This is a genomic window from Paenibacillus sp. NPDC058898, from assembly GCF_049316025.1.
In the GTDB taxonomy this organism is placed as follows: domain Bacteria; phylum Bacillota; class Bacilli; order Paenibacillales; family Paenibacillaceae; genus Paenibacillus_AQ.
This window is the reverse complement of the sequence record NZ_JBMOSM010000026.1, coordinates 1-48,548: the sequence shown is the minus strand read 5'-3', so window position 1 is coordinate 48,548 and position 48,548 is coordinate 1. Positions and strand designations below refer to the sequence as shown.

General features: G+C 45.3%; 36 protein-coding genes, 1 other RNA gene and 3 pseudogenes. 34 read left to right on the top strand and 6 right to left on the bottom strand.

All coding sequences use genetic code 11. From position 1 onward, the window contains the following. The 9 genes and pseudogenes from ACOZB4_RS33005 to ACOZB4_RS32965 all read left to right on the top strand — a co-directional run. A pseudogene (locus ACOZB4_RS33005) lies at window positions 1-340 on the top strand (ribonuclease R); the annotation flags it as partial. Window positions 341-491: 151 nt separating this feature from the next. Continuing rightward, window positions 492-971, top strand: a complete 480-nt coding sequence (smpB, locus tag ACOZB4_RS33000; RefSeq protein WP_009593386.1) for an SsrA-binding protein SmpB — start codon at window positions 492-494, stop codon at window positions 969-971. Between the two features lie 341 nt (window positions 972-1,312). Beyond that, window positions 1,313-1,677: a transfer-messenger RNA gene (gene ssrA, locus ACOZB4_RS32995) on the top strand. 92 nt (window positions 1,678-1,769) lie between these two features. Beyond that, the gene (locus ACOZB4_RS32990; RefSeq protein ID WP_053490481.1) at window positions 1,770-1,967 is read left to right on the top strand and encodes a hypothetical protein; all 198 of its coding nucleotides are present in this window, start codon (window positions 1,770-1,772) and stop codon (window positions 1,965-1,967) included. A gap of 66 nt (window positions 1,968-2,033) precedes the next feature. Continuing rightward, window positions 2,034-2,537 (top strand): hypothetical protein, encoded by a 504-nt coding sequence (locus ACOZB4_RS32985; protein WP_379413971.1) that lies wholly within the window; start codon window positions 2,034-2,036, stop codon window positions 2,535-2,537. Between the two features lie 404 nt (window positions 2,538-2,941). After that, on the top strand, window positions 2,942-3,397 hold the full coding sequence (locus ACOZB4_RS32980; protein ID WP_379413969.1) for an HNH endonuclease: 456 nt from the start codon (window positions 2,942-2,944) through the stop codon (window positions 3,395-3,397). A 559-nt stretch (window positions 3,398-3,956) separates the two neighbouring features. After that, window positions 3,957-4,223, top strand: a complete 267-nt coding sequence (locus tag ACOZB4_RS32975; protein ID WP_098741426.1) for a DUF6809 family protein — start codon at window positions 3,957-3,959, stop codon at window positions 4,221-4,223. Window positions 4,224-5,003: 780 nt separating this feature from the next. After that, a complete protein-coding gene (locus tag ACOZB4_RS32970) occupies window positions 5,004-7,238 on the top strand; it encodes an AAA domain-containing protein (RefSeq protein ID WP_379413965.1) in 2,235 nt (744 codons plus the stop codon). 365 nt (window positions 7,239-7,603) lie between these two features. Then, window positions 7,604-9,298 (top strand): methyl-accepting chemotaxis protein, encoded by a 1,695-nt coding sequence (locus ACOZB4_RS32965; protein WP_379413962.1) that lies wholly within the window; start codon window positions 7,604-7,606, stop codon window positions 9,296-9,298. Between the two features lie 181 nt (window positions 9,299-9,479). On the opposite strand, the gene ACOZB4_RS32960 is transcribed toward ACOZB4_RS32965, so the two are convergent. Beyond that, window positions 9,480-9,830 (bottom strand): hypothetical protein, encoded by a 351-nt coding sequence (locus ACOZB4_RS32960; protein WP_098741427.1) that lies wholly within the window; start codon window positions 9,828-9,830, stop codon window positions 9,480-9,482. A 341-nt stretch (window positions 9,831-10,171) separates the two neighbouring features. Here ACOZB4_RS32960 and ACOZB4_RS32955 point away from each other — a divergent pair, with 341 nt between their 5' ends. The 8 genes from ACOZB4_RS32955 to ACOZB4_RS32920 all read left to right on the top strand — a co-directional run bounded on the left by ACOZB4_RS32955 (window position 10,172) and on the right by ACOZB4_RS32920 (window position 17,592). Further along, complete coding sequence (locus ACOZB4_RS32955) at window positions 10,172-10,534, top strand: hypothetical protein (RefSeq protein ID WP_379413959.1); 363 nt, start codon at window positions 10,172-10,174, stop codon at window positions 10,532-10,534. Window positions 10,535-10,603: 69 nt separating this feature from the next. Then, on the top strand, window positions 10,604-11,410 hold the full coding sequence (locus ACOZB4_RS32950) for a sugar phosphate isomerase/epimerase family protein (protein WP_379413957.1): 807 nt from the start codon (window positions 10,604-10,606) through the stop codon (window positions 11,408-11,410). A 442-nt stretch (window positions 11,411-11,852) separates the two neighbouring features. After that, on the top strand, window positions 11,853-12,758 hold the full coding sequence (locus ACOZB4_RS32945; RefSeq protein ID WP_379413954.1) for an ABC transporter ATP-binding protein: 906 nt from the start codon (window positions 11,853-11,855) through the stop codon (window positions 12,756-12,758). A 26-nt stretch (window positions 12,759-12,784) separates the two neighbouring features. Further along, entirely contained in the window at window positions 12,785-13,528 is a 744-nt protein-coding gene (locus ACOZB4_RS32940) for an ABC transporter permease (protein WP_379413951.1), read from the top strand. Next, a complete protein-coding gene (locus ACOZB4_RS32935; protein WP_379413947.1) occupies window positions 13,529-14,701 on the top strand; it encodes a sensor histidine kinase in 1,173 nt (390 codons plus the stop codon). After that, window positions 14,702-15,307: a response regulator transcription factor gene (locus ACOZB4_RS32930; protein ID WP_036664865.1), complete on the top strand. Its 606-nt coding sequence runs from the start codon at window positions 14,702-14,704 to the stop codon at window positions 15,305-15,307. A gap of 638 nt (window positions 15,308-15,945) precedes the next feature. Then, window positions 15,946-16,833 carry an AraC family transcriptional regulator gene (locus ACOZB4_RS32925; RefSeq protein WP_379413943.1) on the top strand — a complete coding sequence of 296 codons (888 nt, stop codon included), beginning with the start codon at window positions 15,946-15,948 and terminating at the stop codon, window positions 16,831-16,833. A 15-nt stretch (window positions 16,834-16,848) separates the two neighbouring features. Further along, on the top strand, window positions 16,849-17,592 hold the full coding sequence (locus ACOZB4_RS32920; RefSeq protein WP_379413940.1) for a class I SAM-dependent methyltransferase: 744 nt from the start codon (window positions 16,849-16,851) through the stop codon (window positions 17,590-17,592). Between the two features lie 248 nt (window positions 17,593-17,840). Here ACOZB4_RS32920 and ACOZB4_RS32915 read toward each other — a convergent pair. Beyond that, window positions 17,841-18,016, bottom strand: a pseudogene (locus tag ACOZB4_RS32915) (type II toxin-antitoxin system death-on-curing family toxin); the annotation flags it as partial. A 101-nt stretch (window positions 18,017-18,117) separates the two neighbouring features. On the opposite strand from ACOZB4_RS32915, the gene ACOZB4_RS32910 reads away from it, so the two are divergent. The 4 genes from ACOZB4_RS32910 (at window position 18,118) to ACOZB4_RS32895 (ending at window position 23,116) form a co-directional block, all read left to right on the top strand. Beyond that, window positions 18,118-19,422, top strand: coding sequence for an NAD(P)/FAD-dependent oxidoreductase (locus ACOZB4_RS32910; protein ID WP_379413938.1), 1,305 nt, complete (start codon window positions 18,118-18,120; stop codon window positions 19,420-19,422). 32 nt (window positions 19,423-19,454) lie between these two features. Continuing rightward, the gene (locus tag ACOZB4_RS32905; RefSeq protein WP_379413935.1) at window positions 19,455-20,780 is read left to right on the top strand and encodes an NAD(P)/FAD-dependent oxidoreductase; all 1,326 of its coding nucleotides are present in this window, start codon (window positions 19,455-19,457) and stop codon (window positions 20,778-20,780) included. A 139-nt stretch (window positions 20,781-20,919) separates the two neighbouring features. Continuing rightward, the gene (locus tag ACOZB4_RS32900) at window positions 20,920-21,714 is read left to right on the top strand and encodes a sensor domain-containing protein (RefSeq protein ID WP_379413933.1); all 795 of its coding nucleotides are present in this window, start codon (window positions 20,920-20,922) and stop codon (window positions 21,712-21,714) included. Window positions 21,715-22,018: 304 nt separating this feature from the next. After that, the gene (locus ACOZB4_RS32895; RefSeq protein WP_379413930.1) at window positions 22,019-23,116 is read left to right on the top strand and encodes an AI-2E family transporter; all 1,098 of its coding nucleotides are present in this window, start codon (window positions 22,019-22,021) and stop codon (window positions 23,114-23,116) included. A 102-nt stretch (window positions 23,117-23,218) separates the two neighbouring features. On the opposite strand, the gene ACOZB4_RS32890 is transcribed toward ACOZB4_RS32895, so the two are convergent. Further along, window positions 23,219-24,559 (bottom strand): lytic polysaccharide monooxygenase, encoded by a 1,341-nt coding sequence (locus ACOZB4_RS32890; RefSeq protein ID WP_379413927.1) that lies wholly within the window; start codon window positions 24,557-24,559, stop codon window positions 23,219-23,221. Window positions 24,560-25,160: 601 nt separating this feature from the next. After that, the gene (locus ACOZB4_RS32885) at window positions 25,161-25,361 is read right to left on the bottom strand and encodes a hypothetical protein (protein ID WP_379413924.1); all 201 of its coding nucleotides are present in this window, start codon (window positions 25,359-25,361) and stop codon (window positions 25,161-25,163) included. A 276-nt stretch (window positions 25,362-25,637) separates the two neighbouring features. Between ACOZB4_RS32885 and ACOZB4_RS32880 the strand changes: the two genes are divergently transcribed. The 12 genes and pseudogenes from ACOZB4_RS32880 to ACOZB4_RS32825 all read left to right on the top strand — a co-directional run bounded on the left by ACOZB4_RS32880 (window position 25,638) and on the right by ACOZB4_RS32825 (window position 40,618). Then, window positions 25,638-25,961 carry a DUF2642 domain-containing protein gene (locus ACOZB4_RS32880; RefSeq protein ID WP_379413922.1) on the top strand — a complete coding sequence of 108 codons (324 nt, stop codon included), beginning with the start codon at window positions 25,638-25,640 and terminating at the stop codon, window positions 25,959-25,961. Window positions 25,962-26,415: 454 nt separating this feature from the next. After that, the gene (locus ACOZB4_RS32875) at window positions 26,416-27,672 is read left to right on the top strand and encodes a DUF438 domain-containing protein (RefSeq protein WP_379413919.1); all 1,257 of its coding nucleotides are present in this window, start codon (window positions 26,416-26,418) and stop codon (window positions 27,670-27,672) included. A 287-nt stretch (window positions 27,673-27,959) separates the two neighbouring features. Continuing rightward, entirely contained in the window at window positions 27,960-28,991 is a 1,032-nt protein-coding gene (locus tag ACOZB4_RS32870; protein WP_379413917.1) for a WXG100 family type VII secretion target, read from the top strand. A gap of 20 nt (window positions 28,992-29,011) precedes the next feature. Beyond that, on the top strand, window positions 29,012-29,485 hold the full coding sequence (locus ACOZB4_RS32865; protein ID WP_379413914.1) for a DUF5381 family protein: 474 nt from the start codon (window positions 29,012-29,014) through the stop codon (window positions 29,483-29,485). Between the two features lie 24 nt (window positions 29,486-29,509). Beyond that, a complete protein-coding gene (locus tag ACOZB4_RS32860; protein ID WP_379413911.1) occupies window positions 29,510-30,319 on the top strand; it encodes a hypothetical protein in 810 nt (269 codons plus the stop codon). 249 nt (window positions 30,320-30,568) lie between these two features. Continuing rightward, window positions 30,569-31,822 carry a mechanosensitive ion channel family protein gene (locus ACOZB4_RS32855; protein WP_379413909.1) on the top strand — a complete coding sequence of 418 codons (1,254 nt, stop codon included), beginning with the start codon at window positions 30,569-30,571 and terminating at the stop codon, window positions 31,820-31,822. Window positions 31,823-32,624: 802 nt separating this feature from the next. Next, window positions 32,625-34,583: a putative thiazole-containing bacteriocin maturation protein gene (locus tag ACOZB4_RS32850; RefSeq protein WP_379413904.1), complete on the top strand. Its 1,959-nt coding sequence runs from the start codon at window positions 32,625-32,627 to the stop codon at window positions 34,581-34,583. Continuing rightward, the gene (locus ACOZB4_RS32845) at window positions 34,580-36,529 is read left to right on the top strand and encodes a TOMM precursor leader peptide-binding protein (RefSeq protein ID WP_379413901.1); all 1,950 of its coding nucleotides are present in this window, start codon (window positions 34,580-34,582) and stop codon (window positions 36,527-36,529) included. The genes ACOZB4_RS32850 and ACOZB4_RS32845 overlap by 4 nt, the downstream gene beginning before the upstream one ends. A 52-nt stretch (window positions 36,530-36,581) precedes the next feature. Continuing rightward, window positions 36,582-38,162 (top strand): SagB family peptide dehydrogenase, encoded by a 1,581-nt coding sequence (locus tag ACOZB4_RS32840; protein WP_379413897.1) that lies wholly within the window; start codon window positions 36,582-36,584, stop codon window positions 38,160-38,162. A 366-nt stretch (window positions 38,163-38,528) separates the two neighbouring features. Further along, window positions 38,529-38,696, top strand: a pseudogene (locus ACOZB4_RS32835) (DDE-type integrase/transposase/recombinase); the annotation flags it as partial. Window positions 38,697-38,908: 212 nt separating this feature from the next. Next, the gene (locus ACOZB4_RS32830; RefSeq protein WP_379414122.1) at window positions 38,909-39,793 is read left to right on the top strand and encodes a glycoside hydrolase family 43 protein; all 885 of its coding nucleotides are present in this window, start codon (window positions 38,909-38,911) and stop codon (window positions 39,791-39,793) included. Window positions 39,794-39,943: 150 nt separating this feature from the next. Further along, window positions 39,944-40,618, top strand: a complete 675-nt coding sequence (locus ACOZB4_RS32825) for a uracil-DNA glycosylase (RefSeq protein WP_379413894.1) — start codon at window positions 39,944-39,946, stop codon at window positions 40,616-40,618. A gap of 150 nt (window positions 40,619-40,768) precedes the next feature. Here ACOZB4_RS32825 and ACOZB4_RS32820 read toward each other — a convergent pair whose 3' ends face one another. Next, window positions 40,769-41,539, bottom strand: coding sequence for a response regulator (locus tag ACOZB4_RS32820; protein WP_379413891.1), 771 nt, complete (start codon window positions 41,537-41,539; stop codon window positions 40,769-40,771). After that, window positions 41,539-44,478 carry a histidine kinase gene (locus ACOZB4_RS32815; RefSeq protein WP_379413888.1) on the bottom strand — a complete coding sequence of 980 codons (2,940 nt, stop codon included), beginning with the start codon at window positions 44,476-44,478 and terminating at the stop codon, window positions 41,539-41,541. The genes ACOZB4_RS32820 and ACOZB4_RS32815 overlap by 1 nt, the downstream gene beginning before the upstream one ends. Before the next feature lie 241 nt (window positions 44,479-44,719). Here ACOZB4_RS32815 and ACOZB4_RS32810 point away from each other — a divergent pair, with 241 nt between their 5' ends. Next, window positions 44,720-48,379 (top strand): S-layer homology domain-containing protein, encoded by a 3,660-nt coding sequence (locus ACOZB4_RS32810; protein WP_379413885.1) that lies wholly within the window; start codon window positions 44,720-44,722, stop codon window positions 48,377-48,379. Window positions 48,380-48,548: the final 169 nt, after the last annotated feature.

Sequence of the window (48,548 nt, the reverse complement as noted above, 5' to 3'; positions counted from 1 at the left end):
GGGTGGCCGCGGCAAGCGCAGCGGCGAGGCACCAGCTGGAGCGGGCGCTGCTGCTGGTGCCGACGAGCAGCAGGCGTCGAACTTCGCCTTTGGCTCCGGCAAAGGCGGCTACAGCTCCGCCAGCGGCGGCGCCCTCGGCTTTGACCGCAACGCCCGCAGCTCTGGCGGTGCCGGCGGGAAGAACCGACGCAAGAAGACGTCGGGCAGCGGCATTTTCATCGGCGAAGGTCCAACGCCGGGCGGCGGTAATGCTGGAGGTAACTCCGGCGGCGGTGGCCGCAAACGCAAGAGCAAGGGCGGAAACGGCACGGCTGCTTTTGTCCGGAAGAAGAAAAAGTAAGCTTTTCCTCCTGATCTAACGCTGGAGGCGCTTGCCCCACCTTGCTTTTGGAGGCTGACGTTTGATACAATGGACTTCTGGTGAGATTGCAATTGGCAGTCTGCCGGAAGTCCTTTTTCCATTATCATTGTTGATGACAAGGGGTGAGACCATGGGTAAGAAAAGTGACGGGAAGGTTCTGGCCCAGAACAAAAAAGCTTCCCATGATTATTTCATCGAGGATACGTATGAAGCCGGGATGGTCCTAACCGGAACGGAGATCAAATCCATACGGAACGGCCGTGCCAATATTGGAGACGCGTTCGCAACCATTCGGAATGGCGAGATTCATATCCATAACATGCATATCAGCCCGTTCGAGCAAGGAAACCGTAACAATCCGACGGATCCTACGCGTACACGGAAGCTGCTGCTGCATAAGGAGCAGATCCGCAAGCTGCTGGGGCTGTCCAAGCAGGACGGTTACGCGATCGTACCGCTGAAGATTTACATCCGTAACGGCTATGCGAAGTTATTGTTGGGCCTCGGTAAAGGTAAACGTCAGTACGACAAGCGTGCCGATGCCGCGAAGAAGGATGCACAGCGCGATATTCAGCGTGCACTGCGCGAGAAGCAGAAGATTGCAAGGTAATGGTATTGGGTAATCGCTCATATACATGATGAAAGCTAAGTTTGAGCTTCGTACGAGGCAGTTGCCAAGAAATGTTTGAGCGACTAACCTGTATGGCAGCTTTTAGCTGTGTTACCTGCAATGTATATATCATTTTGATGTAAAATGTGATATACTAAGTGATGTAAGAGAGATCAATAAGATCTTTGACAATAAGCATACAGTTGGCGCATTCTTCTTTCTTGGAGGAAAAGAGTCTGCGGCATAGATCGACTGCTATGGCTGAATATTCTTGATTTAATCCGATAGCCCTTTTTGGCAGGAACGCCAAGGTGCGAAGCACCGGCATTTCTCCAACTTAAGGGGGCGTTTTTGGATTCGACGGGGATAGTTCGGGCATGAGTAGCGGGTAGTGGGGACGCGTCCACTTCATCAACGCTAAAGCCAATTAAACGGCAAACAACAAAACAACTACGCTTTCGCAGCTTAATAACCTGTGAGCGTGCTCTCGCTCTGTATCGCCCATGTACCGGGATGAGGGCTCAACTTTAGTGGGATACGCTGTCTAGTCTCCGCCTGGGGCTAGCTGAAGAAGACAATCAGGCTGACCTGAAGGGAATCCGGTGACAGGGAGTCTCTAGGGTGACATCAAATCTGTCACTACACCCGTAGAAGCTTGTGTTGTCGTTATCTTCGGACAGGGGTTCGACTCCCCTCGCCTCCATACATAACAATGATAGAGCCATCAGCCAGTGATCTGGTTGGTGGCTCTTCTGTTTATATAATAAAGCGTAATTAGAAAACTGGAGGGGACTCAGGATGGTTGCCAATCGAGAGCAGCTCCAAGAAATTCTGAAAAAAGCGAATCAACATGCACGTAAGCAGGCCAGAGAGTCAGGGGCATCCATTTACTATATCAAGAATAATAAACGAGTACGTGAGGATGCTAACGGTAATAAGTTCGAAATCATTTATGATGCAACCGGAAAACGACATGAGTTCGAATATCATGAATAAACTAAAACCAGTTATGACGGTTTTTGCAGGAACAAATGGGCGGGAAAAAGCACGCTCAGTATGCAGATGAGAGCATGGTTAGGCGAGTTGGTTGACCCTGATCAGATTGCCCGTGAACTAAAACCAGATGATCCAAGAAGTGTCGATCTTTCGGCGGGAAGAGAAGCGGTCAAAAGAATCAGATCGTTGATAAAAAGACAGGAGCATTTTGCAATTGAAACTACACTATCAGGTACATTTGTTCTAAAGCATATGCAAATTGCTAAGGAAAGCGGTTATGACATCGTCATGTACTATATTGGACTTCAAGATGTGCAAATGCATATTGACCGTGTGGCCTCTCGTGTCGAGCAGGGTGGACATTGGATTGCAGAAGAGGATATTCGTTTTCGATACGGTCAGTCATTGCAAAATTTAAAGCCTGCACTAGCCATTGCAGATCAGGTTTTTATTATAGATAACACAAATCAACCAACGATTGTTGCTGAAATCGCAGAACGTAAGCTGATATATTGCATAGAGAATATACCTGCTTGGTCTGCGAATGTTATTAGGGATCATAGTTGGTAGTGCGTTTTGGGGTGTAGTTATGGCAATTAGCTTAATAACCTTGCACGTGTGCTCTCGCTCTGTACCGCCCGTGTACCAGGATAAGGGCTCAACTTTAGGGGGATACGCTTTCGCTTTCTAGTCTCCGCTTGAAGCTAGCTGAAGAAGACAATCAGGCTGACCTGAAGGGGATCCGGTGACAGGGAGTTCGAGTATCGCTTACGATGCTAGCATTGCTTCGCAATGCTTTCAGGTGACATCAAATCTGTCACCACACCCATAGAAGCTTGTGCTGTCGTTATCTTCGGACAGGGGTTCGACTCCCCTCGCCTCCACCATGATGAACACCATCCGTATGAGGATGGTGTTTTTGTTTTATATTAATACTATAGGTTAGAACATGTCGTACAGATGGAGTGAAATCGATGAATCATAGTCATGATGGAGAGGAACCATTGATAACGGTACTCAATATGGATGGTCAACAACTAACACCATGTTTACCCCATCGGGCTTGGCGGGAAGTGGAGCGAGCGCGAGCTGTCTGGATTGATGAGCAGACGATCCAATTGCTTTATAATCCGTTCTTATTTCGGTACTATCGAAAAGCTGCACTGAAACGAGATCATCACACTTGTTTGTGGTGCGGACGCCACGCCACGACAGTGGACCATATTATCCCCTCAAGCAAAGGCGGCTCGGATCTTCCGCAAAACCTGATCGCTTCATGCAGCGAATGCAATACGAAACGAGGAAACCGTTCTGCATTGTCCTATCTCAAAGAAAACGCACACTCTGTTCCAAATCTTATGAAGCTTTGCTGGCGTATCTTTATAGCTAAATACAGACATCGTCAAATGAAAAAAGGGTCACTTGAGTAAAGGCTTAGATTTATGATTTGGGAATCGTGGTGCAGTGAGCTTCAATGATCGCAGCCGTTTGTTGACGATCGAATTGATGGTTAACCATATCCACTGTAAAATTTTCGGCTTTCTTACATCCGTCTTGAAGTGCAGGCCATTTAAAGCGTAGGATGCCTGTGACAATCACCAATAATCACGGACGTTCTTAACTCCAATGAATAGGTAGAAACAAATGGTGTGGCTTCTTACTGCAATGTTAGCTAATTGACAATTGAATACAATATTCTTAGCCGCGAATTTCATGCAGCGCTTCCACATGAGAAAGGGTCACGGACATTACCTATTTTCCCTTCGGACAATCGTTCCTGTACCTATAAGGAATACTTTTTTCGAAAGTTAAAATGAGGTAGAACGCGTTCTAAAGATTGGTTGTTTTTCCTGTAACAACATACAGAATCAAATATTAAGAAATACACTCTTCTCTTGCAACTATACGTATACCCGTACCACATATTGAAATTGCATATGGTAGTATTATCTAATAAGTAACTTAACACAATGAGAAGAGGAGAATCCCATGCCAAGCTTCCTAGAATCCCTATATTACGGGAACATAAATCCTGTAGAGAAGGCTGTTTCCACCGACCCTCAGTATCGCCAATTGAGTCGGCAAATATCCGAGTCCATGGATGCCTGGAAGAAGAGGCTTTCCGATGATGATTTTCATGAGCTTGAGGAGTTATTAGATTTGTATCGACAAGTACAAGGGCTGGAAATGGCGGCTTCTTTTACTGATGGTTTTAGGCTGGGAGCGACGATGATCATCGAGGTGTACTCTGAGTAATGTGATCAGTAAGAACACTCATAGAACTGCCGTAAAGACACGAACTGTGTCTTTTTTTAATACCGAAAAATATTGACTATCAACCCCTACTTCGGATATCACAAAAAACGAATTTCACACGCATACAGCTCCCCATAAGGTATCTTCGCTCTAAATTTCCTTCACACAGCAGGAATATATACCCAATTTATAGAAGACTCTGTATATAACATCGATTACAGATACAGAGAGGCTGCTATGGACCAAGAGAGATTTATGATGATTGTTAAAGGTGATGACAAAACACAGGATATAACTTCGTACGAAAAAGATCCTCCAATAGTAAGGATTGTATATAAAGGTTATTCCGAGGTTTATACATATAAGTCGAGTGATATACAGTTACTAACGCCGACCGTTCAGGACATAACGGAGGATATGGCTGTTTTTCACGATGGTTATCCTTTTTATAATGTAAAACGGGTGCTAGATTTCGGTCCAAAGATTCGGGTGTGTTTCAACAATGGAAGTATTCGTACATATGATAGGGAGCGTATTCAAGTTAGAAGCAGTAGTACCCAAAATGCTGAAGGGCGTCAGATTCTGGATTATTGGCGCGCGATTTCAAAATATCCAAAGAGTGATGATGAACAGGGAAACAAGGAAGCTTTTTTGGCCAAGCAATTCGCAAAACTACATTATGTAGATCCGGATAGTGTCTTGAGTCATTATCTTCTGAAAAAACCTATAAAGAGCGATATCCCGGTTACAAGCAAACCGATTTTTCCGTTTAGGTACAATTTGAGTCAAAGGAACGCGCTTGAGCAGGCTTTAAAAAGCACTATCAGTATTATAGAAGGCCCTCCGGGCACAGGTAAAACTCAGACGATCTTAAACATTCTTGCGAATCTTGCGGTTATGCAGGGGAAAAAGGTAGCGGTTGTTTCCGGTAACAACGCTGCAGTCCTGAATGTACAAGAAAAGATGGAACGGCAAGGGTATCACTTTTTTGTAGCTAGTTTGGGAAATCAAGAGAACAAGAAAAAGTTTTTTGCCAATCTGCCAAAATGGGATGTATCGGAATGGTCAAGTGAGTTGTCAGAGGACGAATTAAACGCCAAACTACAAGATTTGGATCAACGTATTCAACGTTTAATGGAATTGGATCGGGAGAAGGCACAGCTTATGCAGAAGCTGTCAGCCTACTTGCTTGAACAGGAGCATTTTGAGCATTATTATGCCAGGCAGGATGTCCAGCCTTTAGAGAAGTTGTCATTTTACCGGCAGACACCAAAGCGGATTCTGGAGTTTATGAAAGACAGCTTCCTGGCTGTAGAGATGAAAAGGAAATATAAGCTCCTATACCAATTCAAGTTGTTCTTCAGGCATGGTTTTACGGATTTCAAACGATTGAAGGAGCAGGGGCTGGATGTCATCTTGAATGTTCAGCGTAAATTTTACACGTTAAAAGTTGAGGAGCTATCCGATCGCATTCAGGAGCTTGAGAAAGAATTGGAGTCCCAGGTCTATCAAGCCTTAATGGATCAGCACCAGCAGTTCTCCGAAACGCTATTTCGGCACAGATTACATGAGAAATACCATAGCCGTCCGGCTGTGGACTGCAATGAGAAGACATACACTCAGAGTAACAGGTTTAAAACATTTATCGAGCATTATCCGATTGTACTTAGTACAACGCATTTTTTGCGGAATTGTGTCCCTGCGAATTACTTATTTGATTATTGCATCATTGACGAATCCTCACAGGTTGATCTGCTGACAGGGGCTCTGGCTTTATCCTGCTGCAAACAGGCTATTATTGTGGGCGATACCAAGCAACTTCCGCATATCGTGGGGAAGGAGATTGTACAGAAGATCCAGAGCCAGGCGGCTCCTGACATGGATGAAGCTTACAGTTATATCGAGCATAATTTGTTGTCGTCCATGTTGGCTTTATACGGGGACTCCGTTCCGAAAGTGATGTTACGAGAGCATTACCACTGCCATCCCCAAATTATTGAATTCTGCAACAGGAAATATTACGACGGTGAATTGATTGCTTTTACCGATCCGAGGATTTCCGAATCTCCTTTATTGATCTACAAGACGTCACCGGGCAATCACATGAGGGAAGTGACCCATGGCAAAAAAGGAAAGTTCAATGCCAGGGAACTTGATGTCATTGAACAGGAAATTCTGTTGGGGTACCTCGAAGCGGCAGCCGGTCATGCGGATATCGGCTTTGTGACGCCATATCGCAAGCAAGTGGAGAAAGCGACCCAGCAATTCACTGCTGATATAGAGAGTGACACGATCCATAAATATCAGGGACGTGAGAAGTCCGTTATGATCATGTCTACGGTGCTCGACCGAACGAGAGCAGGAGGCATGGGGATGAAATTTGTTAATGATCCTTGCATGATTAATGTGGCTGTGTCCCGCGCGCAGGAGAGGTTTATTCTGGTAACCGATCAGTCTGCGTTTCGCAAGTATGGGAATGAAGTGGGAGATCTCATGCGATATATGGAATATAGTACGCTGGATAACAACGTCGTGGAGAGCGAGATTCATTCTATATTTGACTTGTTATACAAGGAGTACTCTGATCATCTACAGGAATTTCGAGAACGCGTTCGTTTCTTTAATAAATCAAGGCATCGGAGCGAAAATATTATGCACGCCTTGCTCGACCAGATATTAGAGGAGCCTATGTTTAAGGATTTTGAACTGGGGAATCAGGTTTTACTAATGAATTTGTTTACCGACCTGGAACGGTTAAATGAGGAAGAGCGCAGATTCGTCCGAAATCGTTCTTCTGTTGATTTTGTGATTTATCATAAACTGGACAGATCGCTAGCGCTGGCGATCGAAGTCGATGGATTTGCCTTTCACGAGAACAATCCTGAACAACTAAAGCGAGATGAGAAAAAAGGAGAGATTTTCAAGAAATTTGGAATGGAATTAGCAAGGTTCCGTACAAACGAGAGCGGGGAAGAACAGAAGATTAGGGAGCTATTAAGCTCTATGTTGTATTAGGTGGAATGAATTAAATAGAGCTAATCATCACCGATTCAACTTATTAGTTGCAGGTTTTACCTTTTAATGTTCGACTCCCCTCGCCTCCATACATAAAATTTTAAAATCCACAACCGCCTGAGGTTGTGGATTTTGCTTTTCCGGCATCTACAGCTTTACGATAAGCCCCGCATGTTCATTGAACTTGGATAGCAGTTGACGTAGACTACTTCTGCATGAGACACACACGTGTTTGTTATGAAAATGGTGAGTATGCTTTAAAACCACATCCTTAGAAATAGATATAAAGACCTATCTTGCTGTCGAATTAAGTCGACCGATAAGTCTTATATGGGCTTTTCTATAAAAAAGGAGTGGGGTTCATCATGAGGATTTCTACTTGGATTAAAACGATGAGCGGAGTGTTTATTTTACTTACAGTTCTGAACGGAGTTAGTGTCTATTATCTTCAAAAGAGCGTAGCGCTTGAACGCGAAACAGTAAAAATGCAAGCAGAATTCAAGCAATTAGGTATTGATTTAGCCGGCTCCTCGGATTATTTGAGTAATGAAGTAAGAGCTTATGTGCAGTTCGGAGAAAAAGTTCACTATGACAACTACTGGAAGGAAGTAAACGAGACCAAAACGAGAGATCATGTAGTGGAGAGTTTAACTGCATTGGGCGCGCCTAAAGAAGAGCTGGATCTTATAGAAGAGTCAAAACAAATTTCGGATACCCTTGTCGAGCTAGAAAATGTGGCAATGAAAGCTGCGGAGGACAAAGATTTTACCAAAGCCCGGGAACTCATGTTTGGCAGCGAATACGATACTATTAAAGAGACCATTATGGAGCCGCTGCAGCAGTTTCAGGAAAAGATGAATACTAGGACGGAAAATGAAGCAAACGCTGCAAAGCAAAAAGCGAGCCTGATGCTTACGGGAACTATTGTTTTGCTTGTAATTACATTCGGGGCATTACTTGTGATTTTTGCTGTTATTTTCATCAAGTTGAAGCCACTTAAATTAGTCAATGAAAAGATCGCCGAAATTGCACAGAGTGGAGGCGATCTTACCGGACGACTGGATTACTCCGGCAAGGATGAAATAGGAGAAATTTCAAAATCCTTAAATGCCATGTTTGAGACTCTGCAATCCATTATTAAAGATGTCCGTAACGCTTCCCACAGTGTATTGAATTCGTCAAGTAAATTGGTTGAAAATACGAAAGAAACTGCAAGCGCGACAGAGGAAATTACGAGACAGGGGGCCAGTATTGAGCAAGGGGCGACCACCTCAGTGCAGAGCACACTTGATGCTTCGCATGCAATCAATGAAATGTCCATAGGTGTGCAGCGTATCGCCGTATCTGCGGAGGATCTTGCTACTGTCGCAACTGAGACGGAGCGAGAGGCAGCAAGCGGTGTGAACTTTATACAGCAAGTTAGCAAGCAGATGGTCCAAATTAGCGATTCTGTCGGGTCTACAGTAGAAATTGTATCCAATTTGAAAGAACGCTCTTCTCATATCGAGGAAATTGTAAATGCAATTACTGAAATTTCGAATCAAACGAGTCTGCTTTCGTTAAATGCATCAATTGAAGCGGCAAGAGCGGGCGAGCATGGAAGAGGCTTTTCTGTAGTGGCCAGCGAAATCCGGAAATTGGCAGATCATTCCTCTGCTTCAGCGGGGCAAATATTCGGATTGCTGCAAGATATTACGAAAGACTCTCAAGAAACAGAACATGCGATGCAGCAAGTGACGAGTGAAGTATTGACGGGGCAAAAGAAGATGGAAGAAGCAATTGAATCGTTTGAGAACATATTGAAATCCGCTCAGAAAGTGGCCTGGAAAGTTCAGGAGGTCTCCGCTGTTAGCGAACAAATGGCGGCAGGCTCTGAAGAAATTGCAGCATCTGTTTCCGAAATGGCAACTATAGCTGAAGATTCGCTTTCAGGAGTTAAGGCAGTGAACGATATGACTGCAAAGCAGAGCTCTTTAGTTCAGGAGGTTGCTTCAGTTACGGACTTGATTAGCAAAAATTCTCGAAGCTTGGAAGCACTCGTTATGAAGTTTAAAGTCTAAAATGAATAGAATGCGATTCATATGGTACCTAGGGTCATTACCCGAAATAATCTCAGCAATATGCGTCGGCGAATTGTGAATTTGCCAAGCCACGGTTCGCCTCCATACATAAAACCCGCTCATTGAGCGGGTTTTTACATTTATATCTGAAACAAATATATCTGAAACAAAGTATTGAGTATTAGATCTCCGAATTGGATTGATGCATCAGCTCTTTGATCTCAAGAAACTGTGAATTCGTTATTTGTTGGGATTGATGGAGGGCGTTCAGCTTATATTCTATTCTTTCCATTCGAAGTTGTGTTTCTTTTTGGAGTTTCTCGGTCTGTTTTTGTGTTTTGGAGTTATCCATTACGACTAAGATGGTCAGACCCGCACTAAAGATCGTTAACCCTCTAGCGATTTGATTTAAATCGATTGAATTCATGGCAATCAGGCAGTCGGCAAATCCTGCTCCTATAAGTAGACCGCCAATCGTGACAATCCCCGTTCTTTTCCATTGTTCTGGGATGATATTTAATGGCTGTTTCATGTAGAGATCTCCTTCAGTTAGGTAGTAAACGTGAAATTAGGATAGCTTCATTCTATATTTAATAAAACACAAATCCTGGAACAATAAAAGGAAATACATAGAAGCTTATTGCGTAAACATTAAGGATTCAGTTTGTGGAAATCTAGTGATCAGCGGTAACGTATTATTTGGGAATGACTTGGAAAGAGGAGGCAGGACTGATACTCAAAGCAAGAAGGAATTAGGAGACTTACGGAGAAATTTTCTAGTGGACATTATTTATATGAGATTATCCTGGGTCGACGGATCTTCGCTCACGCGATCAGGTTAAATATGAACTGTAGATTGGCTGGTGATCTGGAATGAGTGAACAATTCTGGTTAGTGGTACAGTATCCTCTGAAAAGTGCAAAAGGTAGCCAACGTGATCACTGGTTAAGAGAAAAAGTAATGGAATATTTAGAAATATCTCTAGCAGATGCTGGTTTAGGCTATGTAGATGGGTTTGACATGGGGAAATGCATTTCCGACCCGAAGAAATATGCGCTTAATATATTTTGTGTTGTTACGGAAGAAGAACGAAGTATTGCCTTGGTGAAAAGAGTGTTAAGAGAGGGTCGACTTGATTATACTCGAATAAAAATCGCTACAATGTCCTATGGGAATGAAGAAACATATACTCTGAAATATACCTATAAGAAGGGTGTTACGGAATTTTCGCTATAGCATGTATTATATTATTGGTGTCGCTTTTGTAGCAGTCTAGTTTTAGGAAAACAAGAAGGGAAGAGGTGTATGATTACCATTTATGACTGGTTTGGCTGTGAATTGCCCAATCAAAAGCGTTATCAGTTAATAAAAGAAGCTGGATTTGATGGCGTTTTAATATGGTGGAGTGATGGCTTTGGTCGTGACTGCTTTGGCCGAAACGATTATCGCAACGGGCCGCAAATCGCACGAGAAGCGGGTCTATTTATAGAAAATATCCACACACCAATCCAAAACGAAAACAACCTCTGGCTTGACAATCTGGAAGGTGAAGCGGCAGCTGAATGCTATCTGCAATGTGTTGCAGATTGTGCTGAATTTGAGATTCCGACAATGGTTGTGCACTTGCCGGGCGAAGACAATCCATATAACGAATTGGGACTGGATAGAATCAAGAGAATCGCTGACAAAGCTGAACAGCTTGGTGTCAATGTTGCAATGGAGAATTTAAGGAACTTTTCCAATTTGGCATATGTGCTGGAGCAAGTGGATTCCCTGCGTATCGGATTCTGTTATGACAGCGGACATCACTACCGCCATTACCCGGAGAAAGATTTATTATCCATGTACGGGTCTCGGCTGATGGCACTACACTTACATGATAATAACGGAAGTTATGCCCAGCACGGGTTACCCCTTGATGGCACGATTGATTGGTCTACAACCATGAAAAAAATTGCGGAAACGAACTATTCAGACCCGATTGCAATCGAGGCCATGAATTGGGATTATGAGGATTTATCGGCACAAGAGTTCTTACATAGAGCGTTTGAGCAAGCCAAAAGACTGGAAGCGTTAAAAACTGATTCCTCAAAGACGACTGTAACAGAATGAAATTACTATAAAACTAGGCATTCTACATCCATCATGCAGAGTGCCTAGTTCATTTATGCCCTTATTCATCTTCCCAAATGGCGTTGAACCAGAGACTGTAGCTACTAATGCCGCGCCTTCCGAACACCTGATGGCCTGTACACCCATATTGTCCGTTGAATCATTAATGGGGTCACTTCAGAGATTGTGGTTTTTTGCTGTGTTCGATTAAAAGTGTAAAATCCTTAGCTATAAGTTTGCAAAACAAGACACCTCACTCAAAGAGTGTCGAATGCACGTTATGCTGAAGAAGGGCCTAGAGGTCCTTCTTTTTTTGCTTTCTTTTTTTCTGACATTTGTCATAACCGGCTTGTGACAACCCACACTAATTGGTTCTCGCGCTTTTTCAATATAATGAGGACATCAAGTAACGAAAGAAGAAATTAGCGGAGGTTAGGACAAAATGACAAAGGCGATTGAATGTATAAATCTAGTGAAGAAATTCGGCGACTACTGTGCCGTTGATCATATGAATCTATCATTTGAGAAAGGTCAAATAACAGCATTGCTCGGACCGAACGGTGCAGGCAAGACAACAACCATTTCCATGATACTCGGAATGATCAAGCCAACATCAGGAGAAGTCAGGGTCTTAGGAGTCCCGTCTGGAACAAAAGAATTACGGCAGCGTGTTGGAGCACTTTTGCAGGATGTTAAAGCAGCAGATGGACTTACGGTGAAAGAAGTGCTTCAATTGTTCCGCAGTTATTATCGTAATCCGATGTCGCTAGAGCGATTGTTAGACATTTCGGGTCTGCACGCGGATCAGAAACGACGTGCATCCTCGCTGTCGGGAGGACAACGCCGTAGATTAGCTTTCGCCCAGAGTTTGGCGGGGAATCCAGAGCTTCTCCTGCTTGATGAACCAACGGTCGGAATGGATATCGAGGCTCGTGGCCGATTTTGGGACACCATCCAAGCGCTGGCAAGTGACGGACGTACTGTGCTCTTAACTACACATCATTTAGATGAAGCTGATGCTGTCGCAGATCACATCGCAGTAGTCGCTAGAGGACAGGTTGTTGCGGAAGGGACTCCAGAACGTTTAAAGGCTCAAACAGCGCTTAGAACCGTTTCATTTCGAGCGGCGAACGCGCCAGCTGAGCAGGAATGGCTCACATTACCTGGTGTAGAAAAGGCAGAGTGCAACGGCGAGCGAATTCGTCTGTATGCTCAAGAGACCGATGTATTGTTATTTACACTGATGCAGTCTGAATGGGGAATTTCAGATATTGATATACAATCTGCCAGCTTAGAAGATACATTCCGAAGTCTTACAGGCTCAAATAAACAAACAATTATACGATAATAAACATTTTTAGGAGGAAAATAGCCATGTTACATATGTTTGTTGCCCAAACCAAAGCAGAAAGTATACGAATTATCCGCAGTCCATTTTTCTTACTCTTCTCCATTGCGATGCCGCTTGCTTTCTACTTTTTATTTGCGAGTATGAATGGTGTAGATAAATCGATTCAATCAACAACTTGGGGTGTCTTTTCATTGATGTCGATGACTGCATTTAGTTTGATTGGTACAGCCGTATCTCAATTCGGTATCCGTCTATCGTTCGAGCATCAAGATGGGTGGGTACGCTTGTTGAAGCTAACTCCACTATCTCCTGCAGTCTGGATTGGCAGCAAAATTGTATCGCAAATGGCTGTTCACTTGATCGTCATTGTAGTTATATTCTTATCTGCTGGCCTTGTTCATGATATACAATTGACAGCCGGGCAATGGATTTTATGCGGATTATGGTTATGGATTGGGAGCATATCTTTTCTGGCGCTTGGTGCATTGTTAGGAACGCTTAAAAATGCGAATACCTCCGTTGCCATCGGAAATGTATTACAGATGGGGCTTGCCATTGTGGGGGGACTTTGGATGCCGCTTAGTACTTTGCCAAGTTGGATGGGCTCGGTCGGAGAATGGCTTCCATCTCACCGTTACGCTAATGGGGCATGGAATATGATCGCTGGACAAAATCCAGCAAGTATCGATTTCATAATTTTGACAGGATGCGGTCTTCTCTTTATGCTACTATCAATCTATATATATAATCGACGGGATGCGGTCTAATTGAATAGCGAGAAATGGCGCCTCTTTCCAAAATCGGAAGGAGTCGCTCCTTATATTTTGTTAACAAATTTAATGATACCCATGTACTTTTTACTCTATGAGCCATCAAGTATACAGTGGCTTGGCTTTGTTCTGTTAGGCATATTCGTTCTATCCTTTCGACAATCCTACTTTTATGCAAAGTGGGCCACGCCAATCTTGATGGTTCAGGTGGGTATACTTTTAATTCTAGCAGCTGTATTTCACCCTATGTATACGTTTATAGGTTTTATGATAGCTGCTCCGCTGAGCAAACAAAAGCTGCCGATATTACTCTCTATAACGATCGTTTTTACTGTAGCTATGGGATTTATCGCTGTTCCTTACTTGGATCGGATGGGCAGCCTATTATGGGTAGGGCTGGTGCCTATGTTTGGCATCTGTATTCTGCCGTATATTATTCGAACTTCGACTCGATTTCAACAGAAGTCTGCACGGTTGCGGGCAGAAACTGCTGAACGAATGGCACAGCAGGAGGAGCGTCAGCGGATCGCACGTGAATTACATGATACATTGGGACATACGCTGTCATTAATCGCACTAAAAGGGGAGGTCGTTGAGAAACTGGTCAATCGTCATCCCGAGAGAGCGATAGCAGAGGCTCGTGAAATACGAGAAACGGCACGCGCAGCCCTGAAACAAATGCGTGAATTGGTTACGGAGATGAAAGTTACATACCTCGCTGATGAATATAAGCATGCTGTATCGTTATGTTCAGCAGCGGGCATACCGCTTTTATTTCAATATCAAACGATTTCAGATGCTAGACCTTCTCATGTAGGGGCGGAAGACGCATTAGTAAACAATCCGCTTCCGTTAACACCCTTGCAGGAGACGATTTTGGCGATGAGTTTTCGCGAGACGATTACAAACGTGGTTCGACATAGCCGAGCAACAAGTTGCAGCGTTCTTCTCGACATTCAGGAAGGGGAAGTTCGTGTATCCGTAAGTGATGACGGTATTGGGGCAGATATGGATCAATTCTATACTAGCAGTAATGGCCTCGCCGGTTTACGGCAGCGGTTGGTTATGATCGATGGTCGTATGTCGCTGTCTTCGTCCCCAGGCAAGGGGACGGAAGTCACCTTACATATACCTAGGGTAATACGAAATGAAAAGGTAGGTAGTGCTTAGATGATTCGTATTGTTTTGGCAGAAGATCAAAAGTTATTAAGGGGAGCACTGGCAACTTTACTCTCGTTAGAAGATGATATTGAAGTCGTCGGTCAAGCTGAAAATGGGGAAGAAGTGATGTCCATGATTCAGCAATATGAACCCGATGTAGCTGTTCTGGATATTGAGATGCCACTGAAAACGGGGTTAGATATTGCGGAATTAATTCAAAAAAATAAGTCAGCTTGTCGTGTCATCATCTTGACGACATTCGCGCGTCCTGGATATTTCCAGCGAGCTATGCAGGCAGGAGTTTATGGATATCTTCTCAAAGATACGGGCAGCGAGGAACTGGCTGATGCGATTCGTCGGGTCTATGATGGGAAACGTGTCATCAATTCAGAATTGTCGCTCGCGGTATGGGATGATCCATGTCCATTATCACCCAGAGAACGTGAAGTCATGAAGTTGGCTGCCCAAGGCTTAGTTCTTCAAGATATTGGGGCACAGCTGTTTCTATCCTATGGAACGGTACGGAACTATATGTCAGAAGCGATTGGGAAGCTCGGGGCGAATACACGGATTGAGGCGATAGATATCGCACGTAGCAAGGGATGGTTGGATTAAGGAGAACTCCGAGGTAATGGGGGTAAGCGGATCACCCCATTCAAGGGATGATGCAGCCAGCCCATAGAGAGCTTTAGAAGCTCTTTTTTATGATCCGCTACTTAGCGTACCGTAACCTAATCAATACACTCCGGCGAATTGTGGTTTTACACAGCCACGGTTCGTCTCTACCATCATAAACACCATCCGCATGGGGATGGTGTTTTTGCATTTTATTATTTTGAAATCATGATGCAATGATCTTCAATGATCGTGGCCGCTTGTTGACGATCAAATCGATGATTAACCATATTACCTTGAAATCTTCGGTGAATATTTCCAAGAAAAGTAAACACGAGTTGCAAAGATGTCAACACCGAAAACCATCCGTGTTAACACTAAAAACCAATGGTATAATCCAAGATGGAGACTAGCTATTAGATTTCTCCAGTCGTATTAAATAACGATTAATTACTATTATGGAAAAAGTTAGCGAAAAAAGACATAAAATTGTACTAATTGCATGATTTGCATTAATTCTAATTGCAAAACATGCTATTTGTCGTTCCTCGGATCTCTCTTTGCAGCTCAAAAATTATAGCAAGCTAGGAACAGCAAAATGATTGTTTTATCCTTATAATAAGCTCAGAGGTGGTAGTATGCAGTACAACAAAATCATTGATCAGAGCATAACTTATATAAAAGACCACATAAACGAGGAGCTTTCCGCTGAAAAAATAGCAAATCAAGTAGGATATTCAACTTTTCATTTCTGTAGGATTTTTTCACTAGTAAAAGGGATTCCGTTAATGGAATATGTAAGGAAATATCGTTTGTCAACGGCAAGGATTGAACTTACTGACAACCGGAAAATATTGGATGTTGCCTTGCATTATGGATTTGAATCTGCAAGCGGATTTTCAAAATCATTCCGTCAAGAATTTGGGTATACTCCAACGTCATATAAAATCAGAATGGCGGATAACGATAACGCATTCGTTAAAAATATTCGAGAAGCATTGAATCCCCCAAAAATTGTTAAAAAGGGTGCTTTTAAGTTAGCTGGATATGGAATGCATACGAACATGGCAGATAATTATAGTCATCAATTTGCGGCTTATTGGGACTCATGTGATGAATCAAATTTAGAAGAAAAACTTTATGAACAATTGAAACCACCAAAACATGGTGAAGTTGGAGTATGGCTGCCTTATCAGAACGAAGGAAATGCCATCTATCTATTTGGCGTTATTGTCAATGATTTCAACCAAGTAACCTCTGATATGGTGGTTGCCGAAATCCCAAGCGCTACTTACGCCGTTTTCACTACTCCGCCCATCAACAATCTAGCAACTGCCACAACATACGAGAAAGACCCATTATCCATAGTCATTAAGGAGACCTGGAGATATATTTTTACAGAATGGTTTGATCAGAACAAATATGAGCTGGATGAATCTCAATTTCCGTTTGAATATTATGATGAACGTTGCCATGCCTCTGAGAACTCAATCATGGAAATTTATGTACCAATAAAAAAAGCATAGAAAGAAGTTGACGATATGTTTACTGAATATGGTGAGTTGAGTACCAAGCTATATCAATTAACCAAGCCTGCCGGATATTCGATTGATGGTGATTTAGAGTATTATTTTGATCATTTGAAAAATACCAAAGGTAAAATACTGGAAGCCGGTGTTGGCACTGGCAGAATGATGATCCCTCTTCTCCAGAAAGGACTTAATGTAGAGGGTGTAGACGTGTCTGAGGATATGTTAAAACAATGTAGAGCAAATATGGCAGCTACAAATGTAAAAGGAACTCTGTATCAAGGAGATCTTACGAATCTCCGTCTGCCAGAGAAATACGAAGCGATAATCATGCCGACTGGCAGCTTCTGTCTGTTACCGCGCAATCGTGTTAAAGACGTACTACATTCTTTTTATCAGCATCTTGATAAACAAGGGAAAATTATTATTGATTTAGAATTACCAACAGGTTTTATTCCATATAAAATTTCGACAAGTCCAGTTTCGATTGATGATGATTCTGGCATTCTATTTACCTCAACGACTCAGGGAATAGATTGGCATCAACAAAAAACTAGCTCCATTCATCGATACGATCTACTCAAAAAAGGCAAGATTCAACAAACGGAAATATCGAATTTTGTGCTCTATTGGTACGGAATCGAAGAATTTCAGCTTTTGCTAGAACATGAAGGATTTATATCTATTGAGTATCAACTTGGATACGGGAAAAACTCATATTCTTCACTTATCACCTTTTTTGCAAGCAAAGAATAATATTGGAAATTTTCTAATTAATAGCTTAGTGACGAACGCAAACCAATATATCTTTTAATCTGTCACCCTACCGGTCGTTTTCCCGGTAAAGACCATTATTCATACATCAATACTGATGAAGACGATATACCATTCTGACAAAGGACCAGTGATCAAATTCTGATGACTGGTCCTTTTGCGATATTGAAACTGAATTATTTGTCGGTGTTGACAGTTATGGTTTGAGCGTTGACTTTTCTTGGAAATATTCAATCCTCGGCTTTCTCCGTATCCATCTTGAAGCTCAGACCACTATATCGCAGGAATATAACCAGTGTTGTAAAAGCAGTTCTTTTATTTGCGTTGTGAAAAGGAGGTTTTGGCCTAGTGATTCGAACAAAACCGCAGCCTTCTCAAAAATAGCGGGGTATACATCTTCGCCAAAACAGAAGTACTCCTGTGCTATAATTAGATATAGCGCAGTTTCATTCAGAGAAATCACATTTCTATACATAAATCTATTGGCAAGGGGTGCATTGACCAACCATGCACGATTATTTGCACCACAAGTTGATTATTATCGGCGCAGGCGCATCAGGACTCATGGCCGCCGTTACTGCGCGGGATTTGGGTATTGATACCGCCATTCTGGAGGGTAACGACCGGATTGGGAAAAAAATCTCAATGACAGGCGACGGTCGTTGCAATATTACGAACGATTCCACTACGACGGGTACGGACGACGAAGCGGTGGTCTTATCGCGCAAGTATCACAGCAGTCAGGCTAAATTTCCGTTGCCTGTGCTGCAGCAATTCGGCATCCGTCAGACCATTGATTTCTTTCACGTGCTCGGGCTGCCGCTTACAAAATTGAAAGAGGGCTTAATGTACCCGATGTCGCTACAGGCTGCATCTGTGGTGGATATTTTCGAGCTTGCTCTAGAGGAGCGGAACATTCCGGTATACCTTAACAACAAAGTGCTGGATGTCACCGTATCGGCAGATCATCCACGATTTAAGATTACATGCCGAACTGAAACAGAGGAGCAGGTTGTTTATACCAGCGAATACCTGTTTCTTTGTACGGGCAGTCTTACCGGCCAGAATGCGGGGACGGACGGGTCTGGGTATACACTTGCCCAGCGAATGGGGCACTCCTTGGTAGAGCCTGTTCCGGCCATCGTGCAATTGAAGGTGAAGTATCCCTATCAGAAGGCGCTATCGGGCATCAAGCTCCAGGGACGAGCCCACCTCCTTGTAAATGGTAAAATCGTTCGCAGCGAAGTCGGCGAAATTCATTTCACCGACTACGGTTTCTCCGGCCCTCCGATCCTGCAGCTCGGGCGGAAGGCAGCCATACATCTCGCGAAAGGGGACTCCGTTACCCTATCCGTAGATTTGATGCCGAACCGCATGGAGGAAGAGGTTATCGAATTTCTGGAGATGAACTGGGGGACGTTCGCGCATCGGACGGTCGCGGAGTCCTTCGTCGGTTTTTTACACAAGAAACTGGTCTCCGTCCTGCTGAAGGAAGCGAAAATTGATCAAGAGCCGAACCTGCTTTGCCAAGATCTTTCGTTAAAAACCAAAAAGATCTTTTATAAGTTATTGAAGTGTTGGGAGTTTAAAGTAACCGAAACCCAAAGCTTTGAGTACGCACAAGCGACAGCCGGCGGCGTTGCTACGAAAGAGCTCGTCGCAGATACGCTGGAATCCAAGCTCGTGCCTGGGCTCTATTTGGCCGGCGAGGTGATGGATGTCGACGGGGACTTTGGGGGTTACAACCTGCAATGGGCCTGGAGCTCCGGTTATGCGGCCGCGATGGCGTTAGGGAAACGCATTTTTAGATGAAGCTATTAGAAAAAGGAATGAATTTAACACCTATGTATAAGTCGAAATCTACTATGCACCACAAGCTGTTCATTATCGGTGCAGGCGCTTCAGGTCTTATGGCCGCCGTTACTGCGCGAGACCGAGGGATCGATACTGCGATCATTGAAAGCAACGACCGGGTCGGAAAGAAGGTACTAACGACCGGTAATGGGCGTTGTAACATTACGAACAAATCCACGGCGACGGGTACGGACGAAGCGGTCAATTTATCCAGTAAATATCACAGTAATCAAGTGGAATTTCCGCTACCTGTGCTGCAGCAATTCGGCGTTCGGCAAACTGTCGATTTCTTTAACACACTCGGCCTTCCGCTGATCGCTATTGAGAATGGCCGAATGTATCCGATGTCGCTGCAGGCTGCATCGGTGTTAGAAGTTTTCCGGATTGCACTGGAGGATCGGAATGTTCCGATATATTTCAAAACCAAAGTATTGGACGTTACCGTGTCGAAGGAACATCCGCGATTCACGATTGTGTGCCAGACGGAAACAGAGGAAAAGGTCACATATACCAGCGATTATCTCTTCCTCTGTACGGGCGGCCTTACCGCTCCAAAGACAGGAACGGATGGCTCCGGTTACACACTTGCCCAACGACTGGGACATACCCTGATCGATCCTGTACCCGGGATTGTTCAATTGAAGCTGGATAGCCCATATCTGAATGAACTTTCCGGAGTTAAATTCGAGGGATGGGGGAATATCATTGTAAATGGTGAAGTCATCCGCAGTGAGTATGGAGAGGTTCTGTTTACGAAATATGGCGCTTCTGGCCCGCCGATTCTCCAGTTAAGCCGAAAGGCTGCATATCAACTCGCAAGAGGAGAAACGGTGACCTTATCGCTTGACTTGATGCCAGACCGAACAGAGGAAGAGGTCGTCGATTTTCTGGATACGCATTGGGGAATGTTCGGACACCGGACGGTGGCTGCTTCCCTAATCGGGATTTTAAACAAGAAGCTGATCCCCATCCTCTTGAAAGAGGCGGGAATCGATCAGGACCAGAACCTGCTGTGTCAGGATCTATCGTGGAAAACCAGGAAAGCCTTGTGTCGCCTCATGAAGCATTGGGATTTCATCGTGACCGATACCAATGGTTTCCCGAATGCCCAAACGACAGCCGGCGGCATCGATACGACAGAGTTAAGAGAAGGAACGCTAGAATCGAAGCTCGTGCCTGGGCTCTATTTGGCCGGCGAGGTGATGGATGTGGATGGGGATTGCGGTGGCTATAACCTGCAATGGGCCTGGAGCTCCGGCTATTCCGCCGCGGTGGCACTTGCTGATCAACTTACAGGCATCATGAAAAAAGATTGATATTATTTTTTAGGGCCAGTCCCTAGTCTAAAGTCTAGGTTCAGATACCCCCTAAGACGGTTATGTCAGCCCAATAAAGCGGATATAATGGATTTATTACTCGGAGCGTGACTTAAGAAGCCATAAGGGGTGTTTGAATATGAAGGCAACAGAAGCGGCTGTAACGTCGCGGGCAGGCAAGGTGAATTGGGTGCTTTTTAATCCAAAAACCTATGCAACGATTCTCTATTTCTTACTATCTCTCCCGTTAGGGATTATTTATTTTACAGTAGCGATAACGGGACTTACACTATCCATCGGTTTGACTCCAATATTTATCGGAATACCGCTGTTTTTTGGAATAGCTAAGTTGTTGAATGGGATTGTGAATTTTGAACAAAGCATGATTAGACAAATTTTAGGAATACCTACTCCTTCTGTATCGCATACCTACAATCGACAATCTGAAGTTGGGGAGAACTGGTTGAAGCGAATGGTGAGAGACTTTGAGGGTGGGTTATTCATTCGAAATCTGCTGCTTGTATTATTAAGATTTGTAACAGGCATTGTATTCTTTGTTATTATGGTAACGGCGATTTCACTAGGACTCGGATTAATTGCTCTTCCAGTCGTCCATATCATTTTGATGAATGAAATGCAGCTTGATATTTTAGAGAATAGCGTGTTTAGTTATTTTCATATAGATTGGACTTATAATCAGCAATATTTGGTGTATGTAGGCATTGGCCTTATCCTTTTCTGGGTCGCGCTGCGCGTCGTGAATGGGCTCATGCAAATTCTTCGTAGAATCATGTATGTGGATGAGCCCTATCAGCAGCCGTCAGTGCCGCCAATGGAAGCAAACATACATGCGCCCGTTCAGTCGCAATATTACGAGTACCCAGAGGATCACCCCACTCAAGGGATGATGCAGCCAGCCCAAAGAGAGCTTTAGAAGCTCTCTTTTTTTAAACTCCACTACTTGAAGCGTGATTTATTTGGACAACTGAAGAGCTTAACGAAATTCGTCTGACAGGTTTAAAAGATACCATGAAAAGCCCGACCGTGTGAGGCCGGGCTTTTGTCTATGCGATTGTATAACGATCCGTGTTTCGAATGTAACAATTTTCATATATAATTGAACTGAAGTAATGTCATGCTGTCAACAGCGGTCGGAAGTCAAGTCTTTCGTATTGTGACTCTCCAGGTTCATCCGTAAATCTTTAGATAACTAAAATATAATTAAATGAGGGAAGCGAATGAATTTTTTGCGGGAGTTTTTTGCTAACAATATAGTAAGAAGAATTCTGTTCCTCTTACTTGTCGTTTTATTGCTTTATAGCTTAAGAGGTATGCTCAATTTGCTGTTATTGCTGTTTCTTGTTACCTTCGTCATGGGACGCCTAGAGCACTTTATTACGAAGAAAATATCTAAGCTGTTTCCTATATCGTCTATTGTCGTTAATACGATATTGTATGCGGCTTTAATATTTGGGCTTGTATACGGAATTGCCAATTATGTTCCGAAGCTCATTAATCAAATTTCTGATTTATATTTTTCCATTATCAAATTCGTGAATACACCTCAGTCGGATGAAATTGCCGAGCTTGTCTCCTCCGCGCTTAGTAAGCTGGAATTGGAGCAATACGGAAGTCAGGCACTGAATTATATTCTGAAGATAGGTAAATGGGCCGAGGTTATCATATTTGTTATTGTATTGAGCTATTTCTACTTAATCCAGAAGAAAACAGTCAATGACTTTACAGATAAGTTGAGCAAAAGCAAAATAAGCTGGGCTTACAATGAGTTTAAATATTTTGGTCAAAAATTCACCTCTTCCTTTGGTAAAGTGATCGAGGTTCAACTGATGATCGCCTTGTTCAACACAATTCTAACGACTATCGGGTTGTCGATTTTGGGCTACCCTTACTTGTTCGCTCTAACGATTATGGTATTTTTACTAAGCCTTATCCCGGTAGTCGGTGTTGTTATTTCCTTCATTCCAATCAGTATTATCGGTTACCAGATTGGTGGTATCTCAACCGTCATTTGGGCGATTGTCATGATTTTGCTCATCCATGCAGTTGAGACATACTTCTTAAATCCGAAGCTGTATGCTCACAAAACGAAGCTGCCGATGTTCTACACCTTTATTGTTCTTATTTTCTCCCAGCACTTCATGGGGATCTGGGGGCTTATTATCGGGATTCCGATCTTTATGTTCCTGCTCGATATTTTTGAAGTCGATCAAAGCAACGCGGTATCATCAAAAAAAGAAGCTGTACAGCTTTCAGGAGAAAACGTAAGTCCTAGGAGTCATCATTTCTCGCACAACGAAGATAAAGAAGAATCCTGACCTCGGAGTCCTCCATGCGGATATTAGCTGGATGGGATAAATATAAGATGAGAAAAATGACTACAGAAAATTCTGTAGTCATTTTCTATGAAAGTCAGAAGATTAAGGAATGACTTTCCACACGTCGGCTCCACCTGGAGTCTCACCTAAAGTCCACCATTTCGCTTCATAGTTCACACCGTTATGGGTTACTTTGCTGCCACCAACATAAACCGTGGATGCATCCCAGGCAGGGTATGTGACAGGTGCGCTAGGTGTCGTTACATTGACAATATTGCTAGCAGCGGATACATTGCCAGCGGCATCAACAGCTTTTACCGTAAAGGAGTAAGCCGTATTTGGCGACAGACCTGTAACCGTGTATTCAAGCGCTGAACCCGAAACCGTAGCGACTAATGTCGAGCCTTGGAACACTTGATAGCCAGTTACACCCACATTGTCCGTTGAAGCATTCCACATTAAAGGCACTGTAGTAGATGTAGTTGTACCCATCACATGTAAGCTTGTAGGTGCTGAAGGAGCCTCTGTATCAGGACCTACTACAGCTAGTGTGGTAAAGGATGCAGGATTGCTGGCGGGTGATATGTTCCCAGCAGCATCTACTGCTTTAACGGTAATGTTATAGGTTGTATTCGGTGTTAAGCCTGTTAGATTGTAATTCAATGCACTTGTGGAACCAATTTGGGTTGAGCCGTTAAAAATACGGTAATTCGTAACGCCAACATTATCAGTAGCAGCATTCCAAGAAATTGTTGCACTCGTGGTTGCGACATTGGAAGCTGTTACTCCTGTCGGAGCAGTTGGCGCTGTTGTATCTGGATTTCCACCACCGGTGAAGTTTACATCGATAACGTTATAGAATGCATTTCCTGTGTCCGCAATTTCCCAAACAGCGAGGATGACTTGATACCCCGTTCTGCTCGGTACGTTACAAGTGTCGGAATAAGTATTGGATGGCATTCCTTTATACGGTACATTACAGAAAGGAGTTAAGTCGAAGGATGCACGAGTTAATGGTGCATTCGGGTCCCAGTCCTGCTTGGTAATGTAGTATTTCCAGCTAGCTGTTGCATGCGGCACTTTTAACTTCCAGTCAAAAGTCGTTTGTCCAGGTGAAATGTTTACTTTTGTCCAACGAGTTGCGGATTGCTGATCAAGTGGAGCGAACAAGCCGTTAGCACTTGCAATTTTACCATCGGCTGGACCTGCTGCGGGGAATCCTTTAGCTGCTTCTAAGCTATACGGTTCATAAATAATAAGTCCACAATTCGTATTGACTCCTCTGGCACATAAATCCGCACGACTGGAAGGATTACTTACATATCCGTGAGCGGATGCTTTGGACTCGAATAAGAATAGTGCCATAACAGCGAGCGTCATTAATAGACCGCCAGCCAATACCTTCTTAATGAGTCCGGAATTGGGAAAACGTAGGGTTAACATCAATAAAAAAACCTCCTCTTTTAGATAAACTGTGCACGAAGAACCAAACGATCATTCGTACCTTGATGGCATAACGACGTATTTTCTCACCTCCATCCAGGTCAATATGTATGCTCAATAAGTGAACATAAATAACTAATGGTTGGTGTAATAAATGATTGTGTTGGTGAATAAGAGGGGATTTCTGACGTAGGTGGTAAAATATAAGCGGATCACATTTTAGGGTAATTATGGAATTAAAAGCAATTTAAAGACATTTTATAACAGGCTTTTGTACACTGCAATAGTTAATGAGAACCAGAAGAGTGTGAAACATCCACATCTTCTCCCAGGATTAACTGAAGAAGACATTCAGGATGACGTTACGGGGTGTCGGGGTTTCGCTTTCGATGCAGGGATTCGACTCCCCTCGGCTCCATATATAAAACCCGCCCATAGAGCGGGTTTTCGCATTTTTTATGGTTAAAATGTAGTCCGAAACTGTGCGAAGTAAAATAGCCGTAAAGCCGACCGTATATCAAGATGCTGTTTCACCTCCGGAAACGCCAACCGGAATCGGTTAAATGAACGGACTCATTGAAAATTTGGTCAACTCGCATTATTACATCCAGCCACCCATACCTTTATAACGGTGCGCAAGTGCTTTATGGTAATATTCTTGCTCGGCATATTTATAAAAGAACGGCGGATTGCCCGCGCAAGCCATCTTCATTCGCTCAAAATGTTCAGCTTTCACAAAATGATAACCAGCCATTTGTTCAGGATCGTAAGACCTATTTTGTAAATAAACCGCTTCGGACAAAATAACACACTCCTTTTTAGATTTGGTGTTCGATCTAGGCAATAATAATATATGTCGATAGCCCGAAAATCTCCTGTGATATTAGCCTAATCTGGGTGAAAATACTCGAGGAGATTGAAGAATTTACGCCCCTATCATCCGAACTTTATGAGGGGAAAGGATATCCCATCTACGGCTTTCTTATTTTGCACAACACTTCTCTGGAACACCACATAGGTATTTGTCATATGTTATATAGATGTGTTTTTCAAATTATGACAAAGGAGTATGCAACTCATGAATAGATTTATGTACTATGGCTATCCGCGACCATATGCCCCATTCCCAGCTCCGCAATATTATCGGAATGAAAATGTACAGCGCAAGGAAACTTCAGTATTACCAAAAAATGTTATGTATACGACAACTGTGGAACCCAAATTCACTGAGCATTTGATCCAGCACATAGGGCTAATGATTGCCATCACGACAACTGTCGGCAAATTGGTAGGTACTCTGGATGATGTTTTCATTGATCACGTAGCTCTTGTAGTCCATGGAAAAAAGCATCACATTCGATTAAGTGAAATCGTTTATTTTGAAAAAGCAGAAGAGAAATAAACAATGGACGAGAGCCGATCTACGAGGCTTTGGACGAAATCTTCATCAAGGAAGGGCTAGGAATTGTTCATGGTTAAGATCAATACGAAAAAAGACACCGTTTCGGTGCTCTTTTTGTTTTCGTAAAAGTCTTACAAATATCCAAATCAACCCGGTGATGTCTTAATCGTTTGTTGTTGCCGATCTATTCGGGACAGATAAGGAACCAGGTCATGTATATTGCCTGGCGTAATATGGACATCCGTAATCATATTGTATTTTTATCTGGTTTCCCATCTTTTTAGAAAGCGACTCGTCACTTTTCGAAGAAACGGATCACCTCTCTTTGTTCAATGAATTTTCATTCCCTATGTGCTTTTAATCACAAGTCATGGAGCATGAGGATGCTAGTTTAGAGATGTAAACAGAATAGAAATTCATCTTTATATATTGAAACAAAACAGAGGTGATGAACATGAGTGAATTCATTAATAACCGTGAGGAAGGAATTTCTGCTCATCGAACGGCCCGTATAAATATGCTCAAGGATATCATTAAAGAGCTGCACTATGGAAAAAGCGTGGAGGAAGTAAAGGCCAAATTTAATCAAGCCGTAGGGGAAATTTCCGTTGATGAGATTTCGGAGCTGGAGCAAGTGCTGATGCAGGAGGAAGGAATACCCGTAACCGAGGTACAGCGACTGTGCAGTGTGCATGCTGCCGTATTCAAAGGTTCCATCCAAGACATTCACAGAGCTCATCAACCGGAAGAGCAGCCTGGACATCCAGTGCATACCTTTAAAATGGAGAACCGAGAAATTGATCGACTGGCAAATTTCAGAATCGCCCTGCATCTGGATCAATTTCTTAAGGATCAAGGAGAGGCAAACCGCCTCAAATTGCTAGAGGATTTCAGTCTCCTCTATGATGTAGATAAACACTACAGCCGCAAAGAAAATATGCTGTTTCCTTTTCTCGAGAAATATGGGATCTATGGACCCACCAAGGTGATGTGGGCAGTAGATGACGGTATCCGATTGGGAATAAAAGAAGTGAAATCCAAACTCACTCACTTTGATGGCAATGCCGAGACTGTAGTGGATCTGGCAAAACGAGTCTTAACCGAAGTAACAGAAATGATCTATAAAGAGGAACATATCTTATTACCAATGGCTCTGGAAAAGTTGACGGAAGACGAATGGCTTCAAATTGCTGCCCAAAGCGAAGAAGTCGGTTATTGCTTAATTGCGCCCGATCAAGAATGGATTCCCGAAAGAGCAGCTGAACCTGGCGCAGATCAGGGATTGGGGTCTTCTCCGCTGCAAGAGGGATATATCCGAATGAGTACAGGCATTTTATCGGTCAGACAGATGGAATCTATCTTAAACCATTTACCAGTCGACCTAACCTTTATCGATGAAAATGATATCGTTCGATATTTTTCACAGGGAAAAGAACGAATCTTCGTTCGTACCAAAGCGGTAATCGGCAGAAGTGTTCAGAACTGCCATCCTCCGCAAAGCGTTCCTGTCGTCAATCAGCTGCTTGCTGATTTCAAGGCAGGTGTCAAAGATGCAGAAGATTTCTGGATCCCGGTTAAAGATAAATTTGTTTACATTCGCTATTTTGCCGTAAGGGATGAAGAAGGGAACTATTTAGGTACGCTTGAATTCACTCAAAACATTAAGCCGATTCAGGAACTCACAGGTCAAAAACGGATACTCTCTCCGTAAGGAGAGAAGCCGGTTACAAGTCGAAACAGCCAGTGGCCGAAAACAATCGGACACTGGCTGTTTAACTTGTGTTACTATGACCGCCCAATGGGAAATATTTTTAGCGCTATATGACTTGCTTTTCTTCCAAATAGGCATAGTTTTCCTCGCTTTCATATCTGGCACCTGGGAATTGGTTCCAAGGACCTAACGATTTTTTTAGTATTCTGTTACTTGTTCCTTTTGTGAAGATTGATAACCTTTACTAGAATAATTACATTAATCTGTATATTGTTGAGGTGAGTGCCATGGGCAAAATATTAGTTCCTCCGGAAAGACTTATGGAGATATCCCAACAATTTGCACAGGCCAGGGAGATCGGGGTGCAAATTTGCAGCCACCTTACCCAGCAGATTCATATCCTTGAAAGTGGATGGGAAGGTACGACAAGGCAGCAATTCTATCAAAATTTCCAACTTGCCCGTCAGCAAATGGATAATTTTACTGCAGCGGTGGGTTCGGTCAGCACGGAATTACATACGATTGTCAAACGTTTTAAAGAGGCCGATTCCACTCAAGCTTCGTTACAGGCAAGGACGGCCGCCGATCCGATTGATCAAACCCAGAACGTGTTAGACAGCTCGCTTGAAGCAAGAGATAATCTGGAAAAGTGGGGAACTCTCCTTTACAGCTCTGTGGGCGCTTCCTTAGTCTTAAGTAAGACGGTACAATTCAGAGTAGATCCCAGAAATCCGTCCCGAGCCAAAATTCATAATGCGCCATGGGTTAAAGGCAAAGGTAACAATACGTTCTTGAAGAACCTGGCAAGAGGCATAAATCGCCAGATTGTGAACCCAGGCCTCATGATGAAAGGAATCAAAGGCTTTGATAGAGTGGCAAGCAAATTCGGTCTCAATTTTGGGCTAGGCTTTAGTCAAGCTAAGAACTTTCCTCAATGGACTAGACAGGTCATAGCCGGCGTAGAAAAAGGTAGATATGGGATCGCTACCAAGAAAATTCCAGGTATGATCGCCAAAAAGATATTCCCGATTAACGCAACCTTTAATGTGATCGGCGAGGCTTCCGGCCTTGTCAGTAAGTATCGTGAAGGCAAGCTTAACGGGGAAGAAGTAGCTGTAGCCGCATCCAACGTTGTTGTAAAAACAGCCGCGACCTATGGCGGGGCTGTAGCAGGCGGAGCCGTCGGTGCGATGATTGGTGGCCCGGTTGGTGCGGCCATCGGTTCCTATGTAGGTGGTACGGTTGGAGCTTTTGTCGGTGATGGCGCAGCTAAAGTTGTCGAAAAGGGAGTTCGCTGGATTAGCGGACTGTTCAAATAATTTCAGGAAGGCGCTAAATTATGAACGCAATATCTTATCGGAAATCCGTGGCATGGGGCAAATCACTTGGCAGTTTACTGTTTGTGCTGGCCTGCCTGTTTCTGCTGTACGCGGCTTTTTTTATGGATACTTCCTTTATTCGCAAGTTTTTTTGTATCACATCAGCCATAATAGGGATACCGTTTTTTGGAGGATATTTGATTGTCAGCTTGCCAAAGGCGTTGAAATCAGACACGCAGCTGCTCACCTACGATCAAAATTCCATTTCAGATGGTACGCGGACCGTAGCCTGGGCGGAGATTACAAGCATCAGCTACAGCGGCCCTTCCATTCGGAAGTGGCTGCTTCCGAAATTTCCTGTGCTGATTTTTCATTTGAAAAACAGAGAGACCTGGACGGTGAATACGTATTATTTGTTGACCGATACCGAAATCCAGTCTGTCATGAAGCGCCTGCGGGGGCTGATCAGCCGTAACGGAAAGGAAACGAAATAGATCTGTACTGGAGGATTTGCTTACATGAGCGAGCATACCTATATATTTTCATTAGAAGAGCTGGGATACACCTTGGCCGTTCATCAAGGGGAGGAAATGGCTGCAGGACTTATGAAGGCATACTATGGAGACCTGTCTGGAGACAGATGGGAGCTTCTATTTCAGGCAGCTACACATAGTTTGATGTCCAAAGGCTTTATAGAATCGATTGATGAAGAGAACGGAGTGGTTCGTTTTACTTCCGAAATTACGCAAATGATTCAGCACTTGCTGCAGAGCAATTATATGCTGAGAGGGATTACCGATCGGAATTCTAGCAAAGTACTGACCATCCACGAGCTGCAGCAGCGGTATTTGTACCACTTGTCTGACAATAACACGCTTCATTTTCTATCCTGGACAGAGCCGCAGGATTGGGAAGAGGAGCTTGTACGTTTCTATGGAGTGAAGCCTTCGAAAGCTGAAGGGATGACTTTATCCGAATCCAAGGTTGTGATCACTGAAGAATTGTGGAACCGGCTGACAGCTGGTGAATCCCCTGCCTGCCCTCTCTATGACGAGCTTTCATCCGACCAACAGCAGCTGATTGCAGAATGGCAGCAGGATTTTCAAACCAATGCCCGTACCATGGACAATCTAAGCACGATAAGAATTGGAAGCGGAAACCAGACGGCAATCGAGGATATTTTGTTTGTGCTTCCTGCCAAAGAAGGGGTCTGGGTTGTATGTAATCAGGAAGCGGACAGGAATGAGGAACCACAGATTTGCATTGAGCTGCAATCCTTCTCTGCATGCAGAAAGACGCTCGGCTCTTTTGCTGGAGCTTTGACTTAGGGAAAACGGTAAGTGTAGTACTGCTCATCTGAAAGGTCTTCTATGCGATCCATAATCTTAGCGCCCTTCGGTCATATAGAATCAGACTAAGAGAGCACCCTTCCGGTGCTCTCTTTTGTTTTTCAAACAGACAGTCTTACATCTAGCTTATTCCAAATCAACCCATCGATGTCTTATCTTGGACTTTGCGTGGTAATAGAATTCAATTTATAATAATAGGCTAATCTTAAACTACGTCAGGAGGAAATAATGGACTTTATCAAAAACCAACTAGACGGATACGGCATGAGCGAACCAACCATTGGATATCTCTCAAATATGATCATGGTTGTTTTTATAGCCGTTGTCTCTATATTAGCCAATTTTTTAACCAAAAAAATCGTATTGAAGATCATAATTCATATTGTCAATAACAATCGTTATACATGGGATAATATCATTGTCGAGAAAAAAGTATTCCACAAGCTGTCACATCTCGTGCCGGTGATCATTATTTATTTTTCGGCGTCCATCTTTCCGCCCTATCAGATTCTGATTGAAAAGGCGGCAATGACGTACATGATTATCGTAACCATCACGGTGCTCAATGCGCTGCTTAATGCCTTTGATGACATCTATCGTTCGTTTGAGGTCTCCAAGATCAGGCCGATCAAGGGATACATTCAGGTGGTGAAGATCGTTCTCTTCATCATCGGCGGCATTGTGGTGATCTCAAACCTCATCGGTCAGAATCCGTTGATCATTCTCAGTGGGCTTGGTGCTTTATCGGCCGTGCTGATGCTAATCTTTAAGGATTCCATATTAGGCCTGGTGGCAGGCGTTCAATTATCGTCGAATGACATGGTGCGTGTCGGCGACTGGATTGAAATGCCGAAATACGATGCGAACGGCGACGTGATCGACATTACGTTAAACACGGTAAAGGTGATGAATTTCGATAAGACAATCACCATGATTCCGAGCTATGCTCTCATCTCCGACTCGTTCAAGAATTGGAGAGGCATGCAAGTATCCGGCGGCCGAAGAATTAAGCGAAGCGTCTATATCGATACGACCAGCATAAGTTTTTGTACGAAAGAAATGATTGAGGAATTCCAGAAGATTCACTACCTTACCGATTATGTCACGACAAAAATAAATGAAATTCATACGTATAACATCGAACACCAGATTAATACGGATAGTAAAGTGAATGGCCGACAACTTACGAATATCGGTGTATTCCGAGAATATATCCATCAATATCTGAGGCATCATCCGAAAATTCATCAGGATATGACGCTGATTGTCAGACAGTTAGCACCGGGAGATAACGGACTGCCGTTGGAAATCTACGCTTTCAGTAATGATACCGCCTGGGGAATGTATGAATCGATTCAAGCGGATATTTTTGACCATATTTTTGCCGTTGCGCCGACATTTGGGCTGCGTGCCTTCCAAAACCCAACCGGCCATGATATCGTTCAACTCAAAGAAAGCCCGGAATATTCGCGAGGATATTGAAAATATGATCGGAGGCTAATAATGAAAAATAATAGAAATGATAATCAAAAACCATCCGCATGAGGATGGTTTTTTTTTGCATTGTCGATAAGGTGTTATCTTGGATTGTTGGCCCAGAGCTTTATCGAAGAGGTGTTTAGCAATTTCCATCTTGAATTTACGAAGAAAAATAAATTATAGGCATTTAAATCAGTAACAAGAGCGGAACTCGATTCATATGTTGTCATGGGTATTAAATTGGAGTTTATGCTGCCAGCAAAACGATTATTAAAAATGGAGGTAAGATTATGAATGATTTCCAAAATGATTTAGCGAAATTGAATGTTTCCAAATTTAAGGCGAGTGAGATGACTCCTTGGAACGCTCAAAACGAACAATCGGCTCGTCTATGCTTCCTCAGTTGTTTTAATTGCTTCAATTGTTTCAATTGCTTCAATTGTCACAACTGCTTCAATTGCCACAACTGCCATAACTGCCATAACTGTCACAACTGTCACAACTGTCATAACTGTCACCGTGGAGGACGATAAGGCAATGTTTTTGCCCATAATTGCTTAACTTTTCAACGGGAATAGTGGCTACTTAATGAAAAGAGAAAGGCTCCAGAACCAGTTTGATGTGTCCCCCCTAAAATAGATATTAGAGGAACCCCTGGTTAATCTAATCTAATTTAGGGGGTGTTTTGAGTTGGCAACGAAAGGACAGAAGTTTAAACGTTACAGACATGAGGGACAAATAGTTGTACATAAGATTATTTGTAAAGTGCCCGGGCAGATTGAGAAGCTTACGGAGGAGGAATAGAATGACAAATTTGAACCCCTCGATGCGTCTAAAGGTGAAAAGAGATACATTTTTTCTCCCTGATTCCAGCGGTGTGTATTTTCGAAACAATGTAAGCTCGTTCCGCATGGAAGGTGAGGCGATCGATCAATGGATTGAAAAGCTGATACCGATATTCAATGGGGAGTATAGATTGGGGGATTTGACAGACGGATTGCCGAACCAACACCGAAACCAAGTATATGAAATTGCAGAAGTTTTGTATCGTAACGGCTTTGCTCGGGATGTGAGTCAAGATGCTCCACATCAATTACCAGAAGAGGTTCTCAAAAAGTATGCTTCTCAAATTGAGTTTTTGGATCATTTCGGTGATTCGGGTGCGTATCGGTTTCAGTCCTATCGTCAGGCCAAAGTATTGGTGGTCGGTTCTGGTCCATTTTTGATCTCGGCGATTTCTGCGCTGCTTGAATCCGGATTGCCCAATTTTTCTGTCTTGGTCTCGGGTTCAGATTCGACGGATCGGCAACGGATGTCAGAACTGGCGGCACATGCCTGTAAAACGGACTCCGAGGTGGCAATAGAGGAGGTTATCTTGCAGAAGGAGGAAGGGAGTTGTTGGCGGGAGGTTGTAAGGCCGTTTGATTCGATTTTGTTCGTGTCACGGGAGGAGGATATCAAGGAACTTCAAGCTCTTCATGCCGCTTGCAGGGAGGAGAAGAAGGTGTTTCTTTCTGCTGTATGCTTGCAACAGGTAGGTCTGGCGGGGCCGTTAGTGCATCCGGACGCCCAGGGATGCTGGGAGTCGGCATGGCGACGCATACACCAATCTGCGATTTCTAAAGACCCGCAACTGCACACCTTTTCTTCCACAGCAGGAGCGATGTTGGCCAATGTGATCGTGTTTGAATTATTTAAAAAGATGACGGGAGCGGACAATTCGGAACAGAATAATCGATTTTATCTGTTAGATCTGGAGACTTTGGAAGGTAAGTGGCATTCGTTCATGCCTCATCCGCTTGTGACCGGACTTGGCACACCTGAATGGATTCATGATTTCGATCGTCAGCTTGAACGGAGATCGAGCAAAAGTGAGAACGGATTGATTCCTTACTTCAACCGATTGACATCGGCGGAATCAGGGATTTTTCATGTTTGGGAGGAGGGGGATCTAAAACAGCTGCCACTCTCTCAGTGTCGCGTTCAGGTAATCGATCCGCTATCAGAAGGACCGGCTGGGCTGCTGCCTGACATGATCTGCTCCGATCTGACGCATGAAGAAGCGCGACGGGAAGCGGGGCTATCTGGGATTGAAGCATATGTGTCGCGAATGGCCGATTTGCTTGTTTCTACGCTGCCCTCCCATCAGGGAGTAGAGGGTAGCAGGATGGAAACGCAAGAGTTTATTGGCATAGGAGCAGGAGAAACGTTTGCGGAAGGCATTTGCCGAGGGTTGCAAAGATGTTTGAAGGAAGTACTGGGTAAGCAGCAGGCGTATCAGTTGCCTTTTGTCTCCCGGGTACAGTTAGGTGCGGTAGAAGATAAACACTGTCTTTTTTATTTGCAGGCATTGACGACAATGAAGGGAGAGCCGCTGATCGCCTTGGGAGAGGAAGTGTCCGGATTTCCTGTGGTGTGGGTCGGTACGAGGGATGGTTGGTATGGCAATGTAGACTTAAATGTGACAATGGCTTTGCGGAAGGCATTACAACAGGCTCTGCTAGCAGCACAAGACCAAACGGATTGCCTCAAATCGCAAGCATTGGCGTTTTCATCCGTGCATCTGGAAGAAAAGACGCCAATAAGGCTTGAGATCCCTGCATATGAAACAACGTCACAACCAGAGGTTCTACAGTCCGCCTTGCGGGTTTTGAATCGGAACAGTAAGAGGCTCTTGGCCCTCGATCTAGCGATAGAACCGTTCTTGAAGGAGGAAATAGCAGGGGTGTTTGGTGTGGTGCTGCAAGAGGAGGGATCCCGGTGAGCGCTATTATTGTGATTGTTGGAGAAGGGGTGTTGGCAGACTGCGTGTATGGGGAACTGTCAACCCAATTTGAGATCGTTCGTCAGATTGATTTCGAGCCAGGAGTACCTGAAACGGTGGATTTGGTTCTGGTGTTGCACGATGCTTGGCATCCTAGCGTTCATCAAAAGGCAGAAGAGGTGCTGCAGCCGGCCGGCATCCCTTGGCTGCGCGGCTTCGTTGCATTTGGTGAAGGCGTGATCGGACCGTTGGTTCGTCCGGGTACTCAAGGTTGCTCCCAGTGTGCAGACACGCGGCGCCTGATGGCGGGACGTGAACGCAAGGAGATGCGGGAACTGCAGCAGAGGCTGGTAACACATGGGGGGATGCCGAGTGATGCATGGGCGTCACGTACAGGACTTTTGCAGGTCGCTTACTTGCTGGTAGAAGAGACACGAAGGGTGTTACAAGGCAAAACGGTTCAATCGGCTGGGAAGGTGTTTTTGATCAACCTGAAAACGATGGAGAGCACACTTCACCTCATTCTCCCTGACCCGCTGTGTCCGGTTTGTAGTCAATTACCTGATGATTCATCGACAGCAGCCCATATTTCGCTGCAACCAAGCCCGAAGATTAGCACAGATAGTTACCGATGCCGCCGGGTGGATGAGTTAAGTAACGTTTTGATCAAAGACTATTTGGATTACCGGACCGGCTTTTTGAATGGGAAGATGGTTAACCTTAAGTCACCATTTGCCGATGTGAGTGTGAATCTGCCGTTGTTCGCAGAGGATGTGGGAACGGCAGGCCGGACACATTCCTATGCGGCAAGTGAGTTGACCGCTATATTGGAGGGGTTGGAGCGGTACTGCGGTCTGGCACCCCGAAGCAAACGGACGGTAGTCCATGGCAGCTTCCGCAACCTGAAAGATCAAGCGCTTGACCCTGTTAAAGTAGGGGTGCATACGGAGAAGCAATATGCCAAGCCAGGGGCTCCGTTCACAAGGTTTAATCCTGACCACCCGATCCATTGGGTATGGGGCTATTCGTTTTTACAAGAGCGTCCGATTCTAGTTCCGGAGCAGCTCGCCTATTACAGCATGGGCTGTGGGCACAACTTTGTGTTTGAAAGTTCCAACGGGTGCGCTTTAGGCGGAAGTTTGGAGGAGGCTATTTTCTACGGCATATTGGAAGTGGTGGAGCGGGATTCGTTTCTGATGACTTGGTATGGGCAGTTGCCTCTCCCGCGCCTTGACCTAAACTCCGCTAATGACCAAGAATTGCGACTGATGATCGATCGTTTACAGGCAGTGGCGGGGTTTGATGTGCATTTCTATAACTCGACGATGGAAAATGGGATTCCAAGCGTGTGGGGAGTGGCGAAAAACAGGAAACAAACAGGAGTGAATCTCATCTGTGCAGCCGGAGCTCATCCGGATCCGATACGGGCTGTGAAAAGTGCGGTTCACGAGCTGGCCGGCATGTTACAGTCGCTTGACGAGAAACTCGATGCAAACCGGGAAGTATATGTTCGAATGTTCCATGATTCATCCCTAGTACAGGAGATGGAGGATCATTCACTGCTTTACGGATTGCCGCAAGCGCAGGAGCGCCTGCAATTTCTGCTGGATGAGAATCGCCCGTTGCGAACGTTTGAAGAGGAATTCGAGCGGGGGAAAAGGCATAGGCATACTGATTTAACGGATGACCTGAAGGACATTCTTAATGCATTCCACCGACTCAATCTCGATGTGATCGTGGTGGATGTAACCGCACCGGAAATTAATCGAAATGGGCTGCATTGCGTGAAAGTGCTGATCCCGGGGATGCTGCCGATGACATTTGGACATCACTTTACGCGCCTGGCAGGGCTTCAGCGGGTGCTCCGGGTACCTGCGGAACTCGGGTACGTGAAGGAACCACTTGAGCTAGAAGATCTCAATCCATATCCGCATCCATTTCCATAGGTGTAAAAACGAGGCTGGTAAGCCACCCTCGTGCGTATAAGGAGGGACAAGGATGAGTCTGGAGACGTTTCTGCACAATCTGCATTATGACATTAATAAGACCAAACCGCCGGACTTGGTGGTGGATTGGGAAGACGGACCGCTTGCATATAAGCTCTATCGCGGTCTGCCTGTGGTTCCATTATGCCCCGAAGTACCGTTGACGCTCGAAGGTGGTGAAACGCCAATAAAGCCCGACCTTCGCCTGATGGGTCATTTTCTTTGGTACGTATTCGGGCTCACTCAATTGTCCCAGTCTGTCCTTGCTTCGAATTCCATGGTGCAAACAATGGGCCTGCTGCAGCTGTATCGGCGGTTTGCTCCCTCCGGGGGGGCGTTATATCCGAATGAATTATACGTGTATCTGAAAATAGAGGATTTGCCCGCGGGGGTATATCATTATGATGTGGCGCATCACCGTTTGGTGCTGCTGCGCGAAGGCGACTTCGATTCCTATTTAGCCCGGGCTCTTGGTAATCGCTATGACGTGAAAGCATGCTTTGGTTCTGTATTTGTATCGAGCATGTTTTGGAAAAACTTTTTTAAATATAATAACTTTTCCTACCGCCTGCAAGGGCTTGATGCGGGTGCGCTGATCGGGCAGCTCTTGGAAGTGGCTAAACGGTTTGGCTTTGAATCGGGGGTGTATTTCCAGTTTCTTGATCGAGCGGTGAATCATCTTCTTGGGGTATCCGAGCAAGAGGAAAGTGTGTATGCGGTGATTCCACTGTCGATGGAGCCTGCGATCACTTGGTTTGCCAATAGAAATGAGGAAGAAGAGGGTGTCTCTGCCACCGAATTATGCCGCGAGCTGCCAACGGTTCAGCATGATCATTACGTCCGGTCCCGGAGGGTCAAGGAATTTCCGTTGTTAATCAAAATGAACGAAGCATCCCTATTCGAATCACTTCAGTCGATACCGCGAATTGGGGAAGAGAAGATCGTTCACTGCGAAGATCAAGTGGTGGATCTGCCCCATGTGAATCGGTTGGTGTATGATCTGGCGTCAGTAAGCCGAAGGCGTTATTCGCCGGACAGTGATTTTATGATGGGTAAGGTAAGCCAGGAGAAGCTGGCCTTACTGCTGCGGGAGGCCACGGCTTCCTTCAGGTATTGGAATGATTTAGATGGAGACCATGAGAACTCCGTTTCCCGCGTCTCACTGTACGTATGTCTCTATAACGTTGATGGTATTCCGGAAGGTGCGTACCATTATGACAGCGCTGCTCATGCGTTACGATTGATACGTCATGGGGATCATCGGCTCCAGTTGCAGCAAGGAATGCCTTCCGATAATGTGAACCTGTTCCAAGTACCGCTATGCTTTCATATAGCAGGGGACAAGGATCATCTTACAGCAACGATGGGATATAGGGGATACCGCATCCAACAGATGGAAGCAGGGATGCTTGTACAGCGTTTGCTGTTGGCGGCATCAGCTATCGGGTTAGGAGGACATCCGCTTCTCGGATTTGATGCCCGATTATGTGATGAGATCTACAAGATGACTTCGCAAGGTTTAACCAGCCTAATCCAAATCCCGGTAGGACCCTATCGTCATAGCCCCCGCTTAACGGGAGGGTTGCATGGCTAGAAGAGTATGAGTTAAAGCTTTTGTGAATATTATGGTCGTTTAGAGACAGCAAATGAGACACCGTTAGAAAACATTAGAATCAGCATATTGCGGAAAATTGTGGATTTGCTAAACCCCGGCTCGCCTCCACCAACAAAAAAAGAGCCACCAACAAAAAAGAGCGCCGTGTTGATATTATCCCCTTTGAGTAGACAAGTGCTAAAGAAGAGCACTAAAGTTTACTTGGAGGGGATTTTTTCATGGGTGAAATTCGTAAGACATATTCGGTTGAGTTTAAGCAGGAAGCTGTAAATATGTATCTCAAACAAGGTTATGGGATTCAAAACCATTGCTAAGGAACTAGGCATTACGCATGCCATCTCAGAAAACTTGCTGAACCGAGAGTTCCAAGCGACACGTCCGTAGGAAAAATGGGTTACGGATATTACCTATCTCCCATTCGGACAGTCCTTTTTGTATCTCTCGACGATCTACGACTTGTATAACAATGAAGTGATCGCGTACAAACTCAGCACACGTAATGACATTCGATTGGAGACCCGGCTCACGTAAGGTGCATTTTTTCGATATAGGCCACGAAGAGAAGTGAACTGGGGATTGTACGATTTCACGCGGGAGGAGAATGGCTATCCGGTGTAGAAGCAATGGTAAAACGCGGCTATCGCTCAATCGAGCGCCATTGGTCGGCGGGCGATACCATATTGCTCGAACTCGACATGCGCAGCACAGGAGAGGAGTGTCTATCATTGAACATTAACAATCCGATTATACCCGGCTGGTATGCAGATCCTGAAGCCAGAACGTATGAGGGGAAGCACTGGATTTATGCGACGCGGTCCTTCACGGAATATACGATGCAGATGAATCTGGACGCATTCAGTTCGGACGATCTGATCCATTGGGAGAAACACGAAGGCATTATCGAAATGGCGGATTTTCCATGGATATGGAGGGCGGTTTGGGCACCGACCCATATCGAGCACCAAGGGAAATATTATCTCGTGTTTGCATCGAACGATATCCAATCGAACGAGGAAACCGGCGGCTTGGAAATCGCCGTTGCGGACCGTCCGGAAGGGCCGTACAGAGGCTACTTGGGGAAGCCGCTCGTGGATAAGTTCATTCATCAGGCACAGCCGATCGATGCGCATCTATTCAAGGACGAAGATGGAACGATCTATCTGTATTATGGGGGATGGGGACACTGCAACGTTGCACGGATGAACGAAGAGATGACGGGATTCGTTCCATTGGCAGACGACGGCAATGAAATTTTCCGTTCCATTACGCCGGAGGGATACGTGGAAGGTCCTTGTATGATTAAGAAGGACGGACTTTATTATCTGATGTGGTCCATGGGCGGATGGACGAATGGAACCTATCGCGTTGCCTATGGCGTAAGCGACAGCCCGCTCGGTCCATTCAAGAATGAAGGCACGATTCTGGAGCGTCAGGAGCCGATTGCCGAAGGACCCGGCCACCATGGCTACTTGCATTTGCAGGAGAAAGATGAATGGCTTATCGTATACCACCGCCGGATTATTGGAGACACCGAGCCGGGACATCGCCAGTTATGCATAGATCGGATGCGGATCGGCAACGGCAAGATTGAGCCGGTCATCATGACTTGATTAAGGGAATCCATGGTGAAAAGGCGGCCCGTAATCGGTCGCCTTTTTTTGCGTCTTCGTAAGGCTTAGGTGTCAGGAAAATACCAGAAATAATCCGTATGATATAATCTAGTTATATCTTATGACCATGGCAGGAGGAAAGAACCCGAAATGGCTATATTAAAGAATGACTGGGCGACATATTTAGAGCAGGAGTTTACGAAGCCATACTACTTACAGCTGCGGGAATTTCTCATTGAGGAATATCGTACGAAGACCATCTTTCCCGATAAATACGATATTTTTAACGCGCTGCACTATACATCGCTGGCCGACACCAAAGTGGTCATTTTGGGCCAGGATCCTTATCATGGGCCGGGACAGGCTCACGGCTTAAGCTTTTCTGTCAAAGAGGGCGTCAGCACGCCTCCTTCCTTGCAAAATATGTTCAAGGAGCTTCAGGATGATCTGGGCTGCTTCATTCCCAACAACGGCCATCTGCTAACATGGGCGCAGCAAGGGGTACTCCTTCTAAATACGGTGCTCACGGTAAGGGCCCATGAAGCGAATTCTCATAAAAACAGGGGATGGGAAATCTTTACGGATAAGGTCATTGAGACGATCAATCGGAAAAATGAGCCTGTCGTTTTCCTGTTATGGGGAAGCCACGCCCAGAAGAAGGCGGAGCTCATTACGAACCGGCAGCATACACTGATTCGTTCGCCGCATCCGAGTCCGTTGTCTGCGCACCGAGGTTTTTTTGGCAGCAGGCCGTTTTCACGTGCTAACGAATTTCTACGCAATATGGGGCTTCAGGAGATAGATTGGCAGATTCCTAACTTGTAAGAGGAAGGAGAGGGGCCATGGTGACACCTATTCGTCCCGCAAGCAATTGTATCTGGAAATGGAAAACCACATCCGCATGAGGATGTGGTTATTGCTTACCATCCGGATAGACTTTTGCTTTTTTACGGCTCGATCGAAAGAGCAAGATGCTTAACGGATCGATTCGTGAGCATAGGCCCACAGATATCCTTTCGATTCCAGCAGAAGGGCATCCGGCCTTTCGTTCGGCTTCATGACGATGCTGCTGTTCGCATTCATGATATAACCATCATTCACTCGTTCGATGACGATGGGAACATCGAGCTCCATAAACAGCTGACGCATCCGGTAAATCGTATTATACAGATTAGAAAGCGCTCGTTTTTCCTCCACGTTCGTCCAGAGATCATCGATGATTCTCCACTTCGGGCACAATTTATTCTCATGCAGCAGCAAATAGTAAAACAGCTCCTCCGTGATGCGCGTAGGCCATTTTACAAGCTGATCGCCTTTCATAACGGATGCTTCCCCATATAACTGGACATCGAGTTCCTTCTTCTGGGCCTGCTTGGGTCTCTGGCCGTAATACTTCTGAAGGCGTTCATCCAGCTGCTTCACCATATTGATGGTCATCGGTTTCAAGAGATAATCCAGGGCTTGCACGCGAAAGGCTTGCACGGCATATTGCTGGTGAGCGGTCGTGAAGATCACAGGCACGTCGATCCCGTTCTCCACCAAGTTCTGAGCCAGCTGAAGTCCCGTCATTCTCGGCATTTCAATGTCGAGCACGAGTGCGTCCAGATCCAGCTTCGGTATTTCCTGCAGCGCATCGAATGGCGATTCGTAGCAGCCTACAACCTGAAACGGGCCATACGTTTCAAGCAATCGGGCATGCAGGCCCAGAATGGGTTTCTCATCCTCCACGATGATGATCTTCCACATTACCCTTGCCCCTCCTTCACGGGAATCATTATTTGAATGGTCGTTCCATTGCCCGGCGAGGAGTGAATATCCAGGCTTCCTTGGGTGATATCATGCACGCGCCGACGTACATTCGTGAACCCGATTCCGGCATTGGCGGCCGTTCCCCCCATCAACTGAGCGCACTGCGCGGCCGACATGCCTACGCCATCATCGGCGACGCGTATGTTCAAGCAGGATGCGTGCAAGAAAATGGTGACCTGAACATGTCCCGGACCTTCCTTGTCGAACAGGCCATGGCGTATCGCATTCTCGACCAGAGGCTGCAGGAGCAGGCTCGGAATCAGAACATGCTCCGAGGCAATGGATGGATCGATGTCATAAGCGAAGGTTAACCGTTCGCCGAATCTGGCTTTTTCCACCTCAACATAGGCCTCGATAATTTCCAACTCCTTCTGCAGGGTGGAGAATTGTCCATCCCGGCTCGTCTCAAAGATATAACGCAAGAAAGAACTGAGCATCGTTAGAAGATAGGCTGCACGCTCCCCGTCCGTATAGCAAAAGGCAATGATGTTGCTAAGCGCGTTGTATAGAAAATGCGGTTTGATTTGGGTCTGCAGAAATGCCATTTCATACTCAATCGCCTTCAGCATCGACTGCTTCGTTTGTTCCGCGGCATTCAAACGGGCCATCAAGGTCTCTTTGGAAAAAGGCTTCAGTAAATAATCATTAGCGCCGGCTGCAAAAATCATTTCGACATGTCTGGGATATTCGGAAGAAATCATCATCAAGATCGGCAGGTCCATTAAGGATGCCTGCGTACGGATTTGCCGAAGCAATTCCAGACTATCCATGTCGCCTGGGATGATGTCATCCATGATTATCATCGCGATTTCCGGATGATTCCTGTAATAGTCAAGCGCTTCTTGAGCCGTATAAGCGATTCGCACCTTGTAGGCGTCCCCCAGCATATCCCTCATGACTTCCGCATGCATCGCGTCATCATCGACAATCAGGAGCGTTCCTAACGTCCGATCTTCTGCATGCGCCGCAGATTGCAGATAGTATTCATGCTCCGCTGCGGTAACCGGTTCTTTGAATTCGCTGAAAGCCAGGGTTACCGTAAAGCGAATTCCGCCTTTCATGCGTTCATATGCGATGCTTCCATTCATCTGTTGGACGAGTTCCTCCGTCATCATAAGCCCCGAAGAATGCGGGCGATCCCGATTCGCTGCCCATGATTCGCCGGTTGACGTCACTCGAAGCAAGATATCCGTGCCCACCTGTACAGCTTCAATGGTCAGCCGGTCTTCTGCGGTGTCATGAGAGATCTCGGTCATGATCCGGATGAATACCTGCGTCAAGCGCTGCTCATCGGCCCATACGTAAAGCTGCTTCGGAATCTGTTCGTTGATTGCGATCTTCTTCTTCGTGAAGGTAAACTGCATCAGCTGAATGACATGGAACATGACCATCCGAACATTGGTGGATTTGAGCTGGATCGCGTAATCATCGAATCGAATGCGGGTGAAATCATGCAGATCCCTCAATAAATACACCATGTTCCCCATCAGCTGTTCCGCCAAGTACAATTGCTCGCCTTGCTTTTCGCGATTGGGCTCCCGGGTGATGGATCCCACTAAATGAACGGCATCGTGCAGAGGCCTCTGCAGGTCCTGCGTCGTGACTTTCAAGAAGGCATCCTTCGCATCGTTAGCTTTCTGCAGCCTGGTGTTCAATTGCTCCGACTCCTCGGCCCGGTTCATTAGACGTATGCCGAGAAAAACATTCATTGTCATGACAAACCCGACCAGTCCGATACGGTTCATATAATTGCGCCCGGTGAAGAATAAGCTGTCCGATGAAGCGCTTATCGCGAATACGGCTAGAAACAGAAGCATCGACATGAGAATGACAGCTTCATTTTTACGTATATTGATGCGCTTTTTAAGCGTCAGATAGAAGATGCGAATAATAATGCCCAGGATTAATCCATCGTTGTAATAGAAGAGCGGATACTGCGTAACCGATATGGTTCTGGCCGGGAGAACCGCATTGAAGAAAGCATAGGCCAGGATCGGTAGAAATAGCAGATACATCGTTTTTCGGCTCATAATGGAAGGAATCATTTTTACGATAAAGACAATCAGCAAGGTGGAGGCCAAAAAAGTAAAGGTGTCCTGCAGGCGGAAATAAAGCTCAAAGGGAAATGACGGAAACTCCCGAATGAATAGCCGCTCTCCTCGCAGCACGATGACTAATGCCAAGAGCAGAAAGTGCAGGCCACTGTACAAGAAGGCTTCGTCCTTCGTTCGCAGCAAGTAAATTGTCATATGGAACATGCTGAACAGCAGTAAACATAAGGTAGCCGTCCATTCCAGGGAAAGATCCCGCTGCACGTCTTCCTTCATCTGCTCGGCGTCGCCGAAATCGATCGGCAGGACGATGCCACCTCTCGTGTTGTAGAAATTGGAGGCATGAATGGTAATCAGGAGCTGCCGGCCCCCCGGTTTAAAATACGCTTCATAGGCAGGATTGTCCGGGGATGTCGCTTGTTTGGTTGCTGCGACGCTTCCTATTTTCAATAGGGGGACGCCATCAATATAGATGGTATGGGCAGACCAGATATTCCGAACACGGAGACCGATCTCATCGGACCAGTGGTCCGGCAGGTATACGATTAACTGATAGGATCCCCACTCGACATCCGATGCCCAGGGACCGGGCACCGGCAGATGATCGGCTTCGCTTGAAAAGTCGGCCGGATCGACAAAAGCTTCGGCGGTGAATTTCCAATCTCCGGCTAGCGATACAAACGGCGAATCCTTGAGCTCTCGCAGGTCAAGCACGCCGTCTACGGCTTTAATATGTACGGCACTTGTGTCCTCGTCGCTAAAAATCATATAGAGAATGGCGATTAAGGCGCATATTGCACCCAGATAACCAATCCATTTCTTCATGTATAGTCACACCCCTATGGACTCTATCATATGGCAAGCATCTCTCAAAAATCTACCTGTCGACAGAAGTCGAATTTGAGAGATTTTTGAGAGATGCTTTTGATATGTTGAAATTAACAATTTTTACAATCTGCTTCATTGGAGGGGGTTATCCGCACAAATTTATTTATGAATAGGACAAGGGGTCAAGGGTCGTTGTTGGATGTCATACGGTTACTAACTTACAGGATGGGTGAAATAGTTGAAGAAAAAAATAATTTCAATGATCGTGGCAGCGCTGTTCATTGTTACGAATATGCCGATGGCATATGCACTCGCGCCGGTAGCAGAGGTTTACTATAATGCCGGAACGAGCATCTATGATTCCAGTGATTTTGAGAGCCAGTTGAATGATGCGATTAAAGCTAGGCTGATGGCGGAAGGCGTAAATCCCAAATATGTGTCGATCATGGACGCGAGCGCAGACCGGGCAACGGTAACGGATACGACTTATGTGCATGAGGGTTATGATAGCTGGTATATAGATCCTTATGGTTTTGGTGCTACGCCCCCGGCCGTTGAAACCGCCGATTACAATCATGTTCAGATTTCCAACGGCGGCAACACGTTAACCTTCTATGGTTATACCTCGCCTGCTTATAAGGATTTCATGCTGACGCAGGGAAGCCCTTCGGGCAAAAAGATCATCACCTTTGACATGGATGAATCCAAAGTGGATTACCACAGCATGGAAGGCGGCGGTTTTCTATTTAATACCCAGATCGACAGCAGCGGGAAATTAAGCGGTTATACGATTTTATATGTTCAAGGCGCTGTCAATGTATATAAAATCAATGGTGTAGATGCCACTGCGTTACACAATGAGACGGGAAGAGCATTGAGTTCCATGTCAGGCGTGACTCAAATCGGAAGTTTTCCAAAAGGGGCATCCACCCACCACAGCATTAAAATCGTCGTAACGGATACAACGCTGAGCATGTGGGATAATGGCGACCAAATCATTCGGAATCTAGCCCTCCCGGATGTTTACGGAAATGAATTTGGTCCAATCGTTAGCCATATAGGCCATGGCTGCGAGATCATCTCGATTTTTTCATTCGACAATATGAAGTTGTATTCAACTTCGAGCAAGACATTGGATGTAGCCGTGGATAATATTCTTTGGGGGACGGCGCCGCTGCGCTATGTCGTAAACATTAACGATGACCCTCGCGGGGAATTAGATCGGGGATCGAATCAATCCAAGCTGACGGACTCGTTCAATAACAGAGGCGCACAATATGTTGGCGTAACCAGCGCTACCTATGAGGACATCGACCAAACGTTTATCGACGGTATTTCGAAGGGCGGACTGCATGTCCATTCCGACAAAACCAGCGCCGATATCATTCAAGAAATTGCCGATCGAATCGCGGACCAACTCATTTCGGATTATAAAGCTGCTATTCTGTCCATTGAAACGGCAGAGAACAATACGGATATCCAATATCAGTCCGGCGACATGAAAAACTCGGTCAAAAACAATATTAAGTTGCAACAAGACGATGGCGTAACCACTGTCTGGACCTCCGACCAGCCGTCGGTCATCGCACCCGACGGAACCGTGACGAGACCGGTTATCGCCCAATCGGGAACTTACGTGACCTTGACGGCAACCATCACCAAAGACGGGCTGACAAGCGAGAAGTCGTTTACCGTCTATGTTCTTGCCGCAGATCCGGCTCCTTTAAGCACATTGACCGCTGTTGCAGGCAATGAGCAAGCGACATTGAAATTCCCGGCTCTCACAGGAGCAACGAGCATCGTGGTTGAACAGTCTGCCAACGGGACCAACTTTACGCCGGTAAGTCCATTGGAGACGCTGGATGCTGCTTCAACAAGCGCAACCGTAACCGGATTAACGAACGGTGAAATCTACTATTTCCGATTGAACGTAAAATCCGGACTATATGACGGGTTATCCAACGTAGTCCAAGCTTCGCCTTCGAAATCGTTAACCACGTTGTCGGCCGATGCAGGCAATGGGCAGGTCACATTGAATTTCCCTGCTCTAACAGGGGCAACGAGCATCATAGTTGAACAATCTTCCGATGGAACCGGCTTTACGCCGGTTAGCCCCTTGGAGACGCTGGATGCTTCTTCAACGAGTGCAACCGTAACCGGATTAACGAACGGCGAAACCTATCATTTCCGGTTGAACGTCAAATCGGGTCCATATGCAGGTTTGTCCAATGTGGTTCAGGCCTCGCCTTCGGAACCGATCACCACGTTGTCTGCTGTTCCAGGGATAGAGCGAGTAACATTGAATTTCCCTGCACTAACGGGGGCATTGAACATCACGGTTGAAAAATCCACGGACGGCACCAACTTTACGCCGGTCAGCCCATTGGAGGCACTGGATGCCGATTCAACGAGTGCAACCGTAGCCGGTTTATCGAGCCGTGAAACCTACTATTTCCGACTAAACGTCGAATCGGGTCCATTTGCAGGCTTGTCCAATGTGGTTAGTGTCAAGCCCATCGCACCTGCGGTACCGGCAGAAAATCCACCTGCAGTGGATCCACCCGCAGGGAATACGAACGTTGTACAACAACCTGCACCTACTATGAAAACGGACGTCGTTGTTTCCGACCAAGCCAACGGGGGCAAAGTCGTTCAGGACAAAATCACGAAACTCGTCGGAGACAACTTGAAAGTTACAGGGAAAATAAAATCGGCAACCGGGCAAGAACTGAATCTGCCGAATATCGTAATGAACCAGGACGGCAGCTTTACGCTTCCGAAAGTTGCATCAGGCGAATATACGTTGTCACTGAACGTGATCGCACCTAACGGGGAGAAACTGGCTGGTCCTGCCGGCAAGCTAAGCGTCGATAGCAAAGGAAATGCCAAGTTATCGGTTGATTTGGTCGATCCATATGGCACGATTCTCGATAAGGTGACTGATCAGCCTGTAGCAGGCGTGAATATGCAATTGTATTGGGCGGACACGGAGCTGAATCGTTCCAAAGGCAGAGTGCCGGGAACGCTTGTCAATTTGCCTGAGCTTCCAGATTTTGCACCCAACAAAAATCATAACTCACAGATTAGCTCAAACAGCGGTCAGTACGGCTGGATGGTTTATGCGGATGGCGATTACTACTTCCTAGGCGAGAAGAATGGATATGTTGTTTTTGACAGCCGTAACGACAAGCGTGAAGAGCGTTTCGGACATGACAGCTACATTAAGGACGGTATCATCCATGTCGGTGACACGATCGTGAAATTCAGCTTCTCCCAGGAGCCGAAAGTGAAGGCCGCAGGCGATCATCGCGCATACATGGTCGGATATCCCGACGGCACGTTCCAAGCGGATCGTGGAATTGTCCGGTCCGAAATGGCTGCGATTCTGTCCCGTTTGTATACATCCGCAGCGAGCTCGAAGAAAGTATCGTATTCGGATGTGAGTGCGAAACATTGGGCAACGAACGCGATCACGACCGCAACCAACAATAAATGGATGGTCGGTTTCGGCGACAAGACGTTCAAACCGAAGAAACAGATCACGCGGGCGGAATTCGCGCAGATTCTCATGAACTTGAATAAATGGGACGCCGCCCAGGAAAGCACCTACACGGACGTAGCGGGACACTGGGCTGAGAAAGCTATCGCCACGGCCCAGGAGCAAGGTGTACTGTTCGATTTCACGGAGAAGGCCTTCCATCCGAATCAGCCGATTACGAGATTAGAGGTTGTTCGAATCCTTAACCAGCTGCTGGACCGTAACCCTTGGGAAATCAAGGTTGAACCGAAGTGGAGCGATGTTCCGAAAACCCACAGCCATTATTCAGACATTATGGAAGCTTCGATTCCGCATGCATTCGAGCAGCTCGAGACCGGAATTGAAGATTGGAAGGAATAGGGGTGTCAGCGAAATGTGGCTTTAAGTAGTCACGGTTCGCCTCCTCGCATACTATGAAGACCACCTTTAAAGGTGGTCAGGCTGTCGAGAAAGTCTCGACAGCTATTTTTATATCGAGATATTTCAACACGACACCGCGTTAATGTTGTATAATTATAGTAATAAATGA

Bases quoted from the DNA above. Each gene is read 5' to 3' on its own strand.
- smpB (WP_009593386.1), top strand. From the start codon at position 492: ATGGGTAAGAAAAGTGACGGGAAGGTTCTGGCCCAGAACAAAAAAGCT.
- ACOZB4_RS32990 (WP_053490481.1), top strand. From the start codon at position 1,770: ATGGTTGCCAATCGAGAGCAGCTCCAAGAAATTCTGAAAAAAGCGAAT.
- ACOZB4_RS32985 (WP_379413971.1), top strand. From the start codon at position 2,034: ATGAGAGCATGGTTAGGCGAGTTGGTTGACCCTGATCAGATTGCCCGT.
- ACOZB4_RS32980 (WP_379413969.1), top strand. From the start codon at position 2,942: ATGAATCATAGTCATGATGGAGAGGAACCATTGATAACGGTACTCAAT.
- ACOZB4_RS32975 (WP_098741426.1), top strand. From the start codon at position 3,957: ATGCCAAGCTTCCTAGAATCCCTATATTACGGGAACATAAATCCTGTA.
- ACOZB4_RS32965 (WP_379413962.1), top strand. From the start codon at position 7,604: ATGAGGATTTCTACTTGGATTAAAACGATGAGCGGAGTGTTTATTTTA.
- ACOZB4_RS32960 (WP_098741427.1), bottom strand. From the start codon at position 9,830: ATGAAACAGCCATTAAATATCATCCCAGAACAATGGAAAAGAACGGGG.
- ACOZB4_RS32955 (WP_379413959.1), top strand. From the start codon at position 10,172: ATGAGTGAACAATTCTGGTTAGTGGTACAGTATCCTCTGAAAAGTGCA.
- ACOZB4_RS32950 (WP_379413957.1), top strand. From the start codon at position 10,604: ATGATTACCATTTATGACTGGTTTGGCTGTGAATTGCCCAATCAAAAG.
- ACOZB4_RS32945 (WP_379413954.1), top strand. From the start codon at position 11,853: ATGACAAAGGCGATTGAATGTATAAATCTAGTGAAGAAATTCGGCGAC.
- ACOZB4_RS32940 (WP_379413951.1), top strand. From the start codon at position 12,785: ATGTTACATATGTTTGTTGCCCAAACCAAAGCAGAAAGTATACGAATT.
- ACOZB4_RS32930 (WP_036664865.1), top strand. From the start codon at position 14,702: ATGATTCGTATTGTTTTGGCAGAAGATCAAAAGTTATTAAGGGGAGCA.
- ACOZB4_RS32925 (WP_379413943.1), top strand. From the start codon at position 15,946: ATGCAGTACAACAAAATCATTGATCAGAGCATAACTTATATAAAAGAC.
- ACOZB4_RS32920 (WP_379413940.1), top strand. From the start codon at position 16,849: ATGTTTACTGAATATGGTGAGTTGAGTACCAAGCTATATCAATTAACC.
- ACOZB4_RS32910 (WP_379413938.1), top strand. From the start codon at position 18,118: ATGCACGATTATTTGCACCACAAGTTGATTATTATCGGCGCAGGCGCA.
- ACOZB4_RS32905 (WP_379413935.1), top strand. From the start codon at position 19,455: ATGTATAAGTCGAAATCTACTATGCACCACAAGCTGTTCATTATCGGT.
- ACOZB4_RS32900 (WP_379413933.1), top strand. From the start codon at position 20,920: ATGAAGGCAACAGAAGCGGCTGTAACGTCGCGGGCAGGCAAGGTGAAT.
- ACOZB4_RS32895 (WP_379413930.1), top strand. From the start codon at position 22,019: ATGAATTTTTTGCGGGAGTTTTTTGCTAACAATATAGTAAGAAGAATT.
- ACOZB4_RS32890 (WP_379413927.1), bottom strand. From the start codon at position 24,559: ATGTTAACCCTACGTTTTCCCAATTCCGGACTCATTAAGAAGGTATTG.
- ACOZB4_RS32880 (WP_379413922.1), top strand. From the start codon at position 25,638: ATGAATAGATTTATGTACTATGGCTATCCGCGACCATATGCCCCATTC.
- ACOZB4_RS32875 (WP_379413919.1), top strand. From the start codon at position 26,416: ATGAGTGAATTCATTAATAACCGTGAGGAAGGAATTTCTGCTCATCGA.
- ACOZB4_RS32870 (WP_379413917.1), top strand. From the start codon at position 27,960: ATGGGCAAAATATTAGTTCCTCCGGAAAGACTTATGGAGATATCCCAA.
- ACOZB4_RS32865 (WP_379413914.1), top strand. From the start codon at position 29,012: ATGAACGCAATATCTTATCGGAAATCCGTGGCATGGGGCAAATCACTT.
- ACOZB4_RS32860 (WP_379413911.1), top strand. From the start codon at position 29,510: ATGAGCGAGCATACCTATATATTTTCATTAGAAGAGCTGGGATACACC.
- ACOZB4_RS32855 (WP_379413909.1), top strand. From the start codon at position 30,569: ATGGACTTTATCAAAAACCAACTAGACGGATACGGCATGAGCGAACCA.
- ACOZB4_RS32850 (WP_379413904.1), top strand. From the start codon at position 32,625: ATGACAAATTTGAACCCCTCGATGCGTCTAAAGGTGAAAAGAGATACA.
- ACOZB4_RS32840 (WP_379413897.1), top strand. From the start codon at position 36,582: ATGAGTCTGGAGACGTTTCTGCACAATCTGCATTATGACATTAATAAG.
- ACOZB4_RS32825 (WP_379413894.1), top strand. From the start codon at position 39,944: ATGGCTATATTAAAGAATGACTGGGCGACATATTTAGAGCAGGAGTTT.
- ACOZB4_RS32820 (WP_379413891.1), bottom strand. From the start codon at position 41,539: ATGTGGAAGATCATCATCGTGGAGGATGAGAAACCCATTCTGGGCCTG.
- ACOZB4_RS32815 (WP_379413888.1), bottom strand. From the start codon at position 44,478: ATGAAGAAATGGATTGGTTATCTGGGTGCAATATGCGCCTTAATCGCC.